The sequence below is a fragment of the Ammoniphilus soli genome (genome assembly GCF_040813775.1).
The window spans coordinates 1-45,359 of sequence record NZ_JBEGDL010000039.1; the positions used below are offsets into that span (position 1 = coordinate 1).

At 39.7% G+C, this 45,359-nt stretch carries 46 protein-coding genes, 5 tRNA genes, 3 other RNA genes, 1 pseudogene and 2 riboswitches; of the genes and pseudogenes, 45 read left to right on the forward strand and 10 right to left on the reverse strand.

What is annotated here, in order from left to right:
- Nucleotides 1-165: 165 nt before the first annotated feature.
- From ABLT31_RS32825 to ABLT31_RS32835, 3 genes are all read right to left on the reverse strand, one after another.
- Entirely contained in the window at nt 166-363 is a 198-nt protein-coding gene (locus tag ABLT31_RS32825; protein WP_367759673.1) for a hypothetical protein, read from the reverse strand.
- Nucleotides 364-537: 174 nt separating this feature from the next.
- Nucleotides 538-619: riboswitch (cyclic di-GMP riboswitch) on the reverse strand.
- Between the two features lie 547 nt (nt 620-1,166).
- Nucleotides 1,167-1,478 carry a hypothetical protein gene (locus tag ABLT31_RS32830; RefSeq protein ID WP_367759674.1) on the reverse strand — a complete coding sequence of 104 codons (312 nt, stop codon included), beginning with the start codon at nt 1,476-1,478 and terminating at the stop codon, nt 1,167-1,169.
- A gap of 7 nt (nt 1,479-1,485) precedes the next feature.
- Nucleotides 1,486-1,722, reverse strand: a complete 237-nt coding sequence (locus ABLT31_RS32835; RefSeq protein ID WP_367759676.1) for a hypothetical protein — start codon at nt 1,720-1,722, stop codon at nt 1,486-1,488.
- 223 nt (nt 1,723-1,945) lie between these two features.
- Here ABLT31_RS32835 and yhfH point away from each other — a divergent pair, with 223 nt between their 5' ends.
- The 11 genes from yhfH to ABLT31_RS32890 all read left to right on the forward strand — a co-directional run bounded on the left by yhfH (nt 1,946) and on the right by ABLT31_RS32890 (nt 5,249).
- A complete protein-coding gene (gene yhfH / locus ABLT31_RS32840; protein ID WP_367759678.1) occupies nt 1,946-2,077 on the forward strand; it encodes a protein YhfH in 132 nt (43 codons plus the stop codon).
- A 255-nt stretch (nt 2,078-2,332) separates the two neighbouring features.
- Entirely contained in the window at nt 2,333-2,623 is a 291-nt protein-coding gene (locus tag ABLT31_RS32845) for a hypothetical protein (RefSeq protein ID WP_367759680.1), read from the forward strand.
- 269 nt (nt 2,624-2,892) lie between these two features.
- Nucleotides 2,893-3,693, forward strand: coding sequence for a hypothetical protein (locus ABLT31_RS32850; protein ID WP_367759682.1), 801 nt, complete (start codon nt 2,893-2,895; stop codon nt 3,691-3,693).
- 204 nt (nt 3,694-3,897) lie between these two features.
- Nucleotides 3,898-4,287: RNase P RNA component class B (gene rnpB / locus ABLT31_RS32855), an RNA gene on the forward strand.
- 30 nt (nt 4,288-4,317) lie between these two features.
- Nucleotides 4,318-4,392 (forward strand) — tRNA-Met (locus ABLT31_RS32860).
- Nucleotides 4,393-4,404: 12 nt separating this feature from the next.
- Nucleotides 4,405-4,483, forward strand: a tRNA-Arg gene (locus tag ABLT31_RS32865).
- 12 nt (nt 4,484-4,495) lie between these two features.
- Nucleotides 4,496-4,681, forward strand: a non-coding RNA gene (gene ssrS, locus ABLT31_RS32870) — 6S RNA.
- Between the two features lie 29 nt (nt 4,682-4,710).
- Nucleotides 4,711-4,786, forward strand: a tRNA-His gene (locus ABLT31_RS32875).
- A 37-nt stretch (nt 4,787-4,823) separates the two neighbouring features.
- Nucleotides 4,824-5,088, forward strand: an RNA gene (gene ffs, locus ABLT31_RS32880) — signal recognition particle sRNA large type.
- Between the two features lie 5 nt (nt 5,089-5,093).
- Nucleotides 5,094-5,170 (forward strand) — tRNA-Val (locus ABLT31_RS32885).
- 3 nt (nt 5,171-5,173) lie between these two features.
- Nucleotides 5,174-5,249 (forward strand) — tRNA-Thr (locus ABLT31_RS32890).
- Between the two features lie 216 nt (nt 5,250-5,465).
- Here ABLT31_RS32890 and ABLT31_RS32895 read toward each other — a convergent pair.
- Both ABLT31_RS32895 and ABLT31_RS32900 read right to left on the reverse strand, forming a co-directional pair.
- Nucleotides 5,466-5,669 carry a helix-turn-helix domain-containing protein gene (locus ABLT31_RS32895; RefSeq protein WP_367759684.1) on the reverse strand — a complete coding sequence of 68 codons (204 nt, stop codon included), beginning with the start codon at nt 5,667-5,669 and terminating at the stop codon, nt 5,466-5,468.
- Nucleotides 5,670-5,792: 123 nt separating this feature from the next.
- Complete coding sequence (locus ABLT31_RS32900; RefSeq protein ID WP_367759686.1) at nt 5,793-5,933, reverse strand: hypothetical protein; 141 nt, start codon at nt 5,931-5,933, stop codon at nt 5,793-5,795.
- A 148-nt stretch (nt 5,934-6,081) separates the two neighbouring features.
- Between ABLT31_RS32900 and ABLT31_RS32905 the strand changes: the two genes are divergently transcribed.
- Together ABLT31_RS32905 and ABLT31_RS32910 are read left to right on the forward strand one after the other, a co-directional pair.
- Complete coding sequence (locus ABLT31_RS32905; protein WP_367759688.1) at nt 6,082-6,534, forward strand: JAB domain-containing protein; 453 nt, start codon at nt 6,082-6,084, stop codon at nt 6,532-6,534.
- 125 nt (nt 6,535-6,659) lie between these two features.
- Nucleotides 6,660-7,058, forward strand: coding sequence for a hypothetical protein (locus tag ABLT31_RS32910; protein ID WP_367759690.1), 399 nt, complete (start codon nt 6,660-6,662; stop codon nt 7,056-7,058).
- A 541-nt stretch (nt 7,059-7,599) separates the two neighbouring features.
- On the opposite strand, the gene ABLT31_RS32915 is transcribed toward ABLT31_RS32910, so the two are convergent.
- On the reverse strand, nt 7,600-7,770 hold the full coding sequence (locus ABLT31_RS32915; protein ID WP_367759691.1) for a hypothetical protein: 171 nt from the start codon (nt 7,768-7,770) through the stop codon (nt 7,600-7,602).
- 591 nt (nt 7,771-8,361) lie between these two features.
- Complete coding sequence (locus ABLT31_RS32920) at nt 8,362-8,532, reverse strand: hypothetical protein (RefSeq protein WP_367759693.1); 171 nt, start codon at nt 8,530-8,532, stop codon at nt 8,362-8,364.
- A 359-nt stretch (nt 8,533-8,891) separates the two neighbouring features.
- Here ABLT31_RS32920 and ABLT31_RS32925 point away from each other — a divergent pair, with 359 nt between their 5' ends.
- Nucleotides 8,892-9,179 carry an HU family DNA-binding protein gene (locus tag ABLT31_RS32925; protein ID WP_134703791.1) on the forward strand — a complete coding sequence of 96 codons (288 nt, stop codon included), beginning with the start codon at nt 8,892-8,894 and terminating at the stop codon, nt 9,177-9,179.
- A 78-nt stretch (nt 9,180-9,257) separates the two neighbouring features.
- Here ABLT31_RS32925 and ABLT31_RS32930 read toward each other — a convergent pair whose 3' ends face one another.
- Nucleotides 9,258-9,470, reverse strand: a complete 213-nt coding sequence (locus ABLT31_RS32930; protein ID WP_367759696.1) for a small, acid-soluble spore protein, alpha/beta type — start codon at nt 9,468-9,470, stop codon at nt 9,258-9,260.
- A 164-nt stretch (nt 9,471-9,634) separates the two neighbouring features.
- On the opposite strand from ABLT31_RS32930, the gene ABLT31_RS32935 reads away from it, so the two are divergent.
- Complete coding sequence (locus ABLT31_RS32935; protein ID WP_367759698.1) at nt 9,635-9,871, forward strand: helix-turn-helix transcriptional regulator; 237 nt, start codon at nt 9,635-9,637, stop codon at nt 9,869-9,871.
- Nucleotides 9,872-10,112: 241 nt separating this feature from the next.
- Nucleotides 10,113-10,409, forward strand: coding sequence for a hypothetical protein (locus ABLT31_RS32940; protein ID WP_367759700.1), 297 nt, complete (start codon nt 10,113-10,115; stop codon nt 10,407-10,409).
- Nucleotides 10,410-10,487: 78 nt separating this feature from the next.
- On the opposite strand, the gene ABLT31_RS32945 is transcribed toward ABLT31_RS32940, so the two are convergent.
- Together ABLT31_RS32945 and ABLT31_RS32950 are read right to left on the reverse strand one after the other, a co-directional pair.
- Entirely contained in the window at nt 10,488-10,805 is a 318-nt protein-coding gene (locus tag ABLT31_RS32945) for a retropepsin-like aspartic protease (protein ID WP_367759760.1), read from the reverse strand.
- A gap of 71 nt (nt 10,806-10,876) precedes the next feature.
- The gene (locus tag ABLT31_RS32950; RefSeq protein WP_367759702.1) at nt 10,877-11,125 is read right to left on the reverse strand and encodes a hypothetical protein; all 249 of its coding nucleotides are present in this window, start codon (nt 11,123-11,125) and stop codon (nt 10,877-10,879) included.
- An 847-nt stretch (nt 11,126-11,972) separates the two neighbouring features.
- Between ABLT31_RS32950 and ABLT31_RS32955 the strand changes: the two genes are divergently transcribed.
- From ABLT31_RS32955 to ABLT31_RS33095, 29 genes and pseudogenes are all read left to right on the forward strand, one after another.
- The gene (locus ABLT31_RS32955; RefSeq protein WP_367759704.1) at nt 11,973-12,740 is read left to right on the forward strand and encodes a MerR family transcriptional regulator; all 768 of its coding nucleotides are present in this window, start codon (nt 11,973-11,975) and stop codon (nt 12,738-12,740) included.
- 373 nt (nt 12,741-13,113) lie between these two features.
- Entirely contained in the window at nt 13,114-13,488 is a 375-nt protein-coding gene (locus ABLT31_RS32960) for a hypothetical protein (protein WP_367759706.1), read from the forward strand.
- 28 nt (nt 13,489-13,516) lie between these two features.
- The gene (locus ABLT31_RS32965) at nt 13,517-14,887 is read left to right on the forward strand and encodes a tubulin-like doman-containing protein (RefSeq protein WP_367759708.1); all 1,371 of its coding nucleotides are present in this window, start codon (nt 13,517-13,519) and stop codon (nt 14,885-14,887) included.
- 53 nt (nt 14,888-14,940) lie between these two features.
- Nucleotides 14,941-16,110 carry a replication initiator protein A gene (locus tag ABLT31_RS32970; protein WP_462976567.1) on the forward strand — a complete coding sequence of 390 codons (1,170 nt, stop codon included), beginning with the start codon at nt 14,941-14,943 and terminating at the stop codon, nt 16,108-16,110.
- A gap of 421 nt (nt 16,111-16,531) precedes the next feature.
- On the forward strand, nt 16,532-16,822 hold the full coding sequence (locus tag ABLT31_RS32975; RefSeq protein WP_367759712.1) for a hypothetical protein: 291 nt from the start codon (nt 16,532-16,534) through the stop codon (nt 16,820-16,822).
- A 76-nt stretch (nt 16,823-16,898) separates the two neighbouring features.
- On the forward strand, nt 16,899-17,936 hold the full coding sequence (locus ABLT31_RS32980) for a hypothetical protein (RefSeq protein ID WP_367759714.1): 1,038 nt from the start codon (nt 16,899-16,901) through the stop codon (nt 17,934-17,936).
- A gap of 1,387 nt (nt 17,937-19,323) precedes the next feature.
- Nucleotides 19,324-20,094 (forward strand): hypothetical protein, encoded by a 771-nt coding sequence (locus ABLT31_RS32985; RefSeq protein ID WP_367759716.1) that lies wholly within the window; start codon nt 19,324-19,326, stop codon nt 20,092-20,094.
- Nucleotides 20,075-22,063 carry a type IV secretion system DNA-binding domain-containing protein gene (locus tag ABLT31_RS32990; protein ID WP_367759718.1) on the forward strand — a complete coding sequence of 663 codons (1,989 nt, stop codon included), beginning with the start codon at nt 20,075-20,077 and terminating at the stop codon, nt 22,061-22,063. The genes ABLT31_RS32985 and ABLT31_RS32990 overlap by 20 nt, the downstream gene beginning before the upstream one ends.
- A complete protein-coding gene (locus ABLT31_RS32995; protein WP_367759720.1) occupies nt 22,060-23,139 on the forward strand; it encodes a conjugal transfer protein in 1,080 nt (359 codons plus the stop codon). The genes ABLT31_RS32990 and ABLT31_RS32995 overlap by 4 nt, the downstream gene beginning before the upstream one ends.
- A gap of 5 nt (nt 23,140-23,144) precedes the next feature.
- Entirely contained in the window at nt 23,145-23,378 is a 234-nt protein-coding gene (locus ABLT31_RS33000) for a hypothetical protein (protein WP_367759722.1), read from the forward strand.
- The gene (locus ABLT31_RS33005; protein ID WP_367759724.1) at nt 23,375-23,764 is read left to right on the forward strand and encodes a TcpE family conjugal transfer membrane protein; all 390 of its coding nucleotides are present in this window, start codon (nt 23,375-23,377) and stop codon (nt 23,762-23,764) included. The genes ABLT31_RS33000 and ABLT31_RS33005 overlap by 4 nt, the downstream gene beginning before the upstream one ends.
- A gap of 13 nt (nt 23,765-23,777) precedes the next feature.
- Entirely contained in the window at nt 23,778-25,265 is a 1,488-nt protein-coding gene (locus ABLT31_RS33010) for an ATP-binding protein (protein WP_367759726.1), read from the forward strand.
- A gap of 723 nt (nt 25,266-25,988) precedes the next feature.
- Nucleotides 25,989-27,821, forward strand: a complete 1,833-nt coding sequence (ltrA, locus tag ABLT31_RS33015; protein ID WP_367759728.1) for a group II intron reverse transcriptase/maturase — start codon at nt 25,989-25,991, stop codon at nt 27,819-27,821.
- A gap of 148 nt (nt 27,822-27,969) precedes the next feature.
- Nucleotides 27,970-28,914 (forward strand): ATP-binding protein, encoded by a 945-nt coding sequence (locus tag ABLT31_RS33020; protein ID WP_367759730.1) that lies wholly within the window; start codon nt 27,970-27,972, stop codon nt 28,912-28,914.
- A complete protein-coding gene (locus tag ABLT31_RS33025) occupies nt 28,914-29,348 on the forward strand; it encodes a hypothetical protein (RefSeq protein ID WP_367759732.1) in 435 nt (144 codons plus the stop codon). Before ABLT31_RS33020 ends, ABLT31_RS33025 begins: the two co-directional genes overlap by 1 nt.
- A gap of 11 nt (nt 29,349-29,359) precedes the next feature.
- Nucleotides 29,360-30,859, forward strand: a complete 1,500-nt coding sequence (locus ABLT31_RS33030; RefSeq protein ID WP_367759734.1) for a CD3337/EF1877 family mobilome membrane protein — start codon at nt 29,360-29,362, stop codon at nt 30,857-30,859.
- A 26-nt stretch (nt 30,860-30,885) separates the two neighbouring features.
- Nucleotides 30,886-31,257: a hypothetical protein gene (locus tag ABLT31_RS33035; RefSeq protein WP_367759736.1), complete on the forward strand. Its 372-nt coding sequence runs from the start codon at nt 30,886-30,888 to the stop codon at nt 31,255-31,257.
- 76 nt (nt 31,258-31,333) lie between these two features.
- On the forward strand, nt 31,334-32,377 hold the full coding sequence (locus tag ABLT31_RS33040) for a bifunctional lytic transglycosylase/C40 family peptidase (RefSeq protein ID WP_367759738.1): 1,044 nt from the start codon (nt 31,334-31,336) through the stop codon (nt 32,375-32,377).
- Between the two features lie 14 nt (nt 32,378-32,391).
- The gene (locus ABLT31_RS33045) at nt 32,392-32,922 is read left to right on the forward strand and encodes a hypothetical protein (RefSeq protein ID WP_367759740.1); all 531 of its coding nucleotides are present in this window, start codon (nt 32,392-32,394) and stop codon (nt 32,920-32,922) included.
- A 150-nt stretch (nt 32,923-33,072) separates the two neighbouring features.
- Nucleotides 33,073-33,927 carry an Rpn family recombination-promoting nuclease/putative transposase gene (locus tag ABLT31_RS33050; RefSeq protein WP_367759742.1) on the forward strand — a complete coding sequence of 285 codons (855 nt, stop codon included), beginning with the start codon at nt 33,073-33,075 and terminating at the stop codon, nt 33,925-33,927.
- 604 nt (nt 33,928-34,531) lie between these two features.
- Nucleotides 34,532-37,045 carry a DEAD/DEAH box helicase family protein gene (locus ABLT31_RS33055; protein WP_367759744.1) on the forward strand — a complete coding sequence of 838 codons (2,514 nt, stop codon included), beginning with the start codon at nt 34,532-34,534 and terminating at the stop codon, nt 37,043-37,045.
- Between the two features lie 104 nt (nt 37,046-37,149).
- Nucleotides 37,150-38,379 (forward strand): hypothetical protein, encoded by a 1,230-nt coding sequence (locus tag ABLT31_RS33060; RefSeq protein WP_367759746.1) that lies wholly within the window; start codon nt 37,150-37,152, stop codon nt 38,377-38,379.
- A gap of 477 nt (nt 38,380-38,856) precedes the next feature.
- Nucleotides 38,857-39,766, forward strand: a pseudogene (locus ABLT31_RS33065) (tyrosine-type recombinase/integrase).
- 335 nt (nt 39,767-40,101) lie between these two features.
- Nucleotides 40,102-40,230, forward strand: coding sequence for a hypothetical protein (locus ABLT31_RS33070; protein WP_367759748.1), 129 nt, complete (start codon nt 40,102-40,104; stop codon nt 40,228-40,230).
- 263 nt (nt 40,231-40,493) lie between these two features.
- Nucleotides 40,494-40,680, forward strand: a riboswitch (cobalamin riboswitch).
- A 208-nt stretch (nt 40,681-40,888) separates the two neighbouring features.
- Complete coding sequence (locus tag ABLT31_RS33075; RefSeq protein WP_367759750.1) at nt 40,889-41,923, forward strand: ABC transporter substrate-binding protein; 1,035 nt, start codon at nt 40,889-40,891, stop codon at nt 41,921-41,923.
- Nucleotides 41,924-42,023: 100 nt separating this feature from the next.
- The gene (locus tag ABLT31_RS33080) at nt 42,024-43,097 is read left to right on the forward strand and encodes a FecCD family ABC transporter permease (RefSeq protein ID WP_462976566.1); all 1,074 of its coding nucleotides are present in this window, start codon (nt 42,024-42,026) and stop codon (nt 43,095-43,097) included.
- On the forward strand, nt 43,094-43,903 hold the full coding sequence (locus tag ABLT31_RS33085; protein WP_367759754.1) for an ABC transporter ATP-binding protein: 810 nt from the start codon (nt 43,094-43,096) through the stop codon (nt 43,901-43,903). Before ABLT31_RS33080 ends, ABLT31_RS33085 begins: the two co-directional genes overlap by 4 nt.
- A gap of 61 nt (nt 43,904-43,964) precedes the next feature.
- Nucleotides 43,965-44,336, forward strand: coding sequence for a (2Fe-2S) ferredoxin domain-containing protein (locus ABLT31_RS33090; protein WP_367759756.1), 372 nt, complete (start codon nt 43,965-43,967; stop codon nt 44,334-44,336).
- 434 nt (nt 44,337-44,770) lie between these two features.
- The coding region (locus ABLT31_RS33095; RefSeq protein WP_367759758.1) for an IS4 family transposase at nt 44,771-45,359 on the forward strand (589 nt) is incomplete at its 3' end.

Consider the following 45,359-nt stretch of genomic DNA (forward strand, 5'->3'; position numbering starts at 1 on the left):
TAATTGGTCTAAAGCAAAACCTTTTTCATTGTAAAGGTTTTGCTTTTTTCTTTTTGGTGTATTGATTTATTTTAGCTTTATGGGCATGCGATCGCACCCCAATCTTTAGTATTCTACGCCGGTTGACAACAATAAAAACACCCCCTTTTTAATGTGTGTAGGGGGTCATGGCATCTTTTTAATCACTTCTTTTCCACGGTCCGTAATCATAAACTGATTACTGACTTGTTCTAAATATCCGCTTTGACATAAGAAACTTATACGGTCCATTGTTCTTAAATCATTTATTTCACGACATAATGAATCCTGGTCTAAGCAACCGTTTTCAACAAAAAGTAGCAAAATATTTTTCGTTAAAACCATGATGATTCCCTCCTAAAGGATCGGCTGTTAGGAAGTTGTATCGAGCCGGTTTACCAAGATCACTCAAGGACTTCTTGGTAGGAGGATCAAATTTTGTAGAGTACAGGAAGTCACTAAAAAAACTTCGTTTCTAACAAAAATAGCCATCCCGAATAAAAGAATGACTAACCTCTACTCGGCAACCCGGCTACCATAGCAATACCTTAGGCCCGTGGCTTTGCGTCTCCATATTTCCATGGATTTGCCTTTATCGAATTTCTTCCATTAATTTCATTCAATCATATAACAATAGATAAATCAATGCGACCTGTAACACAATAACTTAATAATTCTTGACGCGAAAAAAATTTTAGATACTTTTCCCAATCATAAACCCGTTTGATTTGTCTCCATATTACATTTTTACTATAAAAGTTCACTAGAGTTCTAAAAAGTAGTCAACCCAAATTTCATCCTCTTCTTCTTGATCATCCTCGAACCCGTCAAATAAAACATCTTCATGAAGATATTCATCTTTAGGATCTCTATTCATTTTTATCACTCTCCATACGGTTTTTATATATGGATATGATGATATAGATAGATTTAGGAGGTATTTTACTTATTTCGAATCGTATCCGGTTCTAATCAGGATGGAATACACGTTACCAGAGCTTTACGAGTTTTTGTCCCTACTCCATCGATTTCCCATTTTTTCGGCATGATGGAACCATCCTTTTGGCGCTGATTCTAGGCTAACTGTTACAAGAATCCGATGAATCGAAATGGTATTCTCCTATTCTACATGGATAACCCCTCTCTGATTATCCAAAATAAATCTCCTCATGCCATCCTATTTTCCACCTTAAGCTTCCCATAAAAGCTGAACCATTCCATTTTCTATCCCCTCTTCTCCTCCGCCATTTTGATGAAGAATGACGTCCAGAGTATTTCGATCCTGCACCCCGGCAGTTCAACTCCAACAAAATATGATATTCGAGAAAATTGAACCCCATGGATGGATGATTCTCGACCCAAGTCCGTGGAATCTGATAAACCTCTTCGATCTGACCTTGTTCTTTCGCTTCAATAAGTGCTGATCCAATATCTGCGAAATGAATAACTTTTTCATTCACACATGTATTATCGTTTGTTTCCTTGTTTTACTGGCACGACCTCTTTTTCGGATTGAATTATCTTTTTCAATCGTTGCCAAGCCAGTCGTTTATATTCCATTTCCACCTCATCATGATAAATGATCACATATAATTGATCTTTTGTTGCCTTGGAGAAATCAATGAAATCCATAGGATACATGGTCAATTCTTCCCCGCAATCCCTTAATGTAGGGTAACCCCACGTTGATCGTACTACTTCCATCTGGTTTTGAAAAGTTTAAATGATTATGAATCATTACTAAGATTGTTTGCGAGAACAATCTCTGTATCGAATAGTACATTTTTTCGGGTATAGCTAGAAATTAATGAAAAAAGCATACAATCTATATTTTAATTATATAACAGGTATTGACGTTAAATAATTGTTATATTACAATATAAACATAACAATATTCAGAATAAAACAATAAGTGGAGGGGTAAAAAATGACAAGAACCTTAGACTTTTATAGAAATATACCGCAAAAAGAGTGTCGGGAATGTGGGGAACATTTCGAGGAGCAAGCAGAATCTTATATCTATGAGTGTGAGCGTTGCTTCGGACACAAGCATGACTAAAAAGGTGATCCGATGAAGTTAGAAGGCGTCGTATAGTACCCTGTTTGTTCCTGGAATCAGGAATAGACAGGGTATTGTTGTTTAAGGAATGAGTGAAACCGTTGGTTATAGAATAAAGTTTCCGAAATTCCATCTGTTTACACACTCTCTTTCATGTTCGGAATATTCCTCTTCCCTCCCTCATATTTAATGATTAAATGGTTAAACCGTTTAATGGTTTACTAAGCTAAGACGCTGGAGGAGAGGTGTTTTCCGATGGAGAAAAGAGAAGGAAGACAACGGGCCGAACGATCCGATAAGAAGATCAAAGTTAATTCGGGTTATCTAAGGCCTGTGCATGACAAACTTCAAAAATTGGCTATGGGCTGCGGAATAACCAAAACAGAGCTACAAGCCTTTTTCGTGGAACTCTGTTTAAATAACGAAAATATTATCAACTATACTCAAGATCATTTTAAAGACACGTCTCACTTCCGAATCATTCCTTCCAAGTTGGATGGCGAACTGCGGTTTGTGTTCGTAGAAAAAACATCCACAAAAAAATAAAAAAGGCATACCTGTCCATTATTCCTATCATTGACCATTCTTAAACGCCTTATACATATCCCAATAAAAAAATTTAGAAGTAGGCTGCGGCCTGCTTCTTTATTAGGCATGGAGCGGACGATAACCGGTTATTAAAATAATCATATAATAGTAAATTTCGCACTTTTTTTAAAAAGAGAATACCTATTCAAGACCATATCCTAAAGGAACCCTTGTTTTAGACAACGAATAGCAGAGCATTTAAAAAACACAAAGAGGATGAATCGCCTATGACCTATACAGAACAAGAAATTCTAAAGTTTTTCAAGCAGGCATGTGATGACATGGGCTTCTTTCCAACCGTTGCCCAATATAAAATTTGGGCTCGTGAGAACCGGGCACCCAGTTACGATGTGATTCTAAGACACACGGGTAAATCTTACGTTTATTTTAAAGAAAAATTTGGACTGCCGGTGAAGGAAAAGCAAACAGAAGAAAAAGTGATCGCTGCTTTACAGGAAGCCGCAGAGGTCTATGGTAAAGATTTAAGGAAACTTGATTATATAGAATGGTATCGAGATAAACCCAACGAACGTCCATCCCTTGCGGATGTAAATATAGTTTTCAAATCCTTTAATCGAGCTAAATTAGTAGCTAACCTACATCCTAATAAAAACTTTTATACAGTAGAAACCACTCCGGAGGAGTGTATCGTTGCTTTACAAACATGTGAACAAGAGATGGGAGAAGGATTTTTAGCCGCTGACTATGAACGTTGGCGAAGTGGGAAAAACTACCCTTCCATTGTAACCATTCGATTCAAGTTAGGGGATTACCGAAAAGCTTTGCGAAAAGCCAATCTGAACCCGGATGCTCACAAAATTCCACCAGAACGATTTTATCAGGATGTATATGCCTATGTTCAAGAAAAGTTGAGTAGGACTGCTTATGAAAAGTGGGCTGCAAAGAATGGACATTTACGAGCTTATCAATTCGGACCAAACGGAGTGTTCTTTTACGATATGATGAAACAAGTACTAGAAACCATTTTGGAACAAAAAAAGATCGTGATCCATCCACTTCATAAATGAAGTCTTGTAAAAATGCTATGAGAACCTTCAATCAAAGAACTAGTTTTAAATGAATAAAAGATGGAATGACCCAGCTGTGATTTATATGCTTAATACCATGATGTCATTGGGAAATAAATGTTGAATTAACAGAAACCAACTAATGATATCAAGCGGTAAGTGTGATAAATTAGCTATTGTCGCTGATTGATACGTGAATAATGAAATGGTGAGTGGTCGCGGCTCATGAACTTATCATGAGTTGAGGAAAGTCCAGGCTCGCCCGGTGCTGAGATGCCCGGAGTGTTCGTGCCATCCGCAAGGATGGGCAGTTGATGTTAGTATCGACTGACGGCGGTGAAATCATGCTAAGTCTACAAAGATATGCTGAGAATAGCCTGAAAGTGCCACAGTGACGGAGCTCTTCTGGAAACGGAAGAGGTGGAACGAGGTAAACCCCACGAGCGAGCAACCCAAATTTAGGTAGGGGCACCATCCTGCGGGAAGTGAACCAAAGGGATGGATCGGTCAAATGGCCGATAGTCATATGACTACACCTGTTGTGCAAGGTTGGCACCGTCAATAGCACGCAGGAACAAAACCTGGCTTACAGCCATTTCATGTGCCATTTTCAATCAACCTCATCGCGGGGTGGAGCAGTGGTAGCTCGTCGGGCTCATAACCCGAAGGTCGCAGGTTCAATCCCTGTCCCCGCAACCAATATTTTTTTCTGCGTTCGTAGCTCAGCTGGATAGAGCACTGGTTTCCGGTACCAGGTTTGCCGGGGGTTCGAATCCCTCCGAGCGCGCCAAACAACCGGATACATATCCTGCGATGTACGTAAGCATGTTTATTTTTTTTGAACCTTACTGTTTTTTTGGGATTCCTAATCTGTTGATTGACGCCATGCCCACTCCTTTGACTGGGATCGCGGGAACGTCAACATGCGGTAACCCACCTGCGAGAGCGGGTTCTAAAAACAGGCATGCAACGGCAAAGTGGGGTTTTATATAGCGCTCATTTGAGTGCATCATGATGGCGGTCGTGGCGAAGTGGTTAACGCATCGGATTGTGGCTCCGACATTCGTGGGTTCGATTCCCATCGATCGCCCCATTTGATTAAACATAGAAATTAGTCTACTCTTTACATACCGTGCTATTCGGGGAGATGGCGGTGCCCTGTAACCCGCAATCCGCCTTAGCGGGGTTGAATTCCCATTTGAGGTGCGATTCATGTAAGGTCTGCCTTGTGCAAGTGGCGTTGACAATCAGGTCCTACGCAACAGAAACTCATGAACCTGGTCAGGTCCGGAAGGAAGCAGCCATAAGTGAATCATTCTGTGTGCCGTGGGGTGGCCTGATCGAGCTAACTGCATAAGTAACGCTTGGTTGTTCGTATCGACGATGGGTGCACGGTTTATGGACGATTAGCTCAGTTGGTTAGAGCGCTACGTTGACATCGTAGAGGTCGGCGGTTCGAATCCGTCATCGTCCACCATAGGCCGGCTTAGCTCAATTGGTAGAGCACCTGACTTGTAATCAGGGGGTTGAGGGTTCAAGTCCTTTAGCCGGCACCATAGTTTTTTTCAATATGGCGGTGTAGCTCAGCTGGGAGAGCGCTACACTGGCAGTGTAGAGGTCAGCGGTTCGATCCCGCTATGCTCCACCATACATAGATTAAAGCAGGATCATATTATTGATCCTGCTTTTTTGTTTTCATGTCGGTTGTAAAATGGATAAACATGATTCAGCACGAATGAGGATGACAAATGGTTAAAAAATCATGGGTGAGACTATGCCGATTCTCTCATATACCCATGCACTTCTAACTTTTTCAGCCAGACTCGGATCGTCCTTTCATTTCTGCCAAAGTGCTCCTCTAATTCCTTCATGGAAGGTTGTTTAATATTTCTTTCGATTAAATAGCGCCATAAGATATATGGACTAATGCCTAGTTGCTTGATGATTTTTGCGCCAGTTTCTTTTGTGTAATTCATACTCTAATAATCTCCTTATTAAAACGTTTTCAATAATCACTTATAAAAATATATAAAAAAATGAGACTTTTATCTACAAATATTATGTTAATTTTTTGTAAACAGACGATATCTAACCTTAACTTAATGGATAGTCGATAAAAACGAGAAGTAAACGGAGAAAAACCCGCTGCCGCCGGTTCTTTTTTGTCCTCGCTTGAGTGAGGCCGCGCCTTTGACAAGCGTACCATCCCCGAATGTCTGCTTTGCAAAGAGCCCTTTCAAGAAGCTAGGCTTGCAAAGCCATTCGGGGAACGGGTCTTCTCCCCACGCGGAAAGGCTTTGCGCGGCGAGCCTCGGACCCTTGGTTCGTTTGCCTCAGGCGGCCCCCACAAGGGACGCTCGGACAAATTCCTATAAGGAGAGGATCAAGATGGAGCAAAAGAGAAGTCGGATTACGGTTTACTCGGTGCAGTTGGTGAAGGAACGAAATATGATGGTGTATGGGGAAAAATCGATCCGAAGCCCACAGGATGCAGAAAAGGTCATACGGGAATTAATCGGCACATCGGACCGAGAAGTGTTTGCCACGATTTTCCTGAATACGAAAAACAAAATAACGGGGGTAGAAAAAGTGTCGGTCGGTTCATTAAACTCAGCGATTGTGGACCCCCGCGAGGTCTTTAAGGCGGCTATCCTACATAATGCGGCCTCGATTATCGTTTCTCATAACCACCCCAGCGGGGACCCCACTCCCAGCCGTGAAGATCTAGCCGTTACCAACCGACTAGCGGAAGCCGGGAAACTCCTAGGCATCGAAGTGATAGACCACATCATCTTAGGTGAAGAAACATTTCAATCTCTCAAAGAATCAGGCATGATGTAACTCCCTGATTCGCCCCCTCAGGCTGGCACCCGAGGGGGATTTTTCTATATTGTAATATAATTACCCTTTCATTACAATATAATATCATCAGTTATATTGTAATCAACCCAAAGGAGTTGGAAACGATGCGGTTATCCGAGCAGTACCAGGAATGGTTACGTCATCCGGAACGTTTTCATGATCGGGAACTAGCCCATGAATTTAACATCATATTTCAAATCACAAAAGATCAACTACAGCTTCATGTGGAGCCCACAACGGAGTACCGGGTGAAGGAGGAAAAAACCTTGAGTATTGTGGAACAAACCGCCTATATCAAAGAATTATTCGATGATCTCTACGAGCATTTTATCCCGTGGCAACCGGTACAAACCGAAGAATATCGGAAAAAGGCAGAAAACATGCGGACATTTTTAGAAGGGAGACCTCTTCTTTTCGATACCCCTTATTTTCAACAAAACATCGGTCGTCAGCGGTTAAAAATTATTCAATACTGGATCGAAAACATGGGAGAAAAAGAATAACCCCTTTTTTCGTCAAGGGGTAAAGCGGTACCGGACCGTCGGACTGTTGTTTGTCCGGCGGGAGGATAAGGAGCGACCCTTGACGAATGGGGATCTGATAAGCTAAACATCCCCCCGAACTTACCGTTCGGGGGCTGGCTAGCGCCGAGCGTCATAGGGATTCCAAAGGGATGGTCCCTTTGGTTCTTTTCCATTGCTTTTTTGTTTTAAAATTGAAATAATTTTGATAACTTATGAAATCATTTCATTGGTTAAAACTAAAGACTTTTTATTCCTGTATCCCCTCTTCTATTCATCTAAATAAGGGTAAGTACATTCAAAAATTATAGCATGTTGGCCATTTAGGCCGTCATGCGTTTCTCCCGGTTGAACAACATAAACTGGCCAACCTATATCACCATTTGATATGTAACTTTGCCTTTATAGGTTATGGTGATCGAAATTATCTGTTTCCGCAGTCTTTTTGAATCCCATATTTGTTAAAAGTAAGTCTACAGTTTCTTGTTTCAGATTACGCCTAGAACCTCCTACCCTTACCGAACTATTGAGTCTTCGGATAAACCCGTCGCTTACAGCGGACACAGACATAGGCCCGTTCCATGGTTTCTGGGTCAACAATCAACCAGCGCCCCTTCTGCTCGGTTTTACACTGGCATATTTCCGCCATTACAAGCTGATCTTTTATCCGATCGATTTCCCACCACTTTTGCATACAATCACTCCAATTAGAATATATGTTCCTATTTTATCGCATCTACCCTGATTGAGTTATCAAATCTTAACCCATATGTAATATACTGGTAATATTATCCTTTTATAATGGAATCATGTAACCCCCCCTATATCTTATTATGAAGTCCGCCAGTCTTTTGGCGGACCTCTTTTTTATTGTCTTTGCCCCGGTAGTAAGAAAAAAGGCACGGATCGAGAACCAATCATCTTAAATAGCTAAAATTAAAAGTAGTATTTTTTCTAAACATAAAAAATGTGCCTGCCACTACTGGCAGGCAACAACGATTCACTTAAAGTTCATGCATAGGGAATTTCATTATAATCCAATAGATGCATGTTGAGTAGATGGAACAGTTAGACAAATTATAACTATTGACATGTCTAAAAAACTAGTCATTTTCCATATCGCAGTCAATCAACTCAATCGGATTCGCTTAAAAAAGGTGATGAAATAGAGAAGAATTAAACTTGAGTTGTGGTAAGAGTATATGTGATGTGAAGGGTTTATCCAATTATTAATAAAGGATACCTTTAGCTTTTTTAGCTATGGGTATCCTTTATTATCATTTATCTATACGTCAATTTTATCTAATGCATGTTCCCATGACGGAAAGTAAAACAATGCACTTCGCATTAATACAGGATCAGATTGCTTTACTTTCTTTTTACTTAGTGATTCCCCTTTTGCCTTTAACTGCCTCAACTTAGCCAAAACATCTTCCATCTTCATGTCAGCTTGCATCGAACTTCACTCCTTCTCGGTTGTAGTTGATGTCTGTTTATTAGATGTAATGTCTTGCGTACAAGTGTAATATAAAAAATGGACACAAGCAAATGGACTAAGCCGTGTTGACATGTCAAAAAACTAGTGATTTGTCCATCATAGTCATACACAGACTAGCAGATATACAAATAAAATGGGTACTGAAATTGCGCTACGGGTGGATCCTCATACCCCCTTTTGGTGTTGTGAATCATAGAGATCCTTTATCTCGGATCCAGTAAAGGAACAGGTTTTTTTGTTCAAGTATCACTTGCATTCAAATACTCGTTTTCTTTATATTGATAATAATAACCATATTTTTATAGGGAGGTCTATCGATGAACAAAACCGAATTAGTAGCCTACGTAGCAGAAACCGCAGAAATCACCAAGAAAGATGCTACAAAAGCGGTGGATGCGGTATTCGAGGCGATTGAAAACAGCTTGAAAAAAGGTGAAAAAGTACAGTTAATAGGCTTTGGCAACTTCGAAGTTCGTGAACGTGCCGCCCGTAAAGGTCGCAACCCACAAACGGGTCAAGAGATTGAGATCGCAGCATCCAAAATTCCTGCCTTCACGGCTGGTAAGAGTTTGAAGAGTTCCGTCAACGGAGAAGAAACCGCCTAATAACATACAAAAGCCTTGAGAATTTGCTTTTTCTCAAGGCTTTTGTATGTTATAGGGTACTAGAACTCTTAGGATAATTTATTGAATTCTTCCACTTAGGGATTGCTCTGCAAACTGAACCAACCGCTTCGTAATTTCTCCACCAACAGAACCATTCGCACGGGATGTCTGGTCAGCACCAAGTTGAATGCCGAATTCCTGCGCTATCTCCCACTTCATTTGGTCAATCGCACTAGCCGCTTGAGGAACTAGTTTCCGATTCGAATTACGACTCTCTTGTTGTCCTGGCATGTTAAATCCCTCCAATAAAGTTATGAAAATCCTTGTGGAAGTTATCATTCCACCTATGTGGTATGTTATTCATAGAAACCTAAACAATAAATTGGATTTGTTTGTTTAAATTTTATGAATTTTGTCTATCCTGCTAATAGACCACCAGCGGGAGAGGAAATAAAATGGGTACTTCAAGACTGAAAGTGATTCTTGCAGAAAAAGATATTACGATTAAAGAATTGGCAGCAGCTACTGGATTAAGCCGAAATAATCTTACCGCTATTGTGAATGGTAAACAGCGTCCTTATATCGATAATGCCTATATGATCGCTGAAGCACTCGGAATGCATATTGATCGAGTGTTCCCAAACTACTATAAATATGAATCAAAAGCCAGACGAAGAACAAAGTCCGGTTAATTCACCGATCTCAAACGTGTTTTTTTATCTACCACGTAAGCATATTAGCAACATATCGGCAATCAGCCGCTGATAACCTGCCATGTGTAATGGCGGCTGATAAACAGGACATGAAAATTGGAATCTTCGTCATAAAAGCCTCACTCCCCTCATAGGTTACCAATGAACCAGGTTACGTGGTCACGTGGCAACGTGGTCACCACGTTCCTGAGATAAGGTACAGGGAGGAGGCTTTTTTGTCATGAAGAAGAGAGACAAGAGGATTCATACGGAACAAGGAGCCAAAAGGTTGCGGGTAAGTTCTACTTACACTGAAATGCCTGATATTTACGAAAAGCTGGATCGTTTAGCCACAGCTTGCGGAATCCGGCCTACCACATTACAAACGGAACTGGTAAAGTTGTGCCTCCAAAATGAAAATATCATCAACTATATTCAGGATCGATATAGACACTGCTCCCGGTTTCGTATTATCCCCTCTAAGTTAGATGGGGATCTAAAATACATTTTTGCTGAAAAGAAAAAGGCCGTCAAATGAGGGCCATTGATAACTTAGACTATTTAAGAATGGATTTGTCCTAGAATGAAGGATCATTCAAAAGATCTCAACTGGGTGTTAGTTATGTGTATATGGGATAATCGTGAAGTGATTCAATTCAATATGAAAGCGTCCTTTAAGTAGAATGTCTAAGCCGATCAGACCGTTAATTTCAAGTTCAGGATCGAAATAACCAAAATCCAAAGGTATATCCGTAAATACTTCTCCGGCAAATACAACTTCATCTACCTTTTTCGCAAAGGAGTTTTGAACTCCACCAATTCCAATGGAGTCAATGATCTCATCATCGGGTGTCCAATAAATGCCTATATCATCTACAGCATCCGAAGAAATGATGGAATGAACTGCTCCAGTATCAATGACAACGTGATCAATCTATTTTCTTTTCCCCCTGTATTCCAATATAATCGTTGCGTGAAGAAGTCCTTGTATCAATTCCACATTCATTAATGACCTCTAACTCGCAGTCCATTGTTAGGACGAATTTGTATGACGATTTTTTCTTTTGCTGTATGATATACAAATCTGTCTCCTGAACAGCGAACTAACTCTCTTGTGGCCTCTCTTGGAGAATCAATGGTTTTAATCACGGCCACTTCATCAATGATCTTCTTATCTTCTTCTATATGATACCTCAAGGCCTGGAGAACAACATATTGATCAGGATACACTTTGCGCACTTCTGACCATAACATAACAAACACCTCCTTACATCCATTTTAACATAGGGATCATACCACAGTTTGGCAATTCTTACTGACCATTGGCGAAGAACGTCTAACTTCCGCCAGATCAATTGCTGATGACCTACCAACTATTACTTTATTTTTATAGAACACGAAGCAAAATAAACAAAGACGCCGATTTTCCTTCTCTTGAGGAAAATCGGCTTTTTGACTTTTATGTTAATTACTTGTTAGTGAAACCCATGATAAAAAACCATTTATTTTAGTATTTTTCATGCTGTCCCCTATCTTAGCTTATGTAATCATCGGAATGATTTTTTTGATTTTAAAGCAATGTAAAACATGGTAAGGTATAGATTAGTAAGGTGATCGAATTTGATTAACTTGATTTCACGATCATTCAACTGAATTCGTTCGGTCATGAACGATTGAATGTATGAGAGTGATTGTATGCGAACGAAGATGAGCAATCATATATTTTTCTAGAAATCAAAAACTTAAATCTATGTTAAAGAACAACATCTCCTCTGAATCACATAAGATTTACCTTGATTTATATGCGTTTTATAGCTTTCTTTACATATTGAATGAGTCCGATTGACTTGATTTCACAATCATTCAATTGAATAAGATCACTCACGAACGATTGCAGGTGTATGATTGATTGAATATGAACGTATATAACTGTATGTCAATTTATAAAATTTATTTGTCCAAAAAGGAATAATTCTCTTTCTTTTGCTTGCCAAAATTTATATTATATTATTATACTATTCTATTCGTTTTAATAGATTCTTATCTATTGACGTTAGTTAAATCAACCGCGTTCAATCGTGTACATAGGGGGTGATTGAACTTGAATGAACAAAAACAGGTGTATTGGACCGCTGAAGTAGCTAAGCAATTAGGCGTATCACCGCCTTCTATCAACCGTTGGACAAGAGCTCTAGAAGAACTAGGCTATCCGATCTTATCTGGAACAGAAGGAAGAGCTTATACTGATTCGGACATTGAAATATTAACTCAAATTCGTGATCTTTTGAAAAATGGGCCTAAAACCAAGACGAGTGAAGTGGCTAGACAAGTACTAAATTTGCAGCCAGGTGAGTTGTACGCAAAAGATGACCGAACGAGATCGACTAGATTTCAGGATCAATCGAACGAACACGAACGATTGAAAAAACCAGATCAGACACAGTTGATTGAGTATGAACGTTCAAAAATTATGGAATTTTTCCAAGGCTACCAAGAAACAGTAACGACATTAGAAAAGAAGATCCAAGTCTTAGAAGGAAAATTAGAAGAAAGACCTGATGTTTTAGAAATCCGGGAAGAACAAATGGCTTTATGGACATTAGAACACCATGTAGAAGCTGAACTTAAAAAGGAAGCAGAAAGTGCGTGGCTCAGTTTACCTAGTTCTGAACGAGAACATCGTATTTTTAAGGGATTGTTTCCTAAACGCGTGGAAAATGAAGAAAAGAAAAGATGGTTTATTCATGACTTTATTCAGCAACGTAAGCCGGATGAAGTAATCAAACGTTGGAATGAGCGACAAAATCTTCTAAGAGAAAAATCAAATCATGTCTTGAATCAAAAATCCCCATCTAACCCGCATGAATAGGGTTGGATGGGGATTTTTATCGATTGCATTTCACCATATTATTAGATGAACATGAGTTATCTTTTATGTCGCATAATACAACAAAATAAGTCATAAGTTAGAATTATACGATATCATGACATCGTTAGACCGAACAGTTAAATCTTTTAAAGATGATAATCTAACAACTTATCCAACAAACACTCCACATCCCGGTCTTATCAATAGAGCTGAATGAGAAATTTTCCAGGATTACGCTTCACAACATTGGATGAATATGGTATATTTATTGTGTCGCATAATACATCAAAATGACTTCTAAGTTAGAATAATACAATATCAAGCTTTGCATCCTTCGTTATATTCGGATAAAAGAAAGGAGGTATTGTAGTCATTGACGTTGTTTACAGAAGAAATAGTATATTACATCTGTGATCGAGTATTAAAGGATTCTATTTTAGATGTGTTTTATTTAATATCTACTAAAGAAGCTGGGATCTCTAAAATTGATATCCTTCGAGAATATCAATCTTCCTTAGGAATCGATCAATCCTCCCGTAAGTATCGTTACACGGTTGACGAAGCTGTGGCAACACTTCTTGGTACAACGTTTATCGATTTCTTTAAAGATGGAACAGCAGACAAATACTTTTTAACGAAAAATGGAGAAGTTGCTGCAGAACTCATGGGGAGGCTTATTCAAGAAAAGCCGGATCTTTTAAAAACTAGCAAGATTGTTTCTGCTGTAATGAAGACTGAAGCCATTTGATATTCATATAAAGTGGGAGGGAATGCCGGTGAGCAAAGTTACGATTGATAATGTTTGGGAGTTAGAAAGTTTTGTTAAGCAGCGTGGAGCTTCTTTAGGGACTCAGTTTGGTTTTATCGGCTTAGGACAAGGCGGAGGTAAGATCGTAGATGCATTTGCTGGAATTCGAAACCCGGTGAATCAAGAACCTTGTTACCCTGTTCTTTGTATTAATACGAACCAGGGAGATATTGAAAGTTTAAAAAATGTTGATAAAAATAATCGGTTAGCCTTGAAGGGGAAAGAATTTGAAAAAGGGGCCGGAATGGATCCAGAAAAAGGTCGTGCGGCCATAGAAACCAATGGCGAGGCGGTGTTTGGAGCTGTTCAACGAGTAATGAAAGGTGCGGAAGTGATCGTCATCGTCGCTTCTTTGGGTGGAGGAACAGGGACCGGATCCATCAATATGATCATTGATGTGTGTGCAGATTACATAGGCAAACCCGTGATGGCGATCGTGAGTCTTCCAAATCCACATATCGATGAAAACATCAATGCTTTCAATGCACTAAAAGAATTAACTGCTAAATTGGAAGAGATTCGTGAAGACGATCAAGGAAATCAATATCGTGTTCTTGAAAATCTCATCATACTGGACAACAAGAAAATTATTGAAGATCATATCGAAGCCAAGGATCAAGGCGAGGAGGAAGCGACTCATCTTGCCTGGGATCGATATTCTAACTATAAGGTAGCATCGATTCTTCACGAGTGGAACGTAGTTACGACACTAGAATCAGATAAGACATTGGATGCAGAGGACTTTAAAAACAAGTTACTTTTAACCGGCGGTCTTCTGACCTTTGCAAAGAAGAAAATTAATCTTCAAGAAACCAATTTGAAAAGTGAAGCGGACTTAATTCATGAAATTGTCTCGACGTATCGGGGGAAAAACGTCTTAGCAAATGGTTTTAACTATCAGCAGGATGCCATTGCTTTTGGGCTTCATGTTGTTATGCCTAAAAGCAAAGAGGACATTCTGAATGCTAATACTCTTGAAAAGATCAATCGACGTTTACAAGACGAATTAGAGGTTCCCATCTATTATGGACGTTCTACCTGGGATTCGAAACATGCTTTGGTTTATACGATTGTTAGCTTACGTGGCTTACCCGAGCGTGCGAAGCATCTAAGAGAAGAATCTGAAGAATTAATTCGAAAGCAACGGGAAAGAGAGGAAAAATCCTCTGGGTTTAATATTGACGGGGATTTAGATGTCAATCCGTTTAAGAAAACAGGAGCGAGATCCAGAACGGTAGCTAACACTGATGCACCGGTAAATCCGTTTGCAGCAAAAAAGGAAATTGCTTCTGCATCATCTACTGAAGTCAAAAACCCTTTCAAAATGAAAAGGAACTAGTCGATCTAGTTCCTTTTTCTAACATGGTTAAAAATGGGATTCATCGAAAGGTGGTGAGACAGTTGTCTAAATCATCGAATGTTTACGAGCATGTTCACTTATTGGCGGAAGAATTTGTTCAGACTTACTATGATAAAAGGGTTGATCCTCTTAAATTTCAAGTCATTTATCAAGAAAAGATTGAACAGTTAAGTTTAAGATTAAGCAGAACGGTACAAGCAAAGGCTTTGTTTACCTATGTAGAAACCTCTATTGAGGAGTTAAAAGGCAAGCTGAAAAGTCAGGAACTCTCCTCGAGGGACGAGGAATTATTAAAAGTGGAGATAGATATTCTGGAGCGAGCGTATAACCAGAAGGCATTTGATTATGTAAAGGAACTGGTTCCCTTTAATACGAATATCGCCCAGCATGCCATTTTTTCTGCCCGTTCTTCGAATAAGGTTAAGGAAGGAGAACTCTCGATTACAGCCAATGGTGTTAAGGCCGTTCATATTAAAAGTAAAACGGGTGAGATCTTAAATACGTATGATGCTCAAGTCATGGCGGCCATTCAAAGCCTATGGTTTAAGAAGAATCGTGGCAAGATCTCCAATACATTAAAATTAAAATATATCGATATTCTCAATGAACTCAGTCTTACCGATGGTGCAAAAAATTATCAACGGATTCAAAATTCATTAATTCGCCTAAAGGATATTGAGGTGACATTGACACAATATCAAAGTCACAAGGGTGCACAATATGAAGAAATCGCATTAACCCGACTTATTGATCAAATCGTTTTTCGTCGTAAGGTAGATTCGATAGTTCACTTTGATCGGGAATTTGAAATAAAATTGCCGGATTGGTTAGTGGCAGCGAACGAAAACGGACACTTTTTTGACATTTCCCTTGTTCTCATGAATGATCTTCGAAGTTACTTGGCTCAAGGACTCTACTGGTTAATGGCTTCTTACACAGAGCCCGAATTTATCATTGAACTCGAAACTCTGGCGGCTCATTTTCATTTTCTTGAAGATGATCAGAGCTTGTCTCTTCCACCTTTTAAAATTGTGGAGCGAATCTCTCAAGCCTGTGAAGAGCTCAAGCAAATGGGAATTATCCGTAATTATCAATTTACAGGTAAGAAAAGAGGATTGAAAGAGAGAAATCTTCTAGTTGTAAAAAATACGTTCTTTGTTAATCCCAAAGAAAATAAACAATTAGAAATCAACTTAGATTAGACTCAAAACCTGAGGAATGATTAGAGCAGAAACTTATTTACCAAAGAGAGCGAGGAATTGCTCTCATTTTTATTTTTTTTGCAAAAAAAATCATCCGTTTGAGTACGGTAAAATAGTCTAATTCATCCGTTTGAGTACGGAAAAACAATCATTTCATCCGTTTGAGTACGGAAAAAGATTCGATCATCCGTTTGAATACGGAAAATCCTAATAAAATCATCCGTTTGAGTACGGAAATTTACAAAGAATGTCGAAAAAAACTTGAAATCATCCGTTTGAGTACGGAATCGTAGGTCTTATCATCCGTTTGAGTACGGAAAAAGTGAGTAGTTTAGTTCGAATCTACTATAAATTACCAATAAAACCGAGATAAAACATCCGTTTGAGTACGGAAATGGGGTTTTTAGCACGATTTCCCAAAATGTTATTTTTCTTATATAGTAGACTCATAGACAATAAAGAAATAAAAACGACAATATTCAGACAATTGAATTATCATTTTACAAAAAAAGAACTCCCACGCGGTAACGTGAGAGCCGGTTATCAAAGTGCTAGCAACACTTTGATAAGATTCATTGGTTCCTTTCGGGCTAGAAACCCAACTAAAAAAACTAAAAACTTAAAAACTAAAAAACTAAATAAACCATTTGAAACCCGATTTTTAAAAAATAAAAATCCTGGGCTTAATTCAATATTGCCTTCTTTAGTATAATTATACTTTTTATCTCGAATACGATCAATCAATATACACTTATTTCTTACTATAAATAAACAGGAGGTGAAACGGAATGATCCATCGTGACTTATGCAATCCATCTACGACTAAGTATTTCAGTGCATTAAGAATTCAATTTAATTTCTTGCTATCTCGCTATGTTTGTTGGGATGGATTCATTCCGCTCACCCTTTCTGAAATGGCTGAGAAGCTTACTTGTGATATCCAATCGATCCGTAAATTTATCAAAAAGGGGATCCAAGAAGGAATGCTTCGTTTAGAAGGGGATCGTCTCTATCTTATTAAAAAGGTAGAGGAGTACTCTCAAGGGTATATCAAACACTTTCCATTCCTAGAATCTACTGAATTCCGTTCCATGAGTGTACATGCCCAGCGCTTTGTTCTTTACACGCTTTGGTCCGGAGTTCACACCGGCAGACCGTTAAAGCGCGATTTGTCTACGTTGTACCATTCTAAAGAAGAAAGAAACGGAGTACTCAACCTTTATTATCGGGAACCGGTTTACTTAGTCCTTGATGAAGTGAAATCTTTTCTCAAATTAGAGGTCGTTAAGGAAAGAAATAGAGAAATGGTTCGTGTTACTGGCCTACAGGATCCGTATGCCTTTCAAGAAGCTTTGGCCAATGAAGGAGAGCAAAAGCTTCTTCAGGATATCCTATGGGATCATGGCATGGACGAGCTGATTTCTGCAGCATCTCGAGAAGACATCTTAAAATTAAAGAAGCATTATGTTTCTTCTTTCCAATCTGTTGGTATGGAGTTGTTTGCCCATGCTCTGAAAAAGCTCCTTTCTGTGCACAAGCTCTATGAACTCAATCAGCAAGGAGAAGTGGGTAAGTACCTTCGATCTATCCTTGTTGACTTGGAGCAAAAGATTTTACCCACCTTACAAAGACAGGTTTACTATGTTACTCAAGCCATTCAAACCATGGAAGATACGCTTGTTTCTGGCGCATCCTTATGGATCAAACGTTTTGAAAAACAAAAGCAGACCATAACCCAGGCGATCCAGAAGATCAAATCGAAGATGGATCCACCTCACGAGGAGAAAATCCCCTTTGTCTTTTATAATTGGTTGGAAAACGTGTAAGACCGCACTTTTTTAAAATATCAAGGTGAGCGGTCTATTTGTATTGCATAAATAAAAGTAACCGTCAATCATTTATCCCATTTTAAATAACTATCTATTGAAATTAAATGTGGAGAGGACTTGAAATCATGTTCTCTTCACTTTTTTATTGCCATTTTCACCATGAATTCTGTGGAAATTAGAATTTTAAACTGTGGATTATAGAAATATAAATGTGATTATCAGTATTATGCTTGTGCATTCTATTTTGGGAACTATGGATTCTTTCAGGACAAATTCACAAACTCTTGCCACACTTGGGTTCCAACTGACTAGATCATCATCCTAATGGTTTTTAATAATGGAAATTAATAATTAAAGTTTTATATAAAACAAGCTATTTTACTATTTTTAACTTTTACTTCTTTTTACAAAAAAAAAAAGACTACGTTTCAATCTTTAAATACATAACAAGATCCATTCATTCAAAATCCTATTTTATTCAATAGGTAAGTTAAGTCCATTTTCCCAAGTCCTTTTATACACTATTTTATGCGTTTTCTTAACCTATGAAACGATCGAGTAAGGTTCATTTTTTCTTCTTAACTTACAGTAGAATGAACCTGATTTAGGAATGTTCAGTGATTATATTCCTAAGATAAGAAAAAACTTTTTTGGTCCGAGAGAACCATCTAGTTAGGTTGTTGGTATGATTTTCCTTGTAAAACATTTCCAAACAGCTGTTCTTATTGTAAAATTAAAGACGAACAAAAACCGTAAAAAAGAATTGTAAAAATACTGTTAATTTAAAATCAATCAATTTCTTTTATTTTGCGGTCTGATTTCGATCGCTATCCCACATGGTATAAGGGCTGGTTGGCTCCGCCTTTCCTTCGTTTTACGCAGAAGACCTCGCCCCATCAACGTACCTTATGATGTATCGAGGTCTTCTGCTACTCAAAAAGGCGGAGCCAACCAAAGAAAAAGGGGATAGCTAAGTTCAAAAAGTTCAAGTTCAAGAGAAAAGTTCAAGGTCACAAGAGGTCATTCAAAGAAGGTAGTTCAAGTGAACGGAAGTCAATCAAGGAGGAAAACAGAGAGGTGAATTCGAGGAAGTGATGGGATAGAAGCTCGTTCGATGACGTGATTCAAGAGTAAATATTCATAAAGACATATGTATGATTATTCAAGAGGTTTAACTCCAAGGTGATCATGCTTCGAAGACAAAAATGCATTTGGGATGGCTGATATTTATAAGGGTAGTCCATTTTGATTGCATGTATACCCACTAAACGAGCTACCTTTTTTGGCCGTTCTGATTAGGTTCTAATTTTTATCATTCATTTTGTTTCCGTAATTTTCTCAGATGGAGTGTGATTGGATATTTACAACGAAAAGGATGATGGAAATGGTATTGAAATACAGTTCATTAAAAGAGAAAGATTTAGATTACCTGTCGTTTATATTGCGACATGGAGTCGTTACAGCCAATCAGATGATGTTAAAGTTTCGAGAACCCAATGTGTACCGTGTGTATCGTCGCTTGCGGAAATTGGAAGACAGAGGGTATGTAAAGCATCAGCGCATCGCTCATAAGGTAGGGGTCTATTACGGCACGATTGAGGCGAGGGACCTTACCCATACACTTGTAACGGTTCCAACAAAAGCTACGATCTATACGATGCAGCATAATTTATTGATGACGGACTTGATTCTTTATTATGAGTTTCAATCTGAGAAACAGGGGATTGGCTTTGATTACCAGACCGAACGTGAAATTCGGCATGGGGTGATGGGGGACGGAGATCATCAAAGTAAGCTGAAGGCTTTCAACGAAAACCGGGATCGAATCCCCGATGCGATCTTTCATTTTCGATCACCGGATGGACGAGAAAGTACGACTTGGATTGAATTAGAACTCAATAAAAAAGACCGAAAGCGATATGAGGAAAAGTTCCAGCTTTTTGAGAAATTGTTGTCGGGGGATCGTATGGAAGGGTTGATTCATTCCTTTCATCAGGTTATGTATTTTACAAACGATACGAAAGTCCAGAATGTCATCCACGAAGTGAAGAAAAAGCTCATTAACGGTAACAAGATTGTATTAAAAAAGATTCCTTCTGTCATTTTAGAAGAAAAATGGGAAGAGGTGATGCCGAATGGAACCTCTACTCCATGAAAGACAGAGGGAACCTAAACAGACGGAAACGGATAAGATCATCGGTGAAGTGGTCGTCTATGTGCTAGTCGGTGCCGTGGCCATCATGCTTATGATTCCTGCCATACTTGGCATGTTGTTCTTTGCGCTTTGGCATGTTCTCAAACGTGATTGGGTCGTCTATCTTGCTCTTGTTGTCGGTTTAACCGTCCTCTTTATCCAGTATCAGACAGGGAATGGGCTTGCTTATTTTGGCATCGTATCCGAGATGAATGTCCCTTATTTATCGACCATCATCGAAAGGATTTTGAATGAAGGACGTTTGATTCCCTTGACCGGTGCTTCCTACATCAATACGACAGGACTAGCCTTGGTTTTCTCTTTCGGATACCACGTATACGCCAAGTACTTTTGGAAAAAACGAGTTAGCACGAAATCAGGTGAAATCCGGATGCGCAAGGCGGGTCGCCAGTATCAACAGTTTCGCAAAAATCGTTTGAAATTTCTTAATAGAAAGCAATTGCAATACCGAAATCAACCTTCCCAAGAAGTGTTTATTGGCTATTCGGAGTTTAAGGAGCGTGTTTCTTTAAACGCCAAAGAATTGAATTATCACATGCTGGCTACAGGCGGTACCGGTACAGGAAAAACCACATTGATTGCTTCTTTAATGGAATCAGCCTTACAACAGGATAAGCCCATTATTTTTGTAGATGGAAAAGGGGAGCGTAAGTCGATGTTGGAGTTTAAAGACTTATGTGAAGCCTACGGAAAAAAGGTGTATCTGTTTTCTGAAATGGATCCTCTCACGTATAACCCGATCAAAAACGGAACACCAACGGAAACACGAGATAAGCTGATGTCGCTCTTTTCCTTCTCCTCCGAAGGCGATGGCGCGTACTACACCGATATTGCTTCCCGATTTTTACAGCTGATCGTCAAACTCATCGATGAAGCGGGAGCACCGCGAGATATTCAAACCATTGCCAAGCTAACGAATCTCAAGTCGATGCATGCTTTTTTCAAGGCGTATAGCTCTGAGCGTGAGATCGAAGAAGAAGTAGAAGTGGAAGTAGAGGAGGAAGTTTCGATTCACGATGATGTGTCAGGACAGGACCATCATGAACTGAGTGATTTTTTTATAGAAGAGGAAAAACCGAAAACAAAAATAGTCAAGAAAACCGTGGTGCAGAAGAAAAAACGAAAAGTGACGTTCCTAGAGGAAGGGATGAAGCAAATTAAAGCTATTTTGGATGATGAGTTTCCTGAAGAGATGGTGGAGGGATGCCTTACTCGATTAAAAATGCAACTCGGGGAACTGCTCGAATCCGACCTCGGTCATCTATTTGTGGAGGATGAAAACGGCATTGATCTTCGTAAAATTACGAACGACAATGATGTGGTCATTTTCAGCATTTCAGGAAGTCGCTATGCGGACTACATCAAGAAAATCGGGAAGATGGTTATTCTCGATGTCAATAGCTTAGTGGCTTATCGCCAAGCAGAAGGGCGTAAATCGATTTTTGCGGTGTACGATGAGTTTTCTGCTTATGGAGATCGCCGAATCGTGGATATCGTCAATAAGGCACGTTCGGCAGGTTTTGAGTGTATCATCTCCACCCAAACCCTATCGGATATCGATGCGGTGGATCCGGTGATGACGGAGCAAATTATCTCCAATTGTAATGTAATCGCAACGGGTCGTGTCAACTCATCCAAAGATGCGGAACGCATGGCAGGTGTTTTTGGAACCTACAACGATAAAGAAATCACACAACAAGTAGAAAATCGATATAATCACCTGCGTTTTGAATCGGAGATGGGAACGGTTCGAGATGTACGGAATTTTAGAGCGCATCCGGATGAGATCAAAAACTTGCAAATCGGGGAAATTTTTATCAATCGAAAAATGGTAGAAGAAGAGACCGGTGATACCTATTTCCGTCGAGTGTATGTTCGAAATGCGCTGGACTTAGGAGGGATTCAATGACGTTTCTCAGTAAGCTCATCAACGGTTTTAAACGAAACACGGATCGAGGACGGGAGAAAATCTTGAAAGACGATCGACGACTGAAGTCGTCACGTTGGAACAGCCGGACTCTTTTCACTTTGGGATTTTGGCTCGTGGTCGGCGGTGTCATCTTCTTGTCCATCCAAGCAACCATCCGAACCGGATATCTCAATGAAAAGGTCAATGGCTTTCAAGGTGAAGCGATGAAGAAAATAGAAAGCTTGCACGCCATGGGATTTGCCCATTCACCTGCGGGTGAATCGTATTCGAAGAGATTCATCGAGACCTATATTACGATTCCAGCTGACTCCAAAGGGCGAGAGCAACGAGCCAATGTTTTGCAAGGCTTTTTAGCGGAAGGAATGAAGCTTGAAAAATTAGAAAACCTCTCCGAATTTAAAGGGAAACGAGTGTTGAAGAGTGCTCAATTATATGATGTGAAGGATATTCAGGACCATTCCGCTCAATACGTGTATCAAATTCAGTATGAGCTCATCAAACTGGAGGAAGTGAAACCGACAACGGAAGTCACCCCAAAAGAAAATGCAAACCAAGATCAGCAAGGGAAAGAAAAAGAGGTGGTTTTGAAAGAGCAGTCGCTGGGTACCCAAAACGTGATGATGGTGGTTCCGCTGGGAACCGATGGCCAATCCTTCAACGTGATTGATCACCCGTATTTCCAAGCCGTTCCGAGTGACACACGCTTAACAGCTGTTCAAGATCAAACAGACAAGTCCAAAAAGAACGTTCAAGTGGAGAATGAGCTGAAGCAATTTGCTACCCAGTTCTTCACGTCGTATACGACCAATTCGATCGAAGAAATGTCCTATTTGATGGAACAACCGGAAGCCTTAAAGGACCTTTACCAGTATAAAGGCTTGGAAGACTTTATCGTGTACAACGGCGATCAGGAAGGACAATACATCGTGAAAACGCTGGTCACTTTGCAACAAGCCGACACCGGACTTTCCAGTAAGCATCCTTTCACGCTGGTTGTCCAAAAGGAAAAAAATAAATTCTATGTGAAACAACTCAAACACACTTTAGGAGGATGATCCCTATGTTACCTGATATCACGGGTTTGACCAGTTATGTTTCATCCCAAGTCGCTGCCGTCCTGTTCATTATTATGATCGTGATGCTGGTGAGAGCGTTCCTGTCGCAACAATGGGGGGCTTTTTTCTCGAACTTCATCTTTGCCGTCGTATGCTACGTGATTGTTTCCAATCCCGGTGAATTTGAAGGTCTCGCGAAAGCCATTTGGAACGGTGTAAAGAGTGGTGGGTTAAATTGAGGTCTAGAGCCTATACCTACCGTAAATTTTGGAAGAATCCTTTAAAGCTGTACAACCTGGGAAAAGGAGAGAAGGGCCTTATCATTTCGAAAGGAGTTGAAATTCGTCAAATTCTTGTGGCTCTTTTGATCTTTGGCATCCTCTTTCTTTTTCGGGGAACCATCGGATCCTTCCTGCCGACCACGTTAGAATTCGCTTTTTATGCGGTATTGCCTTGGATGATTGCAGGAGCCCTATGCAAAAGCAAACTGGACGGAAAGAGACTGGACCGATTTTTTCTCGGTTATTTACGATATTTGTTCCATCGGCGTTTCCAATACAGCAGTCACAAGCCGGTTTACCAGCCACAGATGAAAAAAGGGCAGTCGTATGAGAGATTCCGATAAGGGAGGTGATTGAATGCTACAGTTTCCGATTCAATCCTATAAGGGAAACGTCATCTATACGCCTGAGGATGAAGCGTGGGGAGTTTATCGAGTCTTCGAAAATACGGTGGGTGTCAATGAGCGGGAGGCGGAAAACACCCATGTCTATCGATTGGAAAAGCTGGCGTGGCAGTTATCCTCGTTTGAGGAAATTGATTATAAAATCATTCCCGTTCCTCTCGACATTGATAAACGAATGGAGAAGCTGAAAGCCCAGTATGAAGGTAACTATGCCGACATCGGACGCTATTATGCCGATCGAGCCAAAGAAATTCTAGCAGAAGAAGCAAAAGATGTGGTGGAGTATAAGTTTTTTGTGGGGATTAAATTGAAGCGTCGGGAGATGAATGATGAACCGATTCTTAGCAGCTTGGTGACCTCTTTTAAGAGCATGAACCGTTACGTGCAACGTGTAGCCGGATTTGGCGGTCACGAGGTGGATGAATTAACGGAGCGAATGTTTAAAGAGTCCGAAGAACAGGCGTTTTCCATATTGACCTCTTATCTATCCGCCCAGCGAGTAAAAGAACAAGAATTGCGCTATATTATCCGGTCTCAATTCATTCGAGGACAAGGACAACCGAAGGATGAAACGAGCCTATACAGCCTTACCGAGGGCATTTTGGACCCATCGACAGCAGAATATCTTCGCATTCAGCAATTACAGGAAGAATCCTGGTGCGCATTTCTTCCCATTTCAGAGTTCCCTCTGGATCTATCGCATAAAGAGTGGGCCTATTTTTTCCAGTCTTACCACTTCCCCATTGAATTTCATATGCGGACCGTCTACAAAGGGAAAAAGGAAGACTATAACGAGACGAATAAAATCAAGAAGCGTTTTCGTGACCAAGACGCCCAGCTCATCGAAGCGAATGAAGATGAGGACAGCCTCATCAATAGCGGACGAAGCCTACTCCATGAATTGGAAAACGACATTAAAAATCAGAATAAACCTCTCCTTAGAACACACATCCATTTTGTAGTATATGGCAAGACGAAAGAAGAATGCCGAAGACGAGCCAATCGACTGAAAATCGATTTTAGAGATCAATCGATGGAAATGGTGCAGCCATTAGCCGACCAACTTCTCTTATTTCATCAATCGATTCCCTCTGCACCGATTAAAGCTCATGACTGGGAACAAATCTTAACCCCAGAATCTTTTTCGGAATCTCTCTTTTCGCTTACCCGAAAAGTGGGGAACACCGTAGGATTCTATCTGGGAAAGAATATTTCACACCACGGCGAAAGCCTGGAGAACTCGCCCTTTCTTGTGTTCTATCATCCCTTTTTGGCTCATCTCGGCTTGAAGGGATCGAAGTATTCCTCCCCTCACGTTACCATCTCGGGACCGACAGGGATGGGGAAATCCTATTTGCTCAAAGATATTTTGCTCCACGCGATTTTCTTTGGAGCCAAAATCTTAATGACGGATCCGAAAAATGGTGCGACACGTTCCTAACTGAAAAGGTTAGGCACTGTTGAACTTATGAAAGTTCGTAGTGAACTGTCATCCCGAGAAGTCAAATGATAGGGTAACGCCTTGAAGGGCTTCCTCTAATCCTCCGACATGCAGGGAGATGAGCAAGAATCAAACTGTATGAAGCTCGGTGAAGTCGGCTGAGAGCTACCGTAAGTCATATGGCACGAAAGCTGTCCAGAGGTGGATGGTGTAGCCTATAGGCCGGGAGTCTACAAAACACTCATGGTTAGAATGCACATAGAACCAAAGCGAGGTATGGTCGTGCAGACGAATCTCTGATGGTACGGGTCTATATCGGGAGCAAGTCGAAAGGCTTGCTGGCACAATTAGTGTCGCTACTGTGGGTGAGTAAAACTCGTTTTTATGAAAATCCATATATCGTTACAGGCGATATCCAGGTAGCAGGCTCATAGGAGAAACCTAAAAGTGTAGATGCAACAGATAGGAATGACGGAACGTGGTAAGCTACCAACGTGGAGGGCTTGCTTCCTGTGAAACGGTTCTAGGGAAAGCACTAATGAGATTAGTTAGATGTATAACCTAGATTTATGGTAGTGAAAGTGGTGGCACAGTACTGATGAAGCGTGTAATGAACGCTGAGGGATAGCCACTAGTCGATTGAAGACTGACAGTTACTAACGGTTAACATGGTTTCGAGTAAGACTAAGAGATGTAGTTTCTCCAGAAAGGAGACTACAGCCCATGTTGAAGAAAGCCAAGTTAAGACATAGCGAATATTACGACATGCAAACGATGTATGATGAGTTATATTCCAGTAGTCTTAATGGTAACAACTTCTATAAGTTAATGGATATTATCGGTTCAGAACAAAACATTAGACTGGCATACAGAAATATTAAAACCAATAAAGGTAGTAAGACCGCTGGAGTAGATGGATTAACCATTAAAGACATCTGGCACTTAAATGATACACAGATTGTCCATGAAGTCAGGAAGCGATTAGGACAGTATAAACCAGAATCTGTCAGAAGGGTTCTTATTCCTAAAGAAGGAAGCCATAAAATGCGTCCACTAGGGATACCTACTATTTGGGATCGATTAGTACAGCAAAGCATATTACAAGTCTTAGAACCCATATGCGAAGCGAAGTTTCACAAGCATAGCTATGGATTCAGACCCAATAGAAGCACCCATCATGCTTTAAGTCGAATGATTAGCCTCATAAATGTAGGAAATCACCATTACTGCGTTGACATTGATATCAAGGGATTCTTTGACAATGTGAACCATGGAAAATTACTTAAGCAGATGTGGACTTTAGGAATAAGAGATAAATCACTACTGTGCGTGATCTCCAAAATACTGAAATCCGAAATTGAGGGAGAGGGAATACCCAAAAAAGGGACGCCGCAAGGTGGTATTATATCTCCTCTTTTATCCAATATCGTTCTTAATGAGCTTGATTGGTGGATAAGTAATCAATGGGAAACTTTCAAGCGAAAGAATGCAAAAACCAAAGGATTTCTACAGTATGCGAGAAAATACACAAACCTGAAAGATGGGTATATCATTCGGTACGCGGATGACTTCAAAATCATGTGTAGAACTTATAAAGATGCCAAGAGATACTATCATGCAACCATTGACTTCTTATATAAAAGACTTGGACTCGAAGTCAATGAGGAAAAATCCAATGTAGTTAATCTGAAAAAGAATGCATCCACTTTCTTAGGATTCAAAATCAAATCCGTTCAACAAGGTAAGTCCAGATACGGATATGTAGCTAAATCCAGTATGACGGATAAAGCCATAAATAAAACGAAAAGAATCCTAAAGAAAAGAATTATAGAAATTCAAAAATCTCCGACGTCTGAACATGTACTAAAATTTAATATTACCTTAATTGGAATACAAAACTATTACAAGTATGCCACTAAAATTTATCTTGATCTAACGGAAATTAACTACATCTTACTGAAAACCATTAAATCTAGACTCAAAAATCATTTTAAGGTCATGAAGTTTAGTGAAACACCTGAGGAATTCCAGAAGAGAGCGAATGGTATCAAGGGTTACACGAAAGTGTACGCAGTGCAAAATACACCTCTACTCCCTATTACCGGTGTTCATCATAAAAGCCCTATGAATTTCTCGCCAGACATTTGCAGTTACACAGCTGAGGGACGAGAGAACATTCACAGTAACTTAAGAGCAATACCAAAAGATGTATTAGGACAAGTGATGTCAACCTATTCTAAAACGAGGAGTATAGAATACAACGACAACAGGATATCAAAATACATCGCACAGTATGGTAAATGCTATGTCACGGGTGAATGGGTCGGAGTAGATAGGGTACACTGTCACCACATCAAACCCTTGAAAAATGGTGGTACGGATAAATATAGCAATCTTGTCATCATCGATTCCCTTGTACATAAGTTGATACACTTGGTAGATAAGAAGAAAATTATCGCCATGATCAAAGCTCTCCGCCTCACAGCTAAACAACTGAAGAAACTAAACGGCCTCAGACTAGAGTCTGGAAATAAACCGATAGTATTAGCCAATTAACTTATCATGTCAGTTGGAAACGATGGAACGCTGAGTGCCTCGAAAGGGGCATGCTCAGTGTGAAGTGGGGGAAAGGGTAGAGATAATATCAAAGCCTTACCTATCACTATAAGTGGAGAAAAAGTTCAAACAGGCTATTTCTCCTGATATGGAGAAAACGGTCCCCTTCTTTCAAGAGTTGATTGACAGTTTCCACTATATTACGTTCTCATCGGATAAAAAAGATGCGGGGAAGCTGGACCCCCTCACCTTCCTAGAAGGGGAAGAAGCACATGATACCGCCGTGGCTATTTTGGAATACTTGTCTGAACTTCAGTCCACGGAACGAAATATCAAAACGGCTATTTATAAAGGCGTTCGTCACGTGATAACTCATGAGAGAAAGCCTGGGCTGTTAAAAGTTGTTCAGTATCTGCAATCATCAGAGGATCCGAGCGTGAGAAACGTAGGAGACCTGCTTTATGAAATGGGGACAAACGGCATTGCCAAGCTGATGTTTTCCGATGGAAACGTAGCAGGGATCAGCCTTTCCGAGCAAGTCAACATCTTGCAAATTCAAAATTTGACCCTTCCAGAAGACGGGGAGAAGCCGGCCACACGAGATGAGCACATTGCCGTTGCACTCATGATTCCGTTGGCGAAATTCGCAACGAAATTCGCTCGAGATGATTCTCAAACCAAAATCACGATCTTTGAAGAGGCATGGATGCTCACGAACACGGGGCAAGGAGATAAGCTCATCAAAGAAATGCTGCGCACAGGCCGATCGTTACGATCTGCTGTGTACATCATTACGCAGTCCACCGAGGACTATAACCGGCCGGATATCAAAGAAAATATCGGTACGAAATTTACCTTTAAGGCCAAAACCGCAGAGGAAGCTGAAAATATCATTGAATTTCTCGGATTGGAAGATAACAAAGCCAACCGTGACATGCTCAAGAATCTCACAGAAGGTCAGTGCATCATCGAAGACATGTATGGACGGACAGCGAAGATTCAGACGGACGTCCTCTTCCACGAATGGGTCCATGCGTTCAACACCAAAGAGGATGACAAAGGAAGAGCGGAGACCGAGGAGGCGTTTATTTAGTGAAAAAGTTATTCATACCTTTAATGATTTTGACTGCACTCCTTCCGGGTTGCAGTCAAGGTCCATCTCCGGAAGAGATTTCGAAAGTGGCGTATGAGTGGGAGAAAGCAGTGTTTGATAGAGATTATGACCGTCAACAAGTGTTTCTTTACGAAGAAGGTTCTTATGAAGCGTACAAGGGTGACAAAAGGATTGATTCAGGATTGAAATACGAAGATATTCGTTTTGAAGTTTACCATGATAAAGAGCTTGATAACTATTATGTCTTAGCAGACTTTAAGAATCCAAATGGTAAAAACACTGTTAAAGATGAATTACTGATAAGAAAAAAAGATGATACATGGAAGATAGATCAAAACAAAAGTATGAAACTAGATCGTGATCAAATAGAAGAGAATTTTGAACGTCAAGCCTGTATCCATTGCGATCAATAAGGAGGGGTTTGATGAAATTCATTAAACGGCGAGGGTTGGTATTCTTTCTTCTGTTAGTGGTGGTGTTTCTACCGGGTTCTTCTTTCGCGGAAGAAGTTTCACCGACCGTAGAAAAGAAAGAGGAAACGGTCGGCCGTGTCACCCTGGAGCAAAAAAAATATCCTCTCGATCATTATAAACTCGAAGCGGATATCGAGGATGGCATTCAGGCGACCGGTGATCGTGCGCTGCATTCTATGAATAATGCCTTGTGGGGATTTAACAAAACGGTTGCTTCGTTTACTCTCTTTGCGATCGATCAATTGATGTCCTTTGATTTAATTGGTTTGATTGCTCAAGAAGCGGGAGTGATGAGTGAACGAATCTATGACTTAATGGTTGGAACCTTCCTTTCTTTATTAGTGGTAATCGTAGGAGGAACGGCAGCCTATCGTTTTTATGTTAATCAGCAAGCTGGTCATGCGATCAAAGCGATCTTAGGATCTCTCATCATTATGGTTTTTACCTTTTGGTTTTATGAAGATGCCACGGGTAATATTGTCAAGTTGAACGAATGGGGAGCGGAACTTGAGGGGATGGCGAGTTCGGCCAATGTCCTTATGACCTCTGAAAACTTCAACGCGAATGAAGCGTATGACGCGCAAGAAGGGACGGCGGTCCTTGAAAATCAGTTGTTTCAATTAATGGTGAAACGACCTTATTTATTGTTGAATTACGGTACGACAAACGAAACGGAAGTAAATGATGAAAATCCGAATCGGGTTGACAGTCTATTAACCATTAAACCATATACCGAAGAAGGGAAAGAACAACGATCTGAAATAGTAAGTAAAGAGGTTATCGATTATGAAAACAAGCAAATGTCGCCAGATTATAGCGGTGAACGGTTTGGAAACATCTTGATTACGATACTTTCTACCTTTGCTTTAGCCATTCCGATTCTTTTATTAGCCTCGTTTAAGTTCCTGCTTCAAGTTTGGTTTTTAGCGCTGGTCATCTTTACGGCCATACCGTTGGTGATCTCTCTGATCCCATCTTATAGTGAAACGGCTATCCATCATTTTAAAAAGGTGATTGGGGTTCTCTTGATGAAGGGGGGATTAGTTCTTCTAACTGCGGTCATTACCGGGTTAGTCACCTTGCTGTATGAATCTGTGAAAATGACCGACGGGATTGAAGGGTATGCATTTGTTGTGTTCCTCATCGTGCTGGTCATTTGGGGATTGATGCAATATCGTTCGGAAATCTTTGAAGTGGCGTCTGCTGGGGTCATTCAAGGTCAACAAATGGCCGAGCGTATGACCTTTGCGACAGCCGATAAACTGGGTGAAGTGGGAGCTACCGGGGTGAAAGTACCGGCTCGTATGGCGGTAAAAGGAGCAAACTTTCTATCTCAAAAACGCAGGGAAGCAATCTCCAGTAGAAATGGAGAAGTCAAAGAAAGCTCGAAACGCCAACCTCAATTTCACTCCGTTCCGCGGTCCGACAAGAACAGCTGGCTGGTGGACTAGGAACAGCGCCAAAGTCCGCTTCACGGATGGCAGGTGAAGGTGTGGTTCAATTAGATGCTTATAAGAAAGGAAAAGGAGAAGGGGTAATGGATCATGGGACTTCCAGAACTTCCGTTCCCAGCAAGCATAATCCTCATCGTCCTCCATCTGAATCGAGAAAAGCGAGTATGAAGAGTGAAGGTCCCAAAGTGACGCCATCATCGGATCAAAGGCCATTATCCAAGTATCGAGATCCAGCATCCACCGCCCCACGTACACACTTGAAGATCGATCCGAATAAACCCATTACCCGATATGAGGCCCAAAAGCAGATTGATGCTAGCCGAGCAGAGATCGCTTCTACTCGGGATGAAAAGTCTTCCCAGCTTCGTTCATCGAATCCTAAGGAAGGGGAATGAGGCTGAAAGAGGCATTTGGACACTATAGACGACTCTCTTTCATCGAGGGAGATGCCTTTCTTGTCTGAATGCCTTCTTGAAAGGAGAAGGTATGGAACACGTCTTTAAAAAAAACGCCCATACGACGGCGAAGGTTGCCATTCTCAAGAGTCCGGTTACATGGATTCTCCTTATGCTGGCTCTGTTTGTCTCCTCCATGATTGGCATGACTCTATTCATCGCGATCTCTCTCGGGGGAGATGATTCATGGGATTCCCCTAGAGAGGGAGCAGCAGGCACGGTACACGTTTCCAAAGAGGTTTTACGATATGAACCGTTGATTCGGAAATATGCGGCAGAGAACGATATAGAGCCCTATGTCGGTTTGATCCTAGCCTTAATTCAGCAAGAATCAGGGGGGAGGAGCTTAGATGTCATGCAAGCATCCGAATCCATCGGGCTTCCACCCCAAACCATTATGGACCCTGAATACTCGATTTCCATTGGTGTCCAATATTTTGCCCAGGTGTTAAAACAGGCGAAGGGGGATATTCCTTTGGCCCTTCAAGCCTATAACTTTGGCAATGGCTTTATCGATTATGCGATGCCACGAGGCGGATATTCCAAGCAAGTAGCCAAGGAATTCAGTGAGATGATGGCTACCAAGATGGGGTGGGATGGATATGGAGATGTGAACTATGTTGACCATGTTCTTCGTTATTATAGCCAAGAAAAAGGCCTCGAAGTGGTGGGGGATGGTACGCAATCCTTTGATGTGGAAAAAGTGCATGACATTATGAAAAAGTATCTCGGCCTCCCTTATGTGTGGGGAGGAAGAACACCAAGCGACGGTGGATTTGATTGTTCGGGATTACTGGAATACGCCTTTGCCCAAATTGGAGTGAATCTGTATGGTACAGCGAAGTCCCAATATGACAAGACGATACCGATTCGGGATGAAGAAGCGAAGCCGGGAGATCTAGTCTTCTTCTCGACGTACAAGCCAGGTCCTTCCCATGTCGGTATGTACGTGGGAAACGGGACATTCATCAATGCCAATGGCAGTGGTGGGGTGAGTTATTCATCAGTACAGCAGTGGAAAGACCTGTATCCCTATTTAGGATTTAGAAGAATTGAATAGAAAGGAATGAAAGAATGGAGGGAGAACGAAAGCGAAACTTTTTTCTTTTGATGTGTGGATTTGTTTTGGCTGTTCTTGTTATTCTGTATGTCTTTAGTTTGCGCTCCCAGCTACAAGAGGTACTCGCGAATCAGAAACATTATGAAGAGCAAATGGAATCGTTATCTCGTGTGGAACATACCGAAGCATTAAAGGTTAATCAGGCGTTCCTTCACACCTTTTTCACCTATGAAACGACGGCCCAACGGTATGAACATATAAAACCCATGATGACCAATCGAGGGTATCAAGCCACTCATCCTTCCGGTCAAGAATTGCCAAAATCGAATTCATCGGTCCGGTCTTCTATGAAAGGTCTCAAGCCTTTTGCGTATCAAGGAACGAAAACAGAAGCTGAGTTTATCAATGAATTTAAGCTCACGACCGAATTTAATCATGTGGCTAACACAGAAACCGTCCTGGTGAAAACCAATCTGGTTTATGTAAAAGATCAAGGTTGGAAAGTGGATGATATCGCATTTGTCGGTCCATTGACTGGACGTTAAAAAAGGAGAGGACACGCCCGCTTACTTTACTCCGTTTAAAGGTGTGGAAACACACCCGCCCTACCCGACTTAAATTTTTTGAAATGGTGAAGGCAAAGCTAATTTGTTAAAATAAAAGAAAATGGTCATTTGGTTTGTACGGAGGGAAAAATGAAAAAAAGATTGGACTTGCGCGTTGATTTTGCGTTTAAAGCGATATTCGGTACACATGGAAATGAATCCATTTTGGCAGCATTTTTGAATGCAGCTCTCCGATTACCCGATGACAAGCAGATTTCCACGGTTACGCTACTTGATCCGCAGTTTAACAAAGAAAATGTTGAGGATAAAAAGTCAATTTTGGATGTTCATGCACGGTTGGAAGATGGAAGTAGGATCAATATAGAAATTCAACTGAATAACAAGCATAATATGGAAAAACGCACCCTATATTATTGGTCCAAAATGTACACCAGCCCACTGAAAGAGGGAATGGATTACGGGGAATTATGCCGTGCCATTACCATTAATATTGTTAATTTTCGTTATTTTTATCATACAGCTAATTACCATTCTGTCTTCAAATTGTATGAGCAAGAAGAAAAGTTTTTGCTGACAGATGCGTTAGAGATTCATTTCATGGAGCTTCCTAAGTTGTTAATTAAATGGCGAAATGGGGAAGTAAATCCACGGGAAAATCGTTTGGTACGTTGGTTATTATTACTTGAAGCCTCTGAAAATGAGGAAATCACGCAAATATTGGAGGAGATCGCAATGCAAGAAGATCAAACTCTTAAAAAGGCCATCGATGAATGGGATCGCGTGAGTCAAGATCCGGAGATGTTATTGGCCTATGAAGCCCGCCAAAAGGCGTTACTGGACGAACTTTCTGCTTTGCGACGGGCCGAAAAAAAGGGAAAAGAAGAAGTGGCTTTGAATTTGCTGAAACTTGGTGTAGATATGGAAACCATTGTGAAGGCAACTGGTCTCACTTTGGATGAAATCGAACAACTTCGAAAGCAATGAGGATATAGTTAGATATATGTAAAAAGCTGATCTCCATGGGGGTCGGCTTTTTACATTATTTAAATTTTGGTGTAATACTGTATGCCCATCAGGCTAGGACTACCTAATACACCAAAACAGGAAGGCTTCGACCTTAAGATTAACCGCACATAAGTGGTTTTGGGGATTGAATGATACATAATGCCGTTTTGTATCATTCTAAAAAGATTTCACTCCATGTATTTTAGTTTGAGAAAGATTTCCATCTACGGATTGCATACACAAAAAACACACTCTGTTTTGAAGTTATAATAGTAACTTTTTATTGGGTACCATCTAACTTAGTGAAATAACGTAGAGCCTTTAAATAACAATCAAGGTTTTTCATGACATAAATTCTAGATAAAACAAAGTAATTTTCATCTAATGAAAAGAATTCTGTGCCCAATTGGTGACCATTTTCTTAATTCCTAACGGATATTGGACATGTCTTGTCATCAAGAACTCTAATTACAAGAAAAGAAAAAAATCTAATAACTTGTACATCAATCACAAGTTGGATTATTTTGTTAATAACTGTATAATATTGTAGATATAAACGACACACTTTTGGGAGTGGGGAGAATTGGTTGATTTTAAAAAAAAGCTTGGTAAAAAAGTGATAGAAAGAAAAATTCATCCAAAGGATATTTACCAATCATTAGACAGGGCGAGTGATAAAGGTCCTCTTAGGCTGATACAAGAAAAAATCCTTGAAAAATGGTTTGATCATTTTAAAACCCAAAAAGACGTAATACTAAAAATGCATACTGGACAAGGGAAAACACTTACAGGGTTGTTAATCCTCCAGTCTAGACTTAACGACAAGACAGGCCCCGCATTGTACTTATGTCATAATAATCACTTATTAGAACAAACATGCTTACAGGCGGAAAGTTTCGGAATCAACTATTGTGTTATTACCGACGAGATCCCCGATGAATTTATAGATGGAAAGAGTATACTGATTACTTCAGTTCAGAAATTATTCAATGGTGAAACTAAATTTGGTTTAGGTGCCAGATCTTTAAATGTTTCTACAGTTTTAATGGATGATGCTCATGCTTGTATTGAGGTCATTAAGAATGCATGTAAAATAACACTTCTGAACACAACTAATGCGTATCAGGAGATTCTTACTTTGTTTGGACCTGAACTCCAAAACCAAGGTGTAGGGACATTTGCAGATATAAAGCGTAAGGAATATGACGCATTACTTCCTGTTCCCTATTGGGATTGGCAAGATAAACATACTGAAGTTGCAGAAATCTTATCAAAATATAGTACGAGTAAAGATATTAAATTCACTTGGCCATTAATAAAGGATGATATTAGAAATTGCCAATGCCTTATATCAGGGACTAGTCTAGAAATAATTCCATATACATTGCCTTTGCATTTATTTGGATCTTATTTTAAGGCAAGTCATAGAATCTTTATGTCTGCCACCCTCACGGATGACTCATTTTTAATAAGAGGACTTGGTATAGATTCAAAGTCAGTAAAGGCTCCGTTGCAATATGAGAATGAGGGATGGTCAGGGGAAAAAATGATCCTTATCCCTACGTTAATCGATCCGATGTTAGATCGAACAGAGATTGTAAATTTATTTGCAAAACCCAAAAAGAAAAATTATGGGGTAGTAGCTTTAGTCCCCAGTTTTAATAGTACTAAAGATTGGCAAAAATACGGGGCCATGGTAGCAAATAAAGACACCATCGTATTGGAGATTGAAAAGCTTAAAAGTAAAGATTATGAAAAAACATTGGTTATAGCTAATCGGTATGATGGGATTGATTTACCAGACAATGCATGCAGAATATTGGTGATTGATTCAAAGCCATTTTTTGAATCGCTCTATGATCGGTACATTGAGGAATGTCGGAGCAACAGTGATATACTTTCAGTTCGATTAGCTCAAACCATAGAACAAGGAACTGGTAGAGGTATTAGAGGAGAAAAAGATTATTGTGTCATTATTATTACTGGAGCCGAATTAGTGAGAGCAATTAGGTCTCAGGAAAAGAGGAAGTATTTTTCGGTTCAAACAAGAACACAGGTGGAAATTGGACTGGAAATTGCAGAGTATGCAAAAGAAGAGATTAATAATGGCACGGAACCCATTCAATCGTTAAACAATTTAATAAACCAATCATTAACTCGTGATGAAGGATGGAAAGAGTTCTATAAGCAACAAATGGATGAAATGGAATTAGAAAATCCACAGAATGAGATTTTGGAAGTGTTTGAACTGGAAAAAAAGGCGGAAGACTATTATAATAATGGCCTTTATGAAGAGGCGGTAAATACCATCCAGAACATAATTGATAAACATGTAAAAACCGAAGAAGAAAGAGGATGGTATTTGCAAGAGATGGCTCGCTTAATATACCCACTCTCAAGAGATCGGTCAAACACATATCAAATTTCAGCACATCGGAAGAATCGATTTTTACTTAAACCAAAAGAAGGAATGCAGATTTCTAAAATTCCTCCAGTTAGTTTAAAAAGAGTCGAAAATATAATAAATTGGATCCAAAATTATGCTACTTTTGAAGAATTATTCATAGCTGTTGAAGACATCTTGAGTAAACTCAGATACGGTGTTAAAGCTGATCGATTTGAATCAGCTTTAGATGAACTTGCTAAATCACTTGGGTTCCCAAGCCAACGGCCAGACAAAGAATGGAAAGAGGGACCGGATAACCTCTGGAAAATAACAGACAATCAGTATATGCTTATTGAATGTAAAAATAATGTGGATCTTGAAAGAGGAGAAATAAATAAAGATGAAACAGGTCAAATGAATAACGCTTGTGCTTGGTTTTCAAAAAATTATGGTGAGATTTCTATTAAGAGAATAATGATCATTAATACAAGGAAAGTTGCTAGTGCAGCAGGTTTCAATTACCCTGTGGAAATAATGCGAGAAAAACATCTAAAAAAGCTTACTGATAATGTGAAAAAATTTTTCTTAGAATTTAAGCATCTTGATTTAAAGAGTCTATCAGAAAAAAAAATACAGGAACTTCTTCAGACACACAAGCTAATTGTAGATGACCTTGTATCGGACTTATATTCAGAAACACCAAGAATATAAACTTTTGTAAAAATGTTTTATCGGTTATTTGAGGCCCTTTTGATGGAAAAATCAAAGGGCTTTTGTATATTAACCAACAACTCTGTTGCCGGGGGATGGGGCACATGAATAAACTGGATTATTTATTTCGTACGAGTCGTGGCAATCATGATCGTTATATGGAGCGTTATAGACGAAGATTCAACTTTAGTATTAATCAAGAAACTTATAGCAAAAAAAGTATGCATGACAGAGAAAAGTTATTATTCCAACAAGAAATCACCGGCTATATGAGAGCAAATAAAAGACGAGCTTTTCGTGGTCCTGTTGTTTTACATATGGATTTTTACCCTAGTAGGGGTAATCCACCAAGCATACATCAATTAGCTAAAAACTACTTAGATCTTCTCTGGAGACCAGCAACAGGGTTAGAAAATCTAATTCTTCCCTTAAAAGATGACCGGCAGATTAGCATTTTGATCGTTAATTACCATATTCAAAAACAGAATGAAATACCACGTATTGAAATGCAAATGGCACCACTTTATGATTTTTATGAAGATCTAAGATTAGTAGAAGCTATAAGATCCGGTGATGGGTTTCCTGAAGATGATGATCACTCTACTTATGATTACAAAGAAATTTTTGATGAAGAGGATAAGGATCCATTTGAGCAGTTGGATCAAATCCGTGAAAATTTAGAGGGAATTGAGGACTTAAAAGATATCATAGGACTTGAGACTTTTTTAAACCTCAAACGAATGTATTTAGTTCAATATCAATCGAATTGGTTTAATCTTGAGAAACTAAAAACATTCGATCTTATACATTTGTTCCCTAATGATAGAATCTCCAGTAATGAATTCCTAGACACAATACTTGAACAACACAGAAATTTAATCATCTCCCATTCTTTCAGGCCATTAAGAACGGCAGGTTTACCGACAAGAATGGGGGACACTGAAAAATTCAAAGCTACTATTCGAGCACTGCTAAATGAATTCAGAGAACGGTATCCTAGTCTGTTTCCACTTCATATAAATTTAAACCTGACTATTTTATATGTACCGCCCAGTGGGCAAGAAATAGATCTCGATAATTTGGCAAGATATATTGTTCCATTAATAAATGAAGCTTTAAAGCCACCTGCAGGAGTTTGGTTTGCTCAAAATAATCATCCCAGGGGATTCCCTACACATACAATTATCCAATATCAGATAATTAAGATTCCACGTAAAGAGCACGATCCGGAAAATGGTATTGTTAGACTAGTCTTCGGAGAATACGAGCCTTTCAACAATTGTTGGAGAAACATGGATCGAATTATCAATTCATGGAGTGATGCCGTTTTTTAGGTAGTCGCAAGAAAATTGTCAAATTACACAAAGTCGACGACGGGAAATTAAAGCTGTTTTGATTTCAAGGCAGCTTTTTTATTAATATCATTTTCAGGATATATTTTACTCATCGTTTTTTATAAAAATTAGCTGAAGAATGGATCATATTGTAAATTGTAAGTGATAGTGCTTTAAAGCGAATCTTACAAAATAAATTTTATCGGATTAAATATCTATTGATTTATTCAAGGATTCATCTAATTTCAACTCTAACTGATAAAAATGTAGTGTCACATTGAGGAGATTGGGGTGGAAAGGATAATAAAAAGAATCAATTAAGATAATCGTACAGTTTAACTAGACGTATAATTTACATTATACATGTTCAAACTCTATGAAACCATGCTATACTCGTCATATAATATGGAAAAAGGATAGATTTTCAGGGTGATTTTAGCTTATCAAACTCAGCATATAAGTGAAAGGGTGTACTTCATGATCTTGATCGATTATTTAACCTATCTTAATAAGAAAGGGATGTCCCGACATACGGTCGTTTCCTACCTAAACGACCTCCATCAATTTTTTGATGCTACCGGGAGAGGATTATGTCACGGAAACGGATATCCGGAAGTGGGTCGCTCAGATGATGAGACCGTCGGAAGGGAAGCCGCTGGCCGTCTCCACGATCAACCGTCGGTTGAATGCTTTGCGTAGCTTTTATACTTGGGCCCGACGAAATAAAAAATTTCAACATAATCCGATGGAGGGGATTGAGGATCTGAAAACGGCGGATGAAGATCATGAGAATATCCAATGGTTAACGGAAGAAGAATTTGAAGACTTGCTGAATCGGATGCGAAAGACACCGGTGTACAGCCGTGGGGTTGATCCGGAGGAGAAATATCGCCGAGATCGGGCCGTCGTCTATCTTCTAACGTATGCTGGTCTTAGGGTTGAGGAATTGTCCAACCTGAAGTTGACCGACATTGACTTAGAGATTAAGCGTATTCGTGTACTAGGGAAAGGGAACAAGGTACGGACCATTCCGATTTCCAATACCTTACTTCAAGAACTAGTAGATTGGTTAAAGTTCCGAACGGAAATGGCCAATAAAAAAGAATATGTAGCTGATTCTCTTTATGTTTTCTATAGCCAGAGATCCCCTCAGTTTTCGATCCGAGGGATACAGACCATGATTGAAAACTATAGTACTCCGAAAAAGAAGCTGACTCCTCACATGTTTCGGCATACGTTTTGCAAGTGGATGCTGAAAGCTACGGGGAATGATATCGAGAAGGTAAGAAGGCTGGCTGGGCATAGCAATATTGCGACGACTTCTAGGTACTTGAAGGATAGTTATCAGGATTTAGCGGATGCGGTAGAATCTTTACCTAGATTTTAGATTATTTAATGTACACAAGAGAGCGATGAACTGCTAATAGATTAAATGAAAATAGTTATCTAAAAAGTCTTGATCTTAGTTGAGATTGAGACTTTGATTTTGTTATGGGTTTTGAATAAGCTAGTTATCCATGATTAACCATAAGTAGCCCCATCTTAAAAACCGTCGTTTATGAGATGTGGTTACTCAGCTAACGGGCAGCATTCCTGTAATAATACTAGACACTTTAATACAATAGCAACTGATGTAAAGAGTTAATGAAAGCACGATTTCGCGTTTAGATAAACTGTTCCTTGCCCATACTTTTAATAAAATACTATATAGGAGGAATCAAAATGGATAATAGTTTTCCAGTGGCTACCTTACCAGCCGATCAACTAAACAAAATTCAATCTCTAGAAGAAGAAATACGTCGAGATACGAACGAAAACATAGTTCTAATTGCATATGAAGAAAACAAATAATTCTTTACACACTAACCGCTAACTAGCGGTTTTTATTTTGCTAAAAATATCAATATTGAATCTCTATAAAAGGAAGGTTGATCAAGATCTTTGACCTATGGTAAACCATCTGAAGTTTCCTCTTAGTTCGATAAACGAAACAACGAGAGAATTATGTATATTAAATAAAAGGATAGAATATATTATCTTAAATCATTTCATTTTACAGAGTAATATTTTAATAGTATTCTCCTGTATTTTGAAGTACAATACCACTTGAACAACTAAATATTGTGCTTTATGGTGCTACCGATAAATATCGTAGCTTAAAAGGGAAGTCGGTTTAAATCCGACACGGTCCCGCCACTGTAATGCTGACATCTGTTTCGTATCCCACTGGTTTAAGGACTGGGAAGGGGGAACAAATGGTCGAGGCTAAGTCAGGAGACCTGCCATAAAGAAGAACACTATAAAAACCTACGGGAGATAGGGGTGGTGTTACGTGACATGCTGAAATGGTTTGAACAAGTTTTATCAAATCAGCTATTCGTTTGTTGCACGTAAAAGCATCTTTCCAATAAGGGGGATGCTTTTTTTGTTGTTTGTTGTTGTGGTCATATTTTTGTAGAAACTACAACAATCGAAGAGAGGTATAGTATTTAACACAGGGGGGATAAGAATGAAATTGGCTTGTAAATTACGTGTCTCATTGTTGGTATGGATGATGGTTATGGTTTCTATTCTGTCTGCATGCAATAGTTCAGGTCAAGGCGAAAAAGAAACTTCGGTGCAACCAGTAAAAACTGAAGACAAACAAAAGGAACCAGAGAAACCAAAAGCCTATCAACCCGTTACTATTCAAAATTATCATCGAGAGATCACTTTTGAAGAAGTACCAAAACGAGTTGTAAGTTTAAATCAACATACAACGGAAATTATGTTAGCTCTTGGATTGGAAAATTATATAGTTGGAACTGCATATAATAGTGACGGTGAATATCTTCCCGAACTAAAGGAAAAATTCTCTAAGATACCTGTTCTCGCTGAAAAGTATCCTTCTCTTGAAGTATTACTAGGGATAAATCCAGATTTCGTTTACGGACGTGAAAGTGCATTTTCTGGTAAAGAAGCATTAGCCGCAGTGGATGATCTCGCTAAGTATGGGATAAAAGCATATGTAGCAAAAGGAACTTACGTGACTGCCGCAAAAATGGAAGATGTTTATGAAGATATCCTGAACCTTGGACGTATTTTTAATATCGAACAAAAAGCGCAAGCACTCGTTCAATCCATGCAGAAAGATATACAAGAGATCAAAAACAAAGTTGGAAAAGTAGAAAAACCGATTCGTGTTTTGGTTTTTGACAGTGGAGAAGATACCGTGTTTACGGCTGGGCAATCGTTACAAACTTCACTGATTGCCATGGCAGGCGGTAAAAATGTGTTTGATGATATCGAAAAAAACTGGGCAAAGGTAAGTTGGGAAGAAGTAGTTAAGCGTGATCCAGAGGTTATTGTGATTAATGATTATGGTAAAACCTCAGCAGACGAAAAAATCAAACTTTTATTAAATAATCCTGCAATGGCAGATGTTAAGGCTATTAAAAACAAAAGTTTTGTTGTACTTCCGCTATCAAGTGTTTTTGAGGGAGTCAGAAATGTGAGTGCATTAGAAACGTTAGCAAAAGGATTCTATCCTGAAAAATTCAAGTAAGCTGTTCATGTGGTTTAACGAGGAGAGGTGAAATACTTTGCAGAATTCCATCCAAAAGGAAGAGTTATCTAATCATAGTTCTAACATCGGTAAAATAGAAATGAAAAAACCCAGTAGTAGTAGCTACTGGGTTTGGTTCCCTATCCTCTCTATTGGATTGATTATTATCCTTTTTGTTTCAATGACCATTGCTATTACTCTTGGACCTGTTCCCATTCATCCTGAAACGGTATGGAGGATTGCCTTATCTCATCTCCCGATGATCGGGGAATGGGTACAAGTTGATTGGTCTAAGGCGCAAGAGCATATTATTTGGGATATCCGCTTTCCAAGAGTAATATTGGGAGCAATTGTCGGCGCAGGATTGTCCGTTGTTGGTGTGTCCATACAGGCTCTTGTTAGAAATTCTCTTGCTGATCCTTATATTTTGGGCGTATCCTCTGGTGCATCAGTCGGCGCTACGTTGGTGATTTTGTTTGGTGCCTTTAGTATATTTGGTCAATATGCACTTTCCGCTGGGGCATTTACTGGTGCGCTATTATCCATGCTATGTGTTTTTCACCTGTCGCAAGTGGGAGGACGCATTTCAACGGTTCGGCTATTACTCGCTGGAATTGCGATTTCAGCCGTATTATTGGCAGTAACGAGTCTCATTGTTCTTGCCGCACCGAAAGAGTCTGCTCTTCGCTCTGTGCTATTTTGGATCAAAGGAAGTTTAACAGGGGCAAAATGGGGCTATTTAACCCTTCCAGCCCTTGCCGTCATCGTTGGCACGGTGGTTCTTCTCCTTCAGTCAAGATCACTCAATGTTTTACTGATGGGTGAGGAAACAGCAAGTACACTTGGAGTGAATACAGATCAATTTCGGAAACTTCTTTTAATCATAACGGCTCTTCTAACTGGCGTTATTGTAGCCGTTAGTGGTGCTATTGGTTTTGTTGGGCTAATGATGCCTCATCTTGTCCGATTCCTGGTGGGTTCTGATCATCGTCGTGTTTTATCTGTAAGTGTATTATTTGGTGCCATTTTTGTTATTTGGTGTGATGTTATAGCAAGACTGTTGTTCGCACCCGAAGAAATTCCGATTGGTATTATCACTTCTTTGTGTGGTGGACCATTCTTTATTTGGCAAATGCGAAAAAGCACTTATTCATTCGGAGGTGACGGAAGATGAATCTCATGGTGCAAAATCTTTCAATTAGTATCCAAAAGAGAGTGCTTTTAGAAAACATTGGATTAGACGTAAAAACGGGAGAATTTGTTGGTCTAATTGGTCCAAATGGAAGTGGGAAATCCACGCTACTAAAAAGTGTATATCGAATGATAGAACCTGATGCTGGAATCATCAAGTTGGATGAAAACGACATCTTTACTTTATCTGCTCGCCAAACTGCACAATGTATGGCTGTGGTTCGACAGGAATCTCCCGTTGAATTTGATTTTTCAGTTCGTGAAATCGTTCAGATGGGTCGTTCTCCACATAAACGACTATTTGAGTTTGATACTTGCGAGGATCTATATATTGTTAAAGAAGCATTGTCTCGCGTGGGTATGGGAGATTTTGCTGATCGTAGCTATATGACGTTATCTGGGGGAGAAAAACAGAGGGTGCTTATTGCAAGAGCGTTGGCTCAACAAGCAAGACTTCTCATTTTGGATGAACCTACCAACCATCTTGATATTCGCTATCAACTACAAATAATGGATCTTATTAAATCTCTTGGCATCACGGTTCTGGCAGCTTTGCACGATTTAAATATTTCTGCCATGTATTGTGATCGTCTATATGTGATTAAATCGGGTCAAATCGTAACATCAGGCACTCCGAGGGAGGTCCTCCGTCCAGATCTCATTCGTGATGTTTTTGAGGTAGAAACGGAAGTCACTATACATCCCATTACCAATAAAACACACATTACCTTCTTTTCGGAGACGGTTGTACCTAGATATGGGGAGGACTACCGAAGTAGCTCTAACTAATGTAGTTTTGTAGTTTATGCATGCTTGAGTGTATCAATTTCTTTAGCGGGGATGTATGGTTATGACGACTTGGAATTTGTCTGAAACTCGGCACCATGTATTGATCTGTAATGGTGGAAGTTGTATGAAAAATGGGGCGGAAGAAGTGACTCTAGCGATCAGACAAGAGATTAAAGCGCTTGGAGCAGATAATAAAATTCATACGACGCGCACTAAATGTAATGGGCGATGTGAGGATGCGTGCGTCGTGATTGTTTACCCAGAAGGAATATGGTATAGAGGGATTACACCAGAGATTGGAACTGAAATAGTCCGTTGTCATCTATTTGATGAAGGAAAGATTCTGCATCCCCATGTTAGTTATACTTATCAAGATAAACATTTTTCTCCTTCAATTCAAAGTCCTTTAGGAGTATTGAAGATGCAAAAATAAATGCGATCGGTCATTTCAGACTATTTTAGTATAATGAATAAGCAACCTCTTAAAAAATTTCCTGACTAGCTAAAATCTGTTGCCATCCATTTTAGGGTGGCTTTTTATTGACTGATCTTTAATATCATTGTCTATAAGGGTCTTTATTCATCTAACCGGGATCAATAGTTCAATAAAAAGTGGCAATCCAGATGTTATTTTCATCGTTCTGGATTGCCACTTTGTTGTTTATCGGGGCTTAGTATAAACATTACTTTCATTTGAAGTAGCCTAATTTATATATTTTCCAACAAAATCCATCCCTGTGGCCGTTTTTGGACTTATCTCGGACTTACCCCATGCCCATCAAGCTAAGTACAACTCGTACCCCCAAAAAGGAAAAAATAGGATATCCTTTCTATAAGTCTATTTATTTTTAGAAAGGATGATTTTCTATGGAACCGATGCCCTCCCTTTCCATCAACGAAGAAGTACAGCTTATGGTTCAAGAATTACGGCAATATTTTTCTTTTACTCAATTGGAAGAACTAGCTCGACAAACTGGGTTTATTCAGCGTAAGGGAAAACTGGCAGCTCAAGATTTCATTTTCTTATGTTCTTTCTCAAATCAAGATCTTTCTACCGATTCATTAACATCCTTATGTAGTCAACTGGATGCTTTCAGAAGCGTTTCCCTGAGTTCAGAGGGTCTTAACCAAAAATTTAATGAATCCGGAGTAGATTTTCTAAGAAAACTTTTTTCCACGCTTCTTCGTAAAAAATTAGCCTCTTCTTCTACCATCCCTTGCGATCTAGACCGCTATTTCAAACGGATTCGCATTCTAGATGCGACGGTCTTTCAGCTACCAGACCTCTATGCTCACTGTTATCCCGGATCCGGAGGGAGTGCTCATACATCCGGTGTAAAAATTAAATTGGAATACGACCTTAAGTCCGGCCAATTTTTACATGTAGACGTAGGCAGTGGTAGCACGAGTGATGGTTTATATGGTGCCAAATTAGCGAAAACGGTGGAAAAACAAG

What these genes read in the sequence shown, in the direction of transcription:
- ABLT31_RS32930 (WP_367759696.1), bottom strand. Translation starts at nt 9,470, where the DNA reads ATGCCAGGACAACAAGAGAGTCGTAATTCGAATCGGAAACTAGTTCCT.
- ABLT31_RS32915 (WP_367759691.1), bottom strand. Translation starts at nt 7,770, where the DNA reads ATGCAAAAGTGGTGGGAAATCGATCGGATAAAAGATCAGCTTGTAATG.
- ABLT31_RS33075 (WP_367759750.1), top strand. Translation starts at nt 40,889, where the DNA reads ATGAAATTGGCTTGTAAATTACGTGTCTCATTGTTGGTATGGATGATG.
- ABLT31_RS32910 (WP_367759690.1), top strand. Translation starts at nt 6,660, where the DNA reads ATGCGGTTATCCGAGCAGTACCAGGAATGGTTACGTCATCCGGAACGT.
- ABLT31_RS32980 (WP_367759714.1), top strand. Translation starts at nt 16,899, where the DNA reads ATGATCCATCGTGACTTATGCAATCCATCTACGACTAAGTATTTCAGT.
- ABLT31_RS32985 (WP_367759716.1), top strand. Translation starts at nt 19,324, where the DNA reads ATGGTATTGAAATACAGTTCATTAAAAGAGAAAGATTTAGATTACCTG.
- ABLT31_RS32825 (WP_367759673.1), bottom strand. Translation starts at nt 363, where the DNA reads ATGGTTTTAACGAAAAATATTTTGCTACTTTTTGTTGAAAACGGTTGC.
- ABLT31_RS33045 (WP_367759740.1), top strand. Translation starts at nt 32,392, where the DNA reads ATGGAGGGAGAACGAAAGCGAAACTTTTTTCTTTTGATGTGTGGATTT.
- yhfH (WP_367759678.1), top strand. Translation starts at nt 1,946, where the DNA reads ATGACAAGAACCTTAGACTTTTATAGAAATATACCGCAAAAAGAGTGT.
- ltrA (WP_367759728.1), top strand. Translation starts at nt 25,989, where the DNA reads ATGTTGAAGAAAGCCAAGTTAAGACATAGCGAATATTACGACATGCAA.
- ABLT31_RS33010 (WP_367759726.1), top strand. Translation starts at nt 23,778, where the DNA reads ATGCTACAGTTTCCGATTCAATCCTATAAGGGAAACGTCATCTATACG.
- ABLT31_RS32935 (WP_367759698.1), top strand. Translation starts at nt 9,635, where the DNA reads ATGGGTACTTCAAGACTGAAAGTGATTCTTGCAGAAAAAGATATTACG.
- ABLT31_RS32895 (WP_367759684.1), bottom strand. Translation starts at nt 5,669, where the DNA reads ATGAATTACACAAAAGAAACTGGCGCAAAAATCATCAAGCAACTAGGC.
- ABLT31_RS32905 (WP_367759688.1), top strand. Translation starts at nt 6,082, where the DNA reads ATGGAGCAAAAGAGAAGTCGGATTACGGTTTACTCGGTGCAGTTGGTG.
- ABLT31_RS33080 (WP_462976566.1), top strand. Translation starts at nt 42,024, where the DNA reads ATGAAAAAACCCAGTAGTAGTAGCTACTGGGTTTGGTTCCCTATCCTC.
- ABLT31_RS32925 (WP_134703791.1), top strand. Translation starts at nt 8,892, where the DNA reads ATGAACAAAACCGAATTAGTAGCCTACGTAGCAGAAACCGCAGAAATC.
- ABLT31_RS33035 (WP_367759736.1), top strand. Translation starts at nt 30,886, where the DNA reads ATGGCAGGTGAAGGTGTGGTTCAATTAGATGCTTATAAGAAAGGAAAA.
- ABLT31_RS32950 (WP_367759702.1), bottom strand. Translation starts at nt 11,125, where the DNA reads ATGTTATGGTCAGAAGTGCGCAAAGTGTATCCTGATCAATATGTTGTT.
- ABLT31_RS33060 (WP_367759746.1), top strand. Translation starts at nt 37,150, where the DNA reads ATGAATAAACTGGATTATTTATTTCGTACGAGTCGTGGCAATCATGAT.
- ABLT31_RS33085 (WP_367759754.1), top strand. Translation starts at nt 43,094, where the DNA reads ATGAATCTCATGGTGCAAAATCTTTCAATTAGTATCCAAAAGAGAGTG.
- ABLT31_RS33030 (WP_367759734.1), top strand. Translation starts at nt 29,360, where the DNA reads ATGAAATTCATTAAACGGCGAGGGTTGGTATTCTTTCTTCTGTTAGTG.
- ABLT31_RS32990 (WP_367759718.1), top strand. Translation starts at nt 20,075, where the DNA reads ATGGAACCTCTACTCCATGAAAGACAGAGGGAACCTAAACAGACGGAA.
- ABLT31_RS32940 (WP_367759700.1), top strand. Translation starts at nt 10,113, where the DNA reads ATGAAGAAGAGAGACAAGAGGATTCATACGGAACAAGGAGCCAAAAGG.
- ABLT31_RS33020 (WP_367759730.1), top strand. Translation starts at nt 27,970, where the DNA reads ATGGAGAAAACGGTCCCCTTCTTTCAAGAGTTGATTGACAGTTTCCAC.
- ABLT31_RS33090 (WP_367759756.1), top strand. Translation starts at nt 43,965, where the DNA reads ATGACGACTTGGAATTTGTCTGAAACTCGGCACCATGTATTGATCTGT.
- ABLT31_RS32920 (WP_367759693.1), bottom strand. Translation starts at nt 8,532, where the DNA reads ATGCAAGCTGACATGAAGATGGAAGATGTTTTGGCTAAGTTGAGGCAG.
- ABLT31_RS33050 (WP_367759742.1), top strand. Translation starts at nt 33,073, where the DNA reads ATGAAAAAAAGATTGGACTTGCGCGTTGATTTTGCGTTTAAAGCGATA.
- ABLT31_RS32850 (WP_367759682.1), top strand. Translation starts at nt 2,893, where the DNA reads ATGACCTATACAGAACAAGAAATTCTAAAGTTTTTCAAGCAGGCATGT.
- ABLT31_RS32845 (WP_367759680.1), top strand. Translation starts at nt 2,333, where the DNA reads ATGGAGAAAAGAGAAGGAAGACAACGGGCCGAACGATCCGATAAGAAG.
- ABLT31_RS33070 (WP_367759748.1), top strand. Translation starts at nt 40,102, where the DNA reads ATGGATAATAGTTTTCCAGTGGCTACCTTACCAGCCGATCAACTAAAC.
- ABLT31_RS32975 (WP_367759712.1), top strand. Translation starts at nt 16,532, where the DNA reads ATGTTATTTTTCTTATATAGTAGACTCATAGACAATAAAGAAATAAAA.
- ABLT31_RS33000 (WP_367759722.1), top strand. Translation starts at nt 23,145, where the DNA reads ATGTTACCTGATATCACGGGTTTGACCAGTTATGTTTCATCCCAAGTC.
- ABLT31_RS32835 (WP_367759676.1), bottom strand. Translation starts at nt 1,722, where the DNA reads ATGGAAGTAGTACGATCAACGTGGGGTTACCCTACATTAAGGGATTGC.
- ABLT31_RS32995 (WP_367759720.1), top strand. Translation starts at nt 22,060, where the DNA reads ATGACGTTTCTCAGTAAGCTCATCAACGGTTTTAAACGAAACACGGAT.